General features: G+C 65.1%; 62 protein-coding genes and 1 tRNA gene (2 of these 63 only partly in view). 26 read left to right on the top strand and 37 right to left on the bottom strand.

Going from position 1 to position 53,589, the window contains the following annotated elements; translation table 11 throughout:
• On the bottom strand, positions 1-838 hold the 5' portion of the coding sequence (locus EPL00_RS09735) for a site-2 protease family protein (RefSeq protein WP_202932592.1). Its footprint begins 89 nt before the window's first position; 838 of the gene's 927 nt are visible here — the first part of the coding sequence; it begins with the start codon at positions 836-838; its stop codon lies off the left edge, out of view.
• Positions 839-893: 55 nt separating this feature from the next.
• Complete coding sequence (locus EPL00_RS09730) at positions 894-1,382, bottom strand: GNAT family N-acetyltransferase (RefSeq protein ID WP_135852893.1); 489 nt, start codon at positions 1,380-1,382, stop codon at positions 894-896.
• Between the two features lie 155 nt (positions 1,383-1,537).
• Here EPL00_RS09730 and EPL00_RS09725 point away from each other — a divergent pair, with 155 nt between their 5' ends.
• The 5 genes from EPL00_RS09725 to EPL00_RS09705 all read left to right on the top strand — a co-directional run bounded on the left by EPL00_RS09725 (position 1,538) and on the right by EPL00_RS09705 (position 4,435).
• On the top strand, positions 1,538-1,951 hold the full coding sequence (locus EPL00_RS09725) for an archease (RefSeq protein ID WP_135852894.1): 414 nt from the start codon (positions 1,538-1,540) through the stop codon (positions 1,949-1,951).
• 87 nt (positions 1,952-2,038) lie between these two features.
• Entirely contained in the window at positions 2,039-3,532 is a 1,494-nt protein-coding gene (locus EPL00_RS09720; protein ID WP_135852895.1) for an RtcB family protein, read from the top strand.
• Between the two features lie 65 nt (positions 3,533-3,597).
• Positions 3,598-3,798, top strand: a complete 201-nt coding sequence (locus EPL00_RS09715; protein WP_135852896.1) for a hypothetical protein — start codon at positions 3,598-3,600, stop codon at positions 3,796-3,798.
• 45 nt (positions 3,799-3,843) lie between these two features.
• A complete protein-coding gene (locus EPL00_RS09710; protein ID WP_135852897.1) occupies positions 3,844-4,107 on the top strand; it encodes a hypothetical protein in 264 nt (87 codons plus the stop codon).
• Positions 4,108-4,216: 109 nt separating this feature from the next.
• Positions 4,217-4,435 (top strand): ribbon-helix-helix protein, CopG family, encoded by a 219-nt coding sequence (locus tag EPL00_RS09705; RefSeq protein ID WP_135852898.1) that lies wholly within the window; start codon positions 4,217-4,219, stop codon positions 4,433-4,435.
• A gap of 13 nt (positions 4,436-4,448) precedes the next feature.
• On the opposite strand, the gene EPL00_RS09700 is transcribed toward EPL00_RS09705, so the two are convergent.
• On the bottom strand, positions 4,449-4,853 hold the full coding sequence (locus tag EPL00_RS09700) for a hypothetical protein (RefSeq protein WP_238398168.1): 405 nt from the start codon (positions 4,851-4,853) through the stop codon (positions 4,449-4,451).
• A gap of 405 nt (positions 4,854-5,258) precedes the next feature.
• Between EPL00_RS09700 and EPL00_RS09695 the strand changes: the two genes are divergently transcribed.
• Together EPL00_RS09695 and EPL00_RS09690 are read left to right on the top strand one after the other, a co-directional pair.
• A complete protein-coding gene (locus EPL00_RS09695; protein ID WP_135852899.1) occupies positions 5,259-6,110 on the top strand; it encodes an eIF2B alpha/beta/delta subunit family protein in 852 nt (283 codons plus the stop codon).
• Positions 6,111-6,183: 73 nt separating this feature from the next.
• Positions 6,184-6,639, top strand: a complete 456-nt coding sequence (locus EPL00_RS09690) for a hypothetical protein (RefSeq protein WP_202932591.1) — start codon at positions 6,184-6,186, stop codon at positions 6,637-6,639.
• A gap of 39 nt (positions 6,640-6,678) precedes the next feature.
• Here EPL00_RS09690 and EPL00_RS09685 read toward each other — a convergent pair whose 3' ends face one another.
• The 3 genes from EPL00_RS09685 to EPL00_RS09675 all read right to left on the bottom strand — a co-directional run bounded on the left by EPL00_RS09685 (position 6,679) and on the right by EPL00_RS09675 (position 8,682).
• On the bottom strand, positions 6,679-7,842 hold the full coding sequence (locus tag EPL00_RS09685) for a Gfo/Idh/MocA family protein (RefSeq protein ID WP_135852900.1): 1,164 nt from the start codon (positions 7,840-7,842) through the stop codon (positions 6,679-6,681).
• 48 nt (positions 7,843-7,890) lie between these two features.
• The gene (locus EPL00_RS09680; RefSeq protein WP_135852901.1) at positions 7,891-8,184 is read right to left on the bottom strand and encodes a hypothetical protein; all 294 of its coding nucleotides are present in this window, start codon (positions 8,182-8,184) and stop codon (positions 7,891-7,893) included.
• Between the two features lie 123 nt (positions 8,185-8,307).
• On the bottom strand, positions 8,308-8,682 hold the full coding sequence (locus EPL00_RS09675) for a DUF7522 family protein (protein WP_135852902.1): 375 nt from the start codon (positions 8,680-8,682) through the stop codon (positions 8,308-8,310).
• Positions 8,683-8,833: 151 nt separating this feature from the next.
• On the opposite strand from EPL00_RS09675, the gene EPL00_RS09670 reads away from it, so the two are divergent.
• A complete protein-coding gene (locus EPL00_RS09670) occupies positions 8,834-9,328 on the top strand; it encodes an NUDIX domain-containing protein (RefSeq protein WP_135852903.1) in 495 nt (164 codons plus the stop codon).
• Positions 9,329-9,347: 19 nt separating this feature from the next.
• On the opposite strand, the gene EPL00_RS09665 is transcribed toward EPL00_RS09670, so the two are convergent.
• The 3 genes from EPL00_RS09665 to EPL00_RS09655 all read right to left on the bottom strand — a co-directional run bounded on the left by EPL00_RS09665 (position 9,348) and on the right by EPL00_RS09655 (position 11,198).
• Entirely contained in the window at positions 9,348-9,539 is a 192-nt protein-coding gene (locus tag EPL00_RS09665; RefSeq protein WP_135852904.1) for a hypothetical protein, read from the bottom strand.
• 78 nt (positions 9,540-9,617) lie between these two features.
• The gene (locus EPL00_RS09660; RefSeq protein ID WP_135852905.1) at positions 9,618-10,586 is read right to left on the bottom strand and encodes a sugar phosphate isomerase/epimerase family protein; all 969 of its coding nucleotides are present in this window, start codon (positions 10,584-10,586) and stop codon (positions 9,618-9,620) included.
• A 111-nt stretch (positions 10,587-10,697) separates the two neighbouring features.
• Positions 10,698-11,198, bottom strand: coding sequence for a helix-turn-helix domain-containing protein (locus tag EPL00_RS09655; RefSeq protein WP_135852906.1), 501 nt, complete (start codon positions 11,196-11,198; stop codon positions 10,698-10,700).
• A 116-nt stretch (positions 11,199-11,314) separates the two neighbouring features.
• Between EPL00_RS09655 and EPL00_RS09650 the strand changes: the two genes are divergently transcribed.
• From EPL00_RS09650 to EPL00_RS09635, 4 genes are all read left to right on the top strand, one after another.
• Positions 11,315-11,860 (top strand): DUF7344 domain-containing protein, encoded by a 546-nt coding sequence (locus EPL00_RS09650; RefSeq protein ID WP_135852907.1) that lies wholly within the window; start codon positions 11,315-11,317, stop codon positions 11,858-11,860.
• Positions 11,847-12,551, top strand: a complete 705-nt coding sequence (locus EPL00_RS09645) for a DICT sensory domain-containing protein (protein ID WP_162224191.1) — start codon at positions 11,847-11,849, stop codon at positions 12,549-12,551. The genes EPL00_RS09650 and EPL00_RS09645 overlap by 14 nt, the downstream gene beginning before the upstream one ends.
• Positions 12,552-12,628: 77 nt before the next feature.
• Positions 12,629-13,030, top strand: a complete 402-nt coding sequence (locus tag EPL00_RS09640; protein ID WP_135852908.1) for an acyl-CoA thioesterase — start codon at positions 12,629-12,631, stop codon at positions 13,028-13,030.
• Between the two features lie 125 nt (positions 13,031-13,155).
• On the top strand, positions 13,156-13,743 hold the full coding sequence (locus EPL00_RS09635) for a PH domain-containing protein (protein ID WP_135852909.1): 588 nt from the start codon (positions 13,156-13,158) through the stop codon (positions 13,741-13,743).
• 179 nt (positions 13,744-13,922) lie between these two features.
• On the opposite strand, the gene EPL00_RS09630 is transcribed toward EPL00_RS09635, so the two are convergent.
• Positions 13,923-14,007 (bottom strand) — tRNA-Leu (locus EPL00_RS09630).
• 173 nt (positions 14,008-14,180) lie between these two features.
• On the opposite strand from EPL00_RS09630, the gene EPL00_RS09625 reads away from it, so the two are divergent.
• On the top strand, positions 14,181-14,738 hold the full coding sequence (locus EPL00_RS09625; protein ID WP_135852910.1) for a DUF420 domain-containing protein: 558 nt from the start codon (positions 14,181-14,183) through the stop codon (positions 14,736-14,738).
• Positions 14,739-14,759: 21 nt separating this feature from the next.
• Here EPL00_RS09625 and EPL00_RS09620 read toward each other — a convergent pair whose 3' ends face one another.
• The 8 genes from EPL00_RS09620 to EPL00_RS09585 all read right to left on the bottom strand — a co-directional run bounded on the left by EPL00_RS09620 (position 14,760) and on the right by EPL00_RS09585 (position 23,247).
• Positions 14,760-15,041: a hypothetical protein gene (locus tag EPL00_RS09620; protein WP_135852911.1), complete on the bottom strand. Its 282-nt coding sequence runs from the start codon at positions 15,039-15,041 to the stop codon at positions 14,760-14,762.
• A 26-nt stretch (positions 15,042-15,067) separates the two neighbouring features.
• Positions 15,068-15,553 carry a hypothetical protein gene (locus tag EPL00_RS23790; protein WP_135852912.1) on the bottom strand — a complete coding sequence of 162 codons (486 nt, stop codon included), beginning with the start codon at positions 15,551-15,553 and terminating at the stop codon, positions 15,068-15,070.
• 87 nt (positions 15,554-15,640) lie between these two features.
• Entirely contained in the window at positions 15,641-17,185 is a 1,545-nt protein-coding gene (gene purF, locus EPL00_RS09610; protein WP_135852913.1) for an amidophosphoribosyltransferase, read from the bottom strand.
• A 522-nt stretch (positions 17,186-17,707) separates the two neighbouring features.
• Entirely contained in the window at positions 17,708-17,881 is a 174-nt protein-coding gene (locus tag EPL00_RS09605; RefSeq protein ID WP_135852914.1) for a 50S ribosomal protein L37e, read from the bottom strand.
• Positions 17,878-18,069, bottom strand: coding sequence for an LSM domain-containing protein (locus EPL00_RS09600; RefSeq protein WP_135852915.1), 192 nt, complete (start codon positions 18,067-18,069; stop codon positions 17,878-17,880). Before EPL00_RS09600 ends, EPL00_RS09605 begins: the two co-directional genes overlap by 4 nt.
• Before the next feature lie 250 nt (positions 18,070-18,319).
• Positions 18,320-21,232: an AAA domain-containing protein gene (locus EPL00_RS09595; protein WP_135852916.1), complete on the bottom strand. Its 2,913-nt coding sequence runs from the start codon at positions 21,230-21,232 to the stop codon at positions 18,320-18,322.
• A 420-nt stretch (positions 21,233-21,652) separates the two neighbouring features.
• Positions 21,653-21,829: a DUF7501 family protein gene (locus tag EPL00_RS09590; RefSeq protein ID WP_202932590.1), complete on the bottom strand. Its 177-nt coding sequence runs from the start codon at positions 21,827-21,829 to the stop codon at positions 21,653-21,655.
• Positions 21,830-22,017: 188 nt separating this feature from the next.
• Positions 22,018-23,247 (bottom strand): Cdc6/Cdc18 family protein, encoded by a 1,230-nt coding sequence (locus tag EPL00_RS09585; protein ID WP_135852918.1) that lies wholly within the window; start codon positions 23,245-23,247, stop codon positions 22,018-22,020.
• A 905-nt stretch (positions 23,248-24,152) separates the two neighbouring features.
• On the opposite strand from EPL00_RS09585, the gene EPL00_RS09580 reads away from it, so the two are divergent.
• Entirely contained in the window at positions 24,153-25,106 is a 954-nt protein-coding gene (locus EPL00_RS09580; protein ID WP_135852919.1) for a zinc-dependent metalloprotease, read from the top strand.
• Between the two features lie 126 nt (positions 25,107-25,232).
• Here the strand turns inward: EPL00_RS09580 and EPL00_RS09575 are convergent, their stop codons facing one another.
• The 5 genes from EPL00_RS09575 to EPL00_RS09555 form a co-directional block, all read right to left on the bottom strand.
• Positions 25,233-25,430, bottom strand: coding sequence for a hypothetical protein (locus EPL00_RS09575; protein ID WP_135852920.1), 198 nt, complete (start codon positions 25,428-25,430; stop codon positions 25,233-25,235).
• A gap of 2 nt (positions 25,431-25,432) precedes the next feature.
• Complete coding sequence (locus EPL00_RS09570) at positions 25,433-25,924, bottom strand: nuclear transport factor 2 family protein (RefSeq protein WP_135852921.1); 492 nt, start codon at positions 25,922-25,924, stop codon at positions 25,433-25,435.
• Between the two features lie 125 nt (positions 25,925-26,049).
• The gene (locus EPL00_RS09565) at positions 26,050-26,601 is read right to left on the bottom strand and encodes a hypothetical protein (RefSeq protein ID WP_135852922.1); all 552 of its coding nucleotides are present in this window, start codon (positions 26,599-26,601) and stop codon (positions 26,050-26,052) included.
• A gap of 134 nt (positions 26,602-26,735) precedes the next feature.
• Positions 26,736-27,269, bottom strand: a complete 534-nt coding sequence (locus tag EPL00_RS09560; protein WP_135852923.1) for a cob(I)yrinic acid a,c-diamide adenosyltransferase — start codon at positions 27,267-27,269, stop codon at positions 26,736-26,738.
• Positions 27,270-27,345: 76 nt separating this feature from the next.
• Entirely contained in the window at positions 27,346-27,585 is a 240-nt protein-coding gene (locus tag EPL00_RS09555) for a glutaredoxin family protein (RefSeq protein WP_135852924.1), read from the bottom strand.
• A gap of 293 nt (positions 27,586-27,878) precedes the next feature.
• Here EPL00_RS09555 and EPL00_RS23515 point away from each other — a divergent pair, with 293 nt between their 5' ends.
• From EPL00_RS23515 to thrS, 3 genes are all read left to right on the top strand, one after another.
• A complete protein-coding gene (locus EPL00_RS23515; RefSeq protein WP_166035410.1) occupies positions 27,879-28,046 on the top strand; it encodes a DUF7838 family putative zinc beta-ribbon protein in 168 nt (55 codons plus the stop codon).
• A gap of 359 nt (positions 28,047-28,405) precedes the next feature.
• On the top strand, positions 28,406-28,840 hold the full coding sequence (locus tag EPL00_RS09550; protein WP_135852925.1) for a hypothetical protein: 435 nt from the start codon (positions 28,406-28,408) through the stop codon (positions 28,838-28,840).
• A gap of 107 nt (positions 28,841-28,947) precedes the next feature.
• Positions 28,948-30,876 carry a threonine--tRNA ligase gene (gene thrS, locus EPL00_RS09545; protein WP_135852926.1) on the top strand — a complete coding sequence of 643 codons (1,929 nt, stop codon included), beginning with the start codon at positions 28,948-28,950 and terminating at the stop codon, positions 30,874-30,876.
• A 387-nt stretch (positions 30,877-31,263) separates the two neighbouring features.
• On the opposite strand, the gene EPL00_RS09540 is transcribed toward thrS, so the two are convergent.
• The gene (locus EPL00_RS09540; protein WP_135852927.1) at positions 31,264-32,130 is read right to left on the bottom strand and encodes a class I SAM-dependent methyltransferase; all 867 of its coding nucleotides are present in this window, start codon (positions 32,128-32,130) and stop codon (positions 31,264-31,266) included.
• A gap of 184 nt (positions 32,131-32,314) precedes the next feature.
• Between EPL00_RS09540 and EPL00_RS09535 the strand changes: the two genes are divergently transcribed.
• Entirely contained in the window at positions 32,315-32,671 is a 357-nt protein-coding gene (locus tag EPL00_RS09535) for a response regulator (RefSeq protein WP_135852928.1), read from the top strand.
• A gap of 27 nt (positions 32,672-32,698) precedes the next feature.
• Here EPL00_RS09535 and gcvPB read toward each other — a convergent pair whose 3' ends face one another.
• The 7 genes from gcvPB to EPL00_RS09505 all read right to left on the bottom strand — a co-directional run bounded on the left by gcvPB (position 32,699) and on the right by EPL00_RS09505 (position 37,944).
• Positions 32,699-34,159 (bottom strand): aminomethyl-transferring glycine dehydrogenase subunit GcvPB, encoded by a 1,461-nt coding sequence (gcvPB, locus tag EPL00_RS09530; protein WP_135852929.1) that lies wholly within the window; start codon positions 34,157-34,159, stop codon positions 32,699-32,701.
• Between the two features lies 1 nt (position 34,160).
• Complete coding sequence (gcvPA, locus tag EPL00_RS09525) at positions 34,161-35,504, bottom strand: aminomethyl-transferring glycine dehydrogenase subunit GcvPA (RefSeq protein WP_135852930.1); 1,344 nt, start codon at positions 35,502-35,504, stop codon at positions 34,161-34,163.
• A gap of 149 nt (positions 35,505-35,653) precedes the next feature.
• Positions 35,654-36,037: a glycine cleavage system protein GcvH gene (gcvH, locus tag EPL00_RS09520; protein WP_135852931.1), complete on the bottom strand. Its 384-nt coding sequence runs from the start codon at positions 36,035-36,037 to the stop codon at positions 35,654-35,656.
• A gap of 2 nt (positions 36,038-36,039) precedes the next feature.
• Positions 36,040-37,131 carry a glycine cleavage system aminomethyltransferase GcvT gene (gene gcvT, locus EPL00_RS09515; protein WP_135852932.1) on the bottom strand — a complete coding sequence of 364 codons (1,092 nt, stop codon included), beginning with the start codon at positions 37,129-37,131 and terminating at the stop codon, positions 36,040-36,042.
• A gap of 104 nt (positions 37,132-37,235) precedes the next feature.
• Positions 37,236-37,415, bottom strand: a complete 180-nt coding sequence (locus EPL00_RS09510) for a hypothetical protein (RefSeq protein WP_135852933.1) — start codon at positions 37,413-37,415, stop codon at positions 37,236-37,238.
• A 94-nt stretch (positions 37,416-37,509) separates the two neighbouring features.
• Positions 37,510-37,683 carry a hypothetical protein gene (locus EPL00_RS23510; RefSeq protein WP_202932589.1) on the bottom strand — a complete coding sequence of 58 codons (174 nt, stop codon included), beginning with the start codon at positions 37,681-37,683 and terminating at the stop codon, positions 37,510-37,512.
• A gap of 93 nt (positions 37,684-37,776) precedes the next feature.
• Complete coding sequence (locus EPL00_RS09505) at positions 37,777-37,944, bottom strand: hypothetical protein (protein WP_162224190.1); 168 nt, start codon at positions 37,942-37,944, stop codon at positions 37,777-37,779.
• Positions 37,945-38,123: 179 nt separating this feature from the next.
• Between EPL00_RS09505 and EPL00_RS09500 the strand changes: the two genes are divergently transcribed.
• Positions 38,124-38,474: a hypothetical protein gene (locus EPL00_RS09500; protein WP_135852934.1), complete on the top strand. Its 351-nt coding sequence runs from the start codon at positions 38,124-38,126 to the stop codon at positions 38,472-38,474.
• Between the two features lie 88 nt (positions 38,475-38,562).
• On the opposite strand, the gene EPL00_RS09495 is transcribed toward EPL00_RS09500, so the two are convergent.
• Entirely contained in the window at positions 38,563-39,252 is a 690-nt protein-coding gene (locus EPL00_RS09495; RefSeq protein WP_135852935.1) for a DUF7504 family protein, read from the bottom strand.
• Between the two features lie 261 nt (positions 39,253-39,513).
• Between EPL00_RS09495 and EPL00_RS24305 the strand changes: the two genes are divergently transcribed.
• On the top strand, positions 39,514-39,648 hold the full coding sequence (locus EPL00_RS24305) for a DUF7503 family protein (protein ID WP_449405123.1): 135 nt from the start codon (positions 39,514-39,516) through the stop codon (positions 39,646-39,648).
• 4 nt (positions 39,649-39,652) lie between these two features.
• On the opposite strand, the gene EPL00_RS09490 is transcribed toward EPL00_RS24305, so the two are convergent.
• Complete coding sequence (locus EPL00_RS09490) at positions 39,653-41,749, bottom strand: hypothetical protein (protein ID WP_135852936.1); 2,097 nt, start codon at positions 41,747-41,749, stop codon at positions 39,653-39,655.
• A 134-nt stretch (positions 41,750-41,883) separates the two neighbouring features.
• Between EPL00_RS09490 and EPL00_RS09485 the strand changes: the two genes are divergently transcribed.
• Positions 41,884-42,417, top strand: coding sequence for a hypothetical protein (locus EPL00_RS09485; protein ID WP_135852937.1), 534 nt, complete (start codon positions 41,884-41,886; stop codon positions 42,415-42,417).
• Here the strand turns inward: EPL00_RS09485 and EPL00_RS09480 are convergent.
• The 3 genes from EPL00_RS09480 to EPL00_RS09470 all read right to left on the bottom strand — a co-directional run bounded on the left by EPL00_RS09480 (position 42,393) and on the right by EPL00_RS09470 (position 46,673).
• Positions 42,393-42,707 (bottom strand): hypothetical protein, encoded by a 315-nt coding sequence (locus tag EPL00_RS09480; RefSeq protein WP_135852938.1) that lies wholly within the window; start codon positions 42,705-42,707, stop codon positions 42,393-42,395. The genes EPL00_RS09485 and EPL00_RS09480 overlap by 25 nt on opposite strands.
• Before the next feature lie 474 nt (positions 42,708-43,181).
• A complete protein-coding gene (locus EPL00_RS09475) occupies positions 43,182-44,909 on the bottom strand; it encodes a cation:proton antiporter (protein WP_135852939.1) in 1,728 nt (575 codons plus the stop codon).
• 165 nt (positions 44,910-45,074) lie between these two features.
• Positions 45,075-46,673: a S8 family serine peptidase gene (locus EPL00_RS09470; protein ID WP_135852940.1), complete on the bottom strand. Its 1,599-nt coding sequence runs from the start codon at positions 46,671-46,673 to the stop codon at positions 45,075-45,077.
• Between the two features lie 175 nt (positions 46,674-46,848).
• Between EPL00_RS09470 and EPL00_RS09465 the strand changes: the two genes are divergently transcribed.
• A complete protein-coding gene (locus EPL00_RS09465) occupies positions 46,849-47,340 on the top strand; it encodes an NYN domain-containing protein (RefSeq protein WP_135852941.1) in 492 nt (163 codons plus the stop codon).
• Between the two features lie 445 nt (positions 47,341-47,785).
• On the opposite strand, the gene EPL00_RS09460 is transcribed toward EPL00_RS09465, so the two are convergent.
• Positions 47,786-48,283: a hypothetical protein gene (locus EPL00_RS09460; protein ID WP_135852942.1), complete on the bottom strand. Its 498-nt coding sequence runs from the start codon at positions 48,281-48,283 to the stop codon at positions 47,786-47,788.
• A 333-nt stretch (positions 48,284-48,616) separates the two neighbouring features.
• Between EPL00_RS09460 and EPL00_RS09455 the strand changes: the two genes are divergently transcribed.
• The 4 genes from EPL00_RS09455 to hmgB form a co-directional block, all read left to right on the top strand.
• Positions 48,617-49,465 (top strand): TatD family hydrolase, encoded by an 849-nt coding sequence (locus EPL00_RS09455; RefSeq protein WP_135852943.1) that lies wholly within the window; start codon positions 48,617-48,619, stop codon positions 49,463-49,465.
• A gap of 237 nt (positions 49,466-49,702) precedes the next feature.
• Positions 49,703-50,287, top strand: coding sequence for a DUF2150 family protein (locus tag EPL00_RS09450; protein ID WP_135852944.1), 585 nt, complete (start codon positions 49,703-49,705; stop codon positions 50,285-50,287).
• An 82-nt stretch (positions 50,288-50,369) separates the two neighbouring features.
• On the top strand, positions 50,370-53,435 hold the full coding sequence (locus EPL00_RS09445) for a hypothetical protein (protein WP_135852945.1): 3,066 nt from the start codon (positions 50,370-50,372) through the stop codon (positions 53,433-53,435).
• A gap of 66 nt (positions 53,436-53,501) precedes the next feature.
• Positions 53,502-53,589, top strand: partial view of a hydroxymethylglutaryl-CoA synthase gene (gene hmgB, locus EPL00_RS09440; protein ID WP_135852946.1) — the beginning only. The gene runs 1,253 nt beyond the window's last position; 88 of the gene's 1,341 nt are visible here — the first part of the coding sequence; it begins with the start codon at positions 53,502-53,504; its stop codon lies beyond the right edge, outside the window.

The following is a 53,589-nucleotide window of genomic DNA, read 5'->3' as shown; positions in this document are numbered from 1 at the left end:
GCGGGGAGAGCGCGATACCGAGCCTGTCGGCCGACGCGCGGAGCGCGAGCGCCAACACGCGCCCGCCGTCGAACACCGAGACCGGGAGCGCGTTCAACAGCGCGAAGTTGGCGTTCAACAGCGCGAGCCAGAACGCGAGGTTCGTCAGAACGCCGATTTCGGCGACTGCGGCGGCCGTCGGCGGCGACCCGCCGGTCAGCGCCCACCCGAAGTACGTCAGGTAAGCGTCGAGCGGCGACCCGGCCGAGAGCGGCGAGAAGAGGAGCGCGAGCGCGACCACCGCGACCAGCAGATTGTGGAACACGCCGACCGCGTACATCCGGAGTTTCGTCCGGACTGGCGCGTTTTCGATGGCGTCGTCGGGGAGAACGTACGCCGCGAGCGGGAGGAGACCGAACAGGAGCGCGACGCCCCACTCGGTGACCGCGACGTTCGCCCGGCGACAGACCAGCGCGTGGCCAGCCTCGTGGACCACGGTGGCGACGACCAGTCCGGCGACGACGTAGGGTGCGGCCGCCAGCGGCATGAACTCGTTGACGCCCGGCAGGGCGACCGCGTTCACGGGGTCGTTGAGCGCGGTGGCCCGCGTCCGGCCGAGCGCCTGCCACGCCGCGCCCGCGACCAGCGCCATCCCGCCGACCTGTAACCCGACGAGGACCGCGATACCGGCGTCGGCCCACCGACCGACTCCTCGGCGACGCGCCAGCGCGTCGAACCAGTCGGCGCTCGCCGTCGAGAAGAGGTAGAGCGTCAGAAACCCGACTTTGAGGGGTCCGGGGAGCGCGTCGTTGGCGCTCTCCTCGGCGGCGTCGAGGCGCGCGCGGAGCGAAGCTATCACGAATCGGGTGGCTCACGCCACCGGCAAAACTATTCCGGGCGTCACTTTTGGCGACCTACCCGCGCATGAACTCCGAGAGCTTCTCGGTGAGGCTGTTGCTCCTGCCGAGTTTCAGATAGTAGGCGTCGCCACCGTCCTCGTAGTAGTTCTCGATGTGGCGGTCCACCTCGAAGCCGAGATGCTCGTAGAAGCCCAGCGCGTTCTCGTTGCTCGCTCGCGCGTGACAGGTGATGGTGTCGTGGTCCTCCGCGACTCGGCCGACGAGTCGCTTGCCGACCCCCTCGCCGCGGAACTTCGGCGAGACGGCCAGAAAGAGGATGTAACCGTCGCGTCGGACCGCCGCGAACCCCATCAGTCGTTCGTCGCCGCCTTCCCTGCTTACCAAGAGATAGACCGTCGAGCGCCGGTAGGCGTCGGTGAAAAAGCCCTTGCGCTGTTTGAGCACGTCTTCATCGTGGCGGATGCGCTCTTTGAGTTGCCACGCCGCCTCGACGTAGCTGTCGTCGCCGGGGCGGGCGATTTCGGTATCGACGTTGACGCTCACTAGTTTGGCGTAGGTCGGTGGGCAATATAATTCCACCGCCCTTGGGACGCGGTGTCGTCCGACCGGCGCGCAGACGGCCCGGCGCGGCCGGTCGCGGGCGGTCGGCCCGCCCGGAAACGGCGGGAACTATCCGATACCCAGTCGTCTCCTCGGGCATGGGATACGAACTCCGCGACCACACCGCCGACGTGGCGGTCGAAGCCACCGGACCGACGCTCGCCGCGGTGTTCGCCGCCGCGGGCGACGGGATGGCCGCCGCGATGTGCGACGAGATTCCCGCCGAGACCGGCGAGCGATTCGACTTCGAGGTCGAGGCCGAAAGCCGCGAGGCGCTCCTGTTCGACTACCTCGACCAACTCATCTACGAGCGCGACGTGCGAGCGGTCCTCCCGGTGGACAACGACGCCGAGATTCGAGAGGAGGCCGACGAGTTCGCCGTGACCGCGAGCGCCCGCGGCGTCCCGCTCGCCGAAATCACGGCCCGCGAAATCAAGGCCGTCACCTACTCCGAGATGGAACTGGTCGAGACCGACGAGGGGTGGCGGGCCTACGTCGTGCTAGACGTGTAACCGCGAGAAGATTTTGGAGCGCGTTGACAGGTCACGAGCGGAGGCGAATGGCGAAACGTATTCCGGTGGGACGACGAACTGACGAGTATGACTACGAACGACGCGGGAGACGCCGACGCGGGAGAAACCTACGAGGCGGGCGAGGTCACACTCCACAAGGTCCGCGACTACGTCTGGGAGATTCCGAAGGACGGCGACATGCGCGTCCCGGCGCGCGTGCTGGCCAGCGAGGAGCTACTGGACCAGATAGCCGACGACAAGACCCTCGAACAGCTGAAGAACTCGACGCACCTGCCCGGCGTCCGGAAGTACAACGTCTGCATGCCCGACGGCCATCAGGGCTACGGCTTCCCGGTCGGCGGCGTGGCCGGAATCGACGCCGAGGAGGGCTGTATCTCGCCCGGAGCTGTTGGTTACGACATCAACTGCGGCGTAAGAATGATGAAGACGGACCTCAGCTACGACGAGGTGCAGGGCCGCGAGGAGGAACTGCTCGACGCCCTGTTCGCCAATATTCCCTCGGGGCTCGGCGGCGGCGGCATCGTGGAGGGCGACATGGACGCCGTGGAGGCCATCCTCGACCGCGGGATGGAGTGGGCGCTCGAAGAGGGCTGGGCGGTCGAAGAAGACCTCGCGCACTGCGAGGACGAGGGCGTACGCCACGATAGCGACCCCGCGAAGGTCTCCCAGAAAGCCAAAGACAGAGGAAAGAACCAAATCGGGAGTCTCGGGTCGGGCAACCACTTCCTCGAAGTCCAGCGCGTGACCGACACGTATCTGGACGACGTGGCCGACGCTTACGGACTGGAGGAGGGCCAAATCGTCGTCCTCATCCACTGCGGGAGCCGCGGACTGGGCCATCAGGTCTGTACCGACTACCTGCGAGACATCGAGAAGGCTCACGCGGGACTCCTCTCGCAGTTGCCCGACAAGGAACTCGCGGCCGCGCCCGCAGGAACGCAACTCGCGGAGGACTACTACGACGCGATGTGCGCCTGCATCAACTTCGCGTGGGTGAACCGCCAGCTCATCATGCACCGCACGCGGCAGGTGTTCGAGAAGGTCTTCGGCTCCGACTGGGAGTCGCTGGGTATGGACCTGCTGTACGACGTGGCCCACAACATCGCCAAGAAAGAGACTCACGCCGTGGAAGATGGTGAAGAACGAGAGCTGTTCGTCCACCGGAAGGGCGCGACCCGAGCGTTCCCCGCAGGCCACGAGGAGGTCCCCGGCGCGTACCTCGACGTGGGCCAGCCCATCATCATCCCCGGTAGCATGGGCGCGGGGAGCTACGTCCTCCGGGGCGGCGACGAGTCGATGGACCTCACGTTCGGTTCGACGGCCCACGGCGCGGGCCGGACGATGAGCAGGACGCAGGCCAAGAAGGACTACTGGGGCGGCGACGTGCAGGACGAACTGGAGCAGGAACACATCTACGTCAAGGCTCAGAGCGGGGCCACCGTCGCCGAGGAGGCACCGGGCGTCTACAAGGACGTGGACGAGGTGGTTCGGGTGAGCGACGCGCTCGGTATCGGCGACAAGGTGGCGCGGACGTTCCCGGTCTGCAACATCAAGGGATAGTCCGGACGCCGGTTTTCGGCGGTCCAATCGACAGCGTTTTTTCACGAGGGGAGGCAGGACGGTACATGAACGCCGAGCAGACGCGAGCAGTGGCGAGGAACGTCTTCCGGTTCGGTCTCGTCCTGCTGGCGTACGTCGTCGCGGACAGCCTCTGGATTTCGAGCGGGTACCAGAGCGACATGGGCGTGGCGCAACTCGGGGCGCTGGTCTGTCTCCTCGGCATCGGACTCGACCTGTTCGCCGTCTTCGAGACCGCGGAGCAGTGACCACCTCCGGTAGTTTGAAGCCCGAATCCGGCCTCTGTTCGACCGATGAGCCTCTTCAGCGCCCTCCTCGTCTTCCTCGTCGGGTTCGTCTCGGGAACCGTGGTCCGGTGGTTCGCGGGCCTCGCCGCAATCGTCGCGCTCGTCCTCGTACTCCTCGGGACCACGACGCCCGATATCGCTCTCGTGAACGGGATTATCGACCAGTACTACCTCGGCAACGAACTGCTCTTTATCTCCGGGTTCCTGTTCGGTATCGACGCCAAGCAGACCAAGGAAGTCGTCGTGGAGCGTCGCGGGTCCGAGGGCTAACCGACGGTCACTCCGGCCGGTTCCGTCGTCGCTCGCGCGACACGTTCGGTCGTCGTCGGCCGCCCGTCTGACGAATTTATTTGTGTCCGTGCTTCGGTGGATATTCGATATGCATCAGGACCACCTCGACATGGAGTCGGTCACGCTCGAACTCTCCGAGGAGGAACTTGACGAAATCGACGACATCGCGTTCGCGGACCACCGGGACAACCGCGAGGCCGCGATACGGGAACTCCTCGACAGGTGGTTGAAAGAGCGAGAGGAACCGGAATCCGAGGAGTCGGACGCAGAGAAGTCGAACAGCGAGGAGTCCGACGCCGGGGAGTGAGTCACGGCGAACGCTACGGCTTGAAGTCGAACCGCGGCCCGTCGTCGTCCTCCTCTTCGCGCTCTGCTATCGCGGGGCCGTCCACGGTCGGCGGTACGAACGACCGGTCTTTGGGGTCTATCTCGGTGCCCTCTTCGTACTTCACGAAGCTGAGATAGTAGACTTCGCCACAGCCCTCGCCGTCGGTCTCGTCGGCCCCACAGACGATTTCCACGCCGTCGGCGTCTTCTCGCGGGCTTCGCCCGCTCGAATGGTCCGCGGAGCTTCGTTCCGCGCTATCCTCGAAGTCGTCGTAGGCGTCGGCGTACTCCCAGCCGTCGAGTGGGTATGGCGTCACGCACTTGTCGGCGAGGTAGCCCTCGCGTTCGAGCGCGGCGATGGCACCACAGCGCGGGCAGTAGTAGCGGACCTCGGTCATGGTGATACGTTGGGAGGGTGGCTACTTTCGACTGTCGCCTAGGAATCGGTACGACGATTCTCGTCGTTATACGGGCTGAAATCAGCGAAGCGAGACGATAGGAGAACGGACGAGAGAAGCGAACTAATGCCGACTCCAAGGAGTCCACCGCACCGCCCCGCACCGCATCAGCCTCACGCCTCCCCAACCGCCTCACTCCCTCGCTCCGCTCGGTCGTTCGTCCCTCGCGCGGTTGGCGCGACCCGCGGAGCGGTCGCGCCACCGCGCGCCGAGATGGAGAGAGTAGCGTAGCGAACCCGAAAACGCCGACGCCGACTCCGCGACGACTCCGATTCCTGACTCCCGAACAGCCGCTTCGCGCGCCGAGAAGCAAGACCTTTGGCGCGCGCCGGAGACCCTTCAGGTATGATAGACGAGACGGTCGAGGAGATACGGGAGATGCAGACCCACAGCTCCTCCGTCGTCGCCGTGAAGGCCGCCAGAGCGTTGGAGGACCTGCGCGACCGGGAGTTCGCCTCGGTCGAGGACTTCGAGCGCGACCTCGAACGCAACTCGTCGGCGCTCCGGCGTGCGAACCCCTCCCACGCCTCGCTGGTGACGACCCAGCGCGCCATCGTCTCGATGGTCGAGGACGCCGACGCCGGGACCGTCGAGGAGGCCACGGCCGCGCTCGACGCCGCGGTCGACAAGGTGGTCGAGCAGGTCGAGACCGCCAAGCGCCGGGCGGCCGAGAACGCGATGGACTTCGTGGAGGACGGCGCGACCATCCTGACCCACGACTACTCCTCGACGGTGCTGGAGGCCATCGAGAAAGCGGTCTCCGACGGGCGTTACCTGACGGTGTACGTCACCGAGGCCCGGCCGCGCTACCTCGGTCGCAAGACCGCCCGCGCCCTCGCGGAGATGGACCGCGTGGACGCTCACCTCGTCGTGGACGGGGCCTCCGGCCACTACCTGCCCGAGTGCGACCGCGTGCTGTTGGGCATGGACTGCATCGTGAACGACACGCTCTACAACCGCATCGGCACCTTCCCGCTGGCCGCGACCGCCGACGAGGTAGACGTTCCCGTCACCGTCGTCGGGTCGTCGGCCAAACTGGTCGGCGAGGGCTTCCGGTTCGAGAACGACTTCCGGTCGCCCAGCGAGGTCCTGCTCGAACCCGCGGAGGGCTTCTCCGTGGAGAACCCGGCCTACGACGCGACGCCGACCGACCTCCTCGATTCGGTCGTCACCGACGAGGGCGTTCGGGAGTTCTGACGCGCGAGCGTCCGGCAGTTCCGGGAGGGAACTGCCAGCAAACCGAAGAGGGTGCCCGTGCTGGATTCGAGTCATGGACCCGAGACGCCGACTCGCGCACAACCTCACCGCCGAGTCGGAAGCGTACGGCTACACCCTGACCATCTGGGGGTCCGGCGCGATGCTCATCTACAAGGTCCAGACGCCGGACCTGTTTCACATCCTCCTGCTCGCGTTCGGCGCGATTCTGGGTTTCGCGGTCCTCGGGGCCATCGCGTTCCGGGAGATAGTCCGGGAACCCGCCGACGACGACACGCCGCTGGTCGTCACCTCGATGGTTCACGTCGTCTCGACGCTGGGCAACCTCGTCGTGGCCTACCTGCTGGTTCGGTTCGTCGTGGCTCACTCGACGCCGGGGTGGTTGGCCTTCCCACTCGTGGGGTTTCAGGCGACGTTCCTCTACAACGTCTTGCTCCTGTTAGAGGACTTCCTCTCCGAGCAGTTCGTGGAGGCGACCCGGTTCGGCGAAGACTTGGAAGAATCGGACTGAGAAACGGAAGGCGGTGTGTCGGCCACTACTTGCGCCGATCTACTTTACGGAGACCCACTCACCGCGCTCGTCGCTCTCCTGAATTGCCGCGAGGACGCGCTGGACCGCGAGGCCGTCGTGGAAGTCGGGGTGGTACTCCCCGTCTGCTCCGGCGGTTTCACCGCCTCCGTCTCGCGGCGTCTCCGACGCCGCGCTATCGATAGCAGATAGGAACTCGTAGTTCTCGTGGACGAAGGTGTGTTCCCACCCGAGGACGTGGCCCGGCGGCCACCAGTGTTCGACGTACGGGTCGTCGGCGTCGGTGACGAGAATCGTCTCGTAGCCCCGGTCGTCGCCGCGCAGGACCTCCAACTCGTTGAGGCGTTCGAGCGAGAATTTGAGACTCCCCTCCGAGCCGTGAATTTCGATGGCGTGGTCGTTCTTGTGCCCGTTGGCGAAGCGCGAGGCTTCGAAGGTCGCCATCACGTCGCCCTCCAGTTCGGCCTGCGCGGAGTAGGCGTCGTCTACCGTGACTTCGCGGGTTTCGGTCTCACCGTCGCCTCCTTCGCCCTCCACGGGGCGCTCGTCCACGAAGGTCTGGCAGTGGCCCGAGACGCGTTCCACGTCGCCGACGAGGAAGCGCGCGAGGTCGATGGTGTGGGCACCGAGGTCGCCCAACGCGCCGCTCCCGGCCATCTCCTCGCTGTTGCGCCACGACCACGGGGCCTCGGGGTCCACGAGCCAGTCCTGCAAGTAGCGCCCGCGGAAGTGGTGAATCTCGCCGAGTTCGCCGTCCTCGATGAGGTTTTTGGCGTACCGGATCGCCGGGACGAAGCGGTAGTTGAACGCGGTCGCGGTCGGCACGCCAGCGTCTTCTGCGGCCGCGGCCATGCGCTCGGCGCTGTCCAAGTCGTTTGCCAGCGGCTTCTCCGAGAGGACCGGCGTGCCAGCTTCCAGCGCGGCGATGGAGGGTTCGGCGTGGACGTGGTTCGGCCCGAGGTTGTAGAAGGCGTCTACCTCGTCGACCACGTCTTCCCAGTCGGTCGCCGTGTTCTCGAACCCGAGGCGGTCGGCGGCGTCCGCGAGGGCCTCCTCGTCGCGGCCGACGAGGACGTGGCGCTCTACGTCCGGTGCCTCCGGGAAGAACATCGGGAGTCGAGCCATCGCGTTCGCGTGGGCTTTGCCCATGAATCGGTAGCCGAGAACGCCGACTTTGAGAGTCATGTCGTCGCGAACGTACTCGGCGGAGGTGCTTAGTGTTTCAGGAGTCGGTCAGCGATGCGGACCGTGAGACCCCTGCGAACCGTGAGGTCCACCGTGCGGGCCGTGATCACCCGATTGGCCGTGGTGTCCGTCACCGTGGTGGGGATGGTTCGTCCAGTCGTCACCGTGTCGGTGGTCTCCCCAGTCGTTCTGGAGTCCCCACTGGTCACAGACGTGTCCGACGGCCGAGACCGGATCGGCGGCGAAGTCGGTGACGTGAGCGCCCGCGGTCACGGTCGCGCCGAGGCCGAACACGGCGAGGGCGGTCAGGACCGTCACGGCGATTTTGAGTGAGGTGGTCATGGGTCTCGCCTCCTACGTAGACGTAGGCGACGAACGGACATAAGCCCGGAAGGCCGTTCTCGGCCAGTGGGAACCAGCAGGGTCGGAACACCCGGCGCGCTCGAACGAGAATGCTCGAACCCGCTACTCCTCGGCCAGCACCGACCGCATCGCCGACGCGACCTCCTTGAACCGGTCCATCTCCATCGCGTCGGTGGTGACGAACGCGCCGCGGTCGCCGACGATGACCCGCGTGAGGTAGCCGTGGTCGAACGCCCGCATCGTGAACCGGTACGGGCCGAGTTCAGTCTCCTCGTAGAGCGTCTGTGAGCGGAACCCGAGTCGCTCGTTGTCGGCGAAGCCCACGAGGTCGGCGTCGGCTTCGAGGTCCCCGCGGAGGTAGAGCTGTTCCTCCTCGTCCTCGTCGAAGTACGTCACGCTCCGAAGTTCGTCGCCGACGGCGGTTCGACAAGTGCTGACTAACTGGTCGGCGAGGTCGTCAGAGACAATCTTCCCCATACGCTCCTCGTCAACCCACAGCAGGAAAAGTGCTAGTGGCGGTCGCCGGAATCCGGGAATCGACCACCGCGGACTTGCGCCCGGAGACCGAACGCGCGACCGCGCCGGAACCGTCGGTCTTTTGTCCATCCTCCCGGTTTTCGTGAATCCCATGGCCGAGAGGAACGGCGGAGACGACACCGAGGCGAGCGACGACGCCATTCGAGTCACCGCGCGCGGCGTCGTCACCCGCGAGGAGGGCGGCGGCCGAGGCGACGACCGCGAGGAGCTACTGGTCGAGCGCGAGCGCGACCCCGCGGGCGAAACCTTCCTCCGACCGCTCGGAGGCGGCGTCGAGTTCGGCGAACACAGTCGGGACGCGCTCCGCCGGGAGTTCCGCGAGGAGTTGGGCGTCGAACTCGCGGGAGTCTCGCCGCTGGGCACCTACGAGGACGTGTTCACCGTCGCGGGCGAGACCCAGCACGAAATCTGGCGGCTCTACGAGGCCGATATCGCGGCGTCGTGGCCCTACGACGAGGACGCCTTCACCGCGACCGAACCCGACACGGGCGAGGAGATAGCGTGCGTCTGGAAGTCGGTCGCCGAGTTGGAAGCGGACGGCGACGCCGAGACGTTCTATCCCGAGGCGGCGCTGGCCGACCTGTGACCGTCGGGGCTACTCGGCGTCACTCGCTTTCGGCGTCCTCGGACTCGTCGGCGACGCTGGCGCTCGAACCGACCGCGGCACCGACGACGACGCCGAACGTCGCGCCGACGATTGCTCCGAGTTCGCCGCCGAGGTTGCCGAAGAGAAAGAATCCGACAGCGCCGAGGACAGCTATTGGGACGAAGAGTTCTATCGGATGCGGTCCGGCCATCGGGACGAGCGTGTCGGCGGCGCAACAAAAACGTTTCCGTGCGGGCGAATCGGAGGGCGGCGACGCTGGTGGGCGTAATCAGGCCCAGTACGCTTCGCCGGGTTGCTCGCGGAACACCGCGCGCTGGAGGAGGTTCACGGCCTTCTCCAGTCCTTCGTTGGAACTGGTCAGCGAGTCCTCGTGTTCGATGGACAGCGCCCCGTCGTAGCCGACCATCCGGAGCGTACTCACGATGTCCTTCCAGTGTTCCTCGCCGTGGCCGTAGCCCACCGAGCGGAACAGCCACGAGCGGTCGGCCTCCTCGTCGTAGGGCGTGGTGTCGAGGACGCCTTTCGTCCGGGCCTGCGCGTCGTAGACCTTGGTGTCCTTCGCGTGGAAGTGGTGGATAGCGTCGTGTTCGCCCAGCAGTCGGATGGCGTCGGTCACGTCGATGCCCTGCCAGTAGAGGTGCGAGGGGTCGAAGTTCGCGCCGATGCGCTCGCTGGTCTCCTCGCGCAGGCGGAGCATGCCCGACGGTTCGTACACCAGCATGTTCGGGTGCATCTCGATGGCGACGTTCACGCCGTGGTCGGCGGCGTGGTCCGCGAGGTCCGACCAGTACGGGATGGCGACTTCTTCCCACTGGTACTCGTGAGCGTCGGCGTGTTCGCCCGGCCACGGCGCGGTAATCCAGTTGGGCGTCTCGTCGTTCGGACTCCCCGCGGGAAGCCCCGAGAAGCAGGTCACGGCGTCCACGTCCAGTTGGTCGGCGAGTTCGATGGCCTCCCGCAACTCGGTGTCGGCCTGCTCAGCGGTTTCGTCGTCGGGGTGAAGCGGATTGTTGTGGGTCGCCAGCGCCGAGATGCGCATGTCGTACTCGTCCAGCAGGTCGAAGAGGTGGTTCTGTGCCTCGTCGTCGTCCAGATACTCGTCGCGGGGCAGATGAGTGTCGCCGGGATAACCCCCGACGCCGGGTTCGATGGCGTCAACGCCGATTCCGTGGAGGTACGCCATCGCGTCTTCGAGCGACTGCCCGTACAGCGGTGGTGTGTGAACGCCGATGTCCATACCTCGTCCACCACGGACGGAGTGAATAAGATTGTGGGACCGACTCCCCCGCGACTCACCCCCGAACTCGCCGCCCGAACCCCCGACGCTCGCTCGTCTCTCCGTGGCCCCTCACTCCTCGGCCAACTGCACGTCGAGGCGGTCTTCCAGCGCCTCCACGAGCGACCCGCCGACGTTGGCCTGATTCGCCCGACCCTGTTCGACCGCCAGCAGGTCGTTCTCGGACACGTCCAACTCGTCGGCGAGTTCGCCGCGCTGGAGTCCCTCGTCCCGTCTGGCCTGTTCGACCACGTCGCCGTAGTTCGAGACCAGATACGGGAGCGGGTCGTCGTCGTAGTTGGTTCCCTCCTCTTCCCAGTGGCGCGAGTCGCCGTCGTAGACGCCACTCGCCTTCGCGGTGTTCTGGGCCGCCTTACGCTTGCGTTCGCGCTCCTCGTCGTCGCCCGAGTCGGTCTGCTGGTTGTCGTTGTGCGAGGAGGCACAGTCCGAGCAGACCTCCAACAGCGCACCGGCCACGTTGGCCTCGGTTAGCGAGTCGCTCGACGTGCCACAGAGTTCGCACGAGCCGCCGCCACCACTGCCGGACGACCCGCCGGTCGAATACTTCGCCATATAGCAACCAGTAGGGACACGACGCATTTGAATACCCCGCTTGCCAGTCGAAGTCACGCTCGTCCCGACCGGCGAGCCCAAACACTCTTTTCGGTGTGACAACAATAGTCACGACCATGGCGGACGACTCGACCGATACCCCGACCGACGACTCGGCCGCCCCCGAGAAATCGGCGGACGGCGACGGTTCGGGGGCCGATACCGACGCGGCCACGGACTCGCCGCCCGACAGCGGCGACTCGACGCCCGACACCAACGCGGCCGCGAACTCGGCACTGGTCGATACAGTGTTCAGTGTCGTCGCGGACGACAACCGCCGCTACGCGCTCTACTACCTCTCGGACCGAGGAGCGACCGACGTGGAACGGTTGGCGACCGTCGTCGCGGGCTGGACGAACGCGAACGCTGACCCGACCGCGGTGGTGACGCCCGACGAGCGCGAGCGCGTCGAAATCGCGCTCCACCACGTCCATCTCCCGCGACTCGAACGCGAGGGGTTCGTCCGGTACGACCGCGAAGCGGGGACCGTCGAACTCGCCGACGTGCCCGACCTCCTCGACACCGTACTGGCGCGCTCGCTCGACCAGCGACGACGCGAGGCCGGACCGCGGGCGTCCGGCGACTCCGACTGGCACGACTCCCGGACCGATGACGCTCCGTGAGTTCCTCGACGGGGCCTCGTCGTCGCGCCGGACCGTGACGCTGTTCGCACCGCGCCCCTGCGAGGAGATAACGACTTACTTCGAGTCCCGGAACGTCCTCGTGGAGTACGAACCGATTCCCGACGACGGTACCGACGGGTTCGTCGTCCTGAGCGTGGACGGCGAGTTCGCCGGGAGCGCCGGGATGGCGGCGGTCCGCCACCTCGTCTCACCGAGCGCCGCCGACCTCGACCCCGGCGAGAACGACGCGCTCCGCGCGACGATGGACCTCCTCGCGGAGACCACCTTCGTCGCCTTCGAACGACGGCACCTCCTCGCGGCTAGCCGCGAGATAGAGGACCGCGCCTACCGCGTCGGCCACGGGACGCTCCGGACCGGCTTCCAGTCGGCCGCCGCGATGGAGGCCCAACGCCACGTGTACGCCACGCTGGCGACCGAGACGCTACTGGACGTTCACGTTTACGGTCGCCTCGACTGGGAACCGGACGTGCCGGGCGCGACGGTCCACGCCGAGGAGACCGGCGAAATCGGGGCGTTCTGGTTCGTCGTCTTCGACGGCGGCGACGCCGACCGACAGGCCTGCGCCCTCCTCGGCGAGGAGTTCGAACCGGGGACGTTCCACGGCTTCTGGACGTACGACGCCGAACTGGTCTCGGATATCGGGGCGTATCTGGCGCGCACCTACACCTGACGGCGCGGACCGATAGCCGACGCCGCGACCCTCCGGAAGCGACAGACGGAACTACCGACCGCCCCCACGACGAAACGATGAGCGACTACTCGTTTACGCACGACGTGGACGTTCGCTACCGCGACCTCGACACGATGGGCCACGTGAACAACGCGGTCTACGCCAGCTACTTCGAGCAGGCCCGCGTGGCCTACTTCGACCAAGTACTGGACGTGCCCCTGCGGGACATCGAGTCGGTCCTCGCCAACCTCGAAATCGACTTCCTGCGGCCGGTCGAGATAGACCACGACGTGACCGTCGCCGTGCGCGTGCTGGAACTCGGCGAGACCTCGCTCCCGATGGCGTACGAGGTCCGCGCCGACGGCGCGGTCGCGGCCACCGGCGAGACGGTACAGGTCGCGGTCGATAGGGAAACCAAGTCCTCGAAGCCGATTCCGGAGTCGTGGCGCGAGGATATTCGGGACTTCGAAGGACTGTAGGCGAGCCGTAACCGAAATAACAGGACTTAGAGCCTTTTGAGAACAATCTAACAGTTCTAAACATCATATTTCTGCCGTAACAAAGTTCACAAAATTATAAGAATCCGTTCTGATAAATCGTCTGCATGGGACTGTTTGGAAGCGACAGCACGTCCGAGATAGACTACGAACCGGAAAGCGAGTTCGCGACGGCCGAGCGAATCGGGAAGATGGAGGACGTACTCGACCCGGACGAGAAGGTGATGTACCTCATCAAAGGGAAAGGCATCCAAGAGAAAGGCGAAGGGGCAGGCGCGTTCGGTGCCGACGTTGAAGGTAAAAACAGCATCCTGAGTTCGATTCTGACGGGTGCGACGAACAAGCGTCTCGTTTCGAAGATTCCGCAGGTTACGGGCGACGACGAGCAGACGATTCCCTACAGCCGAATCGAGGGTGTGGACCTCGACACGGGACTCGTCTCGAAGAAGTTGACCGTCAAGACCAGCGGGAGCGCCTACGAGTTCCAAGTATCGGACCCCGACGCCGACGAAATCCGAGAGATGGCGCGGTTCATCCGCGAGAAGATGAAGGAGAGCCAGCAGACGAACGCGCAGGCGGCATCGCAACCGGACCCGACCGAGCAGTTGAAGAACATCAAGGAACTCCACGACGAGGGTGTTCTCTCCGACGAGGAGTTCGAGGAGAAGAAAAACGATCTCCTCGACAAGATGTAATCCGCGCTACCGACGGAGATACGGAGTAGGAACTCGCCGGGAGTGAGAACACAGACGAACGAAGCTCTCGCTCGCCAGTTAGCGTCCGAAGGAATTGTGCGTGGGTGCAGTCCCAAGGGACTCCACCTGCATCGTATTCCGTGGCTGAGCCACGTTGCGCGAGTGTGTCGCGCTTGCGATGCGTGGGACCGGATTTGAACCGGCGGACCCCTACGGGACAGCGCCCTCAACGCTGCGCCGTTGGCCTAGCTTGGCTACCCACGCTCGCGGTGTCTTTCTCTGCACTCAGACGTAGTAGCCAAGCGAATAAAATGCCTTTCGTTTCGACTGCGGGGCGGCAGGTACCCGCACGCCGAGGAGCCTCCCGGACTCCTCGGACGCTGGCGCGACGATTGGACACGGTAAGGCGTATGTCGAACCGTTCCCAACGTCCGGACATGCAACGATTCGTCGAGCGGCACGTCCCCGCGGTGACCGGGCTTCTGACCGTCGTCTCGCTCGCGTTGGTGTTCGCGGCGGCGCTCCGCGTCGTGCCCGCGGGCGCGCTCCCCCGAGCGCCCGACGCCGTGCTGTCGGCCATCCCGCATCTCAACGCGGTCATCAGCGTCGTGGCGTTCGGCGTGGTCGGCGCGTCGTGGCGCGCGATTCGCCGCGGCGACGTAGAGCGCCACCGGAAGGGCATGCTGGCGGGCGTCGTCCTCTTCGCGGCGTTTCTGGTCATGTACCTCTACCGCGTCGCGCTCCTCGGGCCGAGCGAGTTCACGGGACCCGCCGCGGTCGAGCAGTTCGTCTACTACCCGGTTTTGGGGATTCACATCCTGCTGGCGGTGGTCTGCATCCCGCTTCTGTACTACGTGTTGCTCCTCGGACTGACCCGGCCCGTGTCGGACCTCTCGGCGACGAACCACCCCAAAGTCGGGCGCGTCGCGGCCGCGCTGTGGATGACCTCGTTCGCGCTCGGCGTGGTAGTCTACCTCATGCTGTATCTGTTCTGACTCCCCGGCCTCGAAATCGCTTTACTCGTCGTACCGCTCCAAGAGGATTTCCCACGTGTCGCGGCCCTCGTGGTAGTGACTGCCGACGACGCGGCCGTCCCGCCCGATTTCGAGCGCGTGTCTCGGTTCGAGGAGTCGCGCCCGTTCGAGTTCGGGCCGGGTCTCGGCGGGCGACTCCTCGTCGTCCGTTCCCGCGAAATCGGAGGCCGCGGGGTCCGACTCCGCGACGCTCTCGTCGGCGGTCTCGTCGGCAGTCTCTTCGCCGGTTGCGGGCCGGTCTCGCCGGTCGTAATCGTGAGCCATCTTCGTCTTCGACGGGCCGCGAGAGATTAATTGTTGCGTCCGGGGGCGTCGTCTTCGTCGGCGTCGTCGCTCCCGCTCGAATCGCCGGTCCCGAGAGCGTCGTCGCCGTCCAGTTCGTCACCGTCGTCGGAGTCGCTGGGTTCACCACTCGTCACGTCGATGCTGACGCTCTCGGAGCGACTCGCGGACTCGGTCGTGGTCCTGCGCTCGTCGCCGCTACCGCCGCTGTCGCTCCCGAGGAGTCGCGTCCGGAGGTCGTCGGCGACCGACTCCACTTGGTCCCGGAGCGTGCTGACTTCCTCCTCGAACTGCTCGACGGTTCGCTCGACGTGGTAGACCCGTTCGGCGGGGATGCGGCGCACCAAGTCGCGCCCGTGGTCGTCCTCGCCGGTCTTGAGTATCCAGTGGTCCTGAAAGTAGGCGACGTGTTCGTTCTGGACCGTCTGGGATTCGGTCTCGCCGTCGGGTCCCTCGTACACGATAGTCGCCTCTCCGAGGTCTTCTTCGACCATGCGAGAATCCTCGGCTTCGAGACGGGTAGCAACTGTGGCCGAGCGCGGCGGACGCCAGTGGGAATCCAGCTGGCGTCCGGGAGAATCTCAGTCGTCCGCGCTCGCGGGGGTGCCCACGTCGGGGCGGGTCACGTCCCGGTCGGTCGCTTCGCCGTCGATGTCGTAGGGGTACTCGCCGGTGACACAGCCCATACAGAGGTCGGCCTTGCTCGTGTCGAGCGCGTCGGCGACCGCCTCGTTCGAGAGGTACGCGAGGCTGTCGGCCTCGATTTCCTCACGTATCTCCTCGACGGACTTGTCCGCGGCGATGAGTTCCTCGCGGGTCGCCATGTCGATGCCCATGTAGCAGGGCGCGACGATGGGCGGGGCACCGACGCGCATGTGGACCTCCTCGGCACCGCAGTCCCGCAGGAGCGCGACCAGTTGGGTCGAGGTGGTCCCGCGGACGATGGAGTCGTCGATGATGGTGACGGTCTTGCCCTCGACGGTGGACTTTATCGGATTGAGCTTCAGGCGGACCGCGCGCTCGCGTTCGTCCTGCGTCGGCATGATGAACGTCCGGCCGACGTAGCGGTTCTTCATCAGCCCCTCGGCGAACTCGACGTTTGCGCCGTCTTCTTGGGCGGCTTCGGCGTATCCTCCGGCGAACGCGCGGCCGGAGTCGGGCACCGGCATCACCACGTCGCTGTCGATGCCGCTCTCCTCCCAGAGCTTGCGGCCCAACTCCCTCCGGACCTCGTAGACGAGGTGGTCGTCGATGACGCTGTCCGGGCGCGCGAAGTAGACGTGTTCGAAGAAACAGTGAGCCGTGTTCTCGCGCTCGAACAGTTGGTAGGAGTCGAAGCCCTCGCCGTTGGGTCGGAGGACGACGAGTTCGCCCGGTCGCACGTCCCGGACGAGTTCCCCGTCGAGGGTGTCGATAGCCGCCGACTCGCTGGCGAGGACGTAGCCGTCGTCCAGTTCGCCGATACAGAGCGGGCGGTTGCCCTCGGGGTCCCGAACCCCCAGCACGGTGTCGTCGTGCATGATGGTCAGCGAGTACGAGCCGTGGATGCGACCCATCGTGCGCTTGACCGCGCGCACGAGGTCGGCCTCCAACAGGTTGCGCGCGAGGTCGTGGGCGATGACCTCGGTGTCGCCGTCAGAGGTGAACGCGTGGCCCTCGGCGGCCAACTCGTCGCGGACCTCCTCGGCGTTGACGAGGTTGCCGTTGTGGCTCAGCCCGAGCGCGCCGCTCCGAAACGAGACGGTGAACGGTTGCGCGCAGGACTTGTCCACGCTCCCCGCGGTGGGGTAGCGGACGTGGCCGATGCCCGCGCTCCCGCGCAGGGCCTCGATGTCCTCCTGCTCGAAGGCGTCGCCGACGAGTCCCATCTCGACGTGGTCGTGCTGTTGGAACCCGTCGTGGGTGACGATGCCCGCCGACTCCTGTCCGCGATGTTGGAGCGCGTACAGCGAGTAGTAGAGGGGGCGCGCGGCGTCCCGCTCGGCGAGCGAGACCCCGACGACGCCGCACTTCTCGGTCGGACCCGACAGGTCCGGGCGACTCGCACCCGCTTCGGAGGGCGCTGGCTCGCCCGTCTGGGCGTTCTCGGTCGAAGCGTTGCGGGCCGCGTCCCGGCCGTTTTGCATGGACGGAGCTACTGCGCCACCGTAGTAAAAACCCTCGCTATCGTGCCGAAAAATCCGACCGGCGCCCCGAATGTATGCACGTTCTCGTACACTTCTAGTTACAACACTGAAACCTCCGATTCCGGCCCGGACGCCACCCGACGATGGCGTCGGGCGCGCTCGGTGACGCAGGCCACCCCGGATGCGCTCGGTGACGCCTCCGCCAGCGAACGCTCCGTGATACACTCCACTGGAACGCGCTCGATTCCACGAACCTCCGTTTGGGTGGGCTGAAAGGGGCCGCCCGGTCGCGGCCGCAGGCCGTGGTCGTCTCCGCGGGCAACTATTTCCGCGCGGGCGGTGCGGAGAGCGCGGAAATATCTCGCGGAGCGACCGCGACCGGGCGGGGGCTTTCGAAACGTTCGCCGCGGTCGCTCCCGTGGCGACCCGTACAACGGTCTCGTCTATCGAAAATCGAATCGATACAGAAGCGACTACACGAAAACGAAGAGACCGCAGAGAGAAAGAAGCGTTCGAGGCCGATTACTCGCCGGACTTGCTCTGCCACTCGTAGTCGCGGCGCTTCTTCGACTTACCGAACCCGCAACTCGAACACTCCTTCTTTTTCGTGTGATACGACTTCTCGCCACACCGGCGACACTTCGTGTGAGTCGTGGTGTTCTTCTTCCCTTGGCTCGGGGTTCCTGCACCAGTCATGGGTTAATCGACACGAGGTTGTCGCCGCGTATAATGGTTGTGTCTTCCTCGTCGGTGTCCTCCAGCACCAGATTCATGTGCTGGTCGTAGCCGGTCAGGATGCCCTCGTACTCCTCGCCGCCTTTCAATCGCACCGTAACCTCCTCTTGCAGGGAGGCTTCCAGCACGTCGAGCGGTCGTCCACTCATATCACTATCGCCACCCGTCGAAGTCTTAAACGTACCGGAAACGCCTCTCTAGAGGAATGTTTCATCGCGCGCGCTCCGAATTGAATTGTTGACAGGTCGGGCGAATCGCGGCGCTTCGAGCGACGACCGACCACCGCCGCCAAGATATCTATACCAATTTAAAGGAAACCTAAATCTGTCTTTTAGAATTTATTTATTTTTTCTAAGCAACAAATATATTTCTACGGGTCGGCCGAGGAGCCTCGCCAACTCACCGCGCCCACTCGACCATCCGCGCGTAGAAGTCGTCGCTTCGCAGGGCCTCCTCGTCGCCGACCAGCACGAGCGACTTCTTCGCGCGCGACAGCGCGACGTTCACCCGGCGGTAGTCCTCGAAGATGGGGCTGTCGAGGTCTTGGGTGGCGACGAACGAGACGACGACGACCTCCTTGCTCGACCCCTGAAAGCGGTCCACCGTGTCCACCGTCACGCCGTCCGACACCCGGCGACCGATTTCGGCGACCTGCGCTCGAAACGGCGCGATGACGCCGATTTCGTCCGGTTCGACGCCCGCGGCGAGGAACTCGGCCACGATGTCGGCGACGCGCTCGGCCTCGATTAGGTTGGTGTTGCCCTCGGCGCGACCGTCGGGGTCCACGAACGCAACGCCGCCCGCGCCGCGCACCGCCGCGGAGACCGCCGTCTCGTCAACGTGCGGCAGGTCCGCGAGCCGTTGGGCGGCGACCTCGCCCGAGGCCGGGCGCAACTCGCCGTCGTAGAACTCCCGCGAGGAGAACGCCTGAATCCGCTGGCTCATCCGGTACTGGCGGTCGAGCATCACGCCCGCCTCGGGGGACTGGCCGATGAGGCGCTCGAACAGGGAAGTCGAGAGGTCGGTCACTCGCGGGTCGTCGCTTCGCTCCTCGCCGCTCGCGTTTTCCGAGGCGTTCGCGTCATCCGAGGCGTTTACCTCCTTCGAGGCGACCGTCTCACTATCGGTCCGGACGACCGGCGGGAGTTGCTGGTGGTCGCCGACCAGTACGAACCGGTCGGCGAGGTTGACCGCCGCGAGCGTGGCGGGTTCGGTGAGTTGGGACGCCTCGTCCACCAGCGCCGCGTCGAACGACTGTTCGCGCATGATTCGGGAGCCGCAGGTCGCGGTCGTGGCGGCGACGACGCTCGCGTCGCGCAGTTGGGCGAGACGCTCGCCGGGGTCGCCCGCCTGCTCCAGTCGCAGGTCCTGCATGTCCTCGCGGACGCCGCTCTCGGTTCCGACGCGAACGATGTCCTCGAAGCCTTGGTCCCGCAGGGCTTCGAGCGCGTTGTCCACCGCGCGGTTCGTGAAGGCCGAGAGGAGAACGCGCTCGCCCCCTCCGGCGGTTTCTTCTCGCGGGCTTCGCCCGCTCGAACGGTCCGAGGCGCTCTGCGCCTCGCTATCACCGCCTCCGGTTCGAGGCGACTCCGTCGCCTCGCCATGCTCCACGAGGGCGCGAATCGTCCGCGCGATGGTGTAGGTCTTGCCCGTACCGGGCGGCCCGTGGACCAGCGCGAACTCCTCGGCGTTGACCGCGCGGTTCACCGCGTCGTTCTGGGCCTCGTTGTTGTCGATGTAGGTCCGCCGGTCGTCGGCGAACTCCGGGTCCGCGCGGTCGAACAGCACGTCCTTCCGGCGCTCGTCGCCCTTCAGCAGGAAGTCGTGGAGAGCCGTCAGCATCCGGTCGGCCGACAGTTCCGAGGGGTACACGTCGAGCCGCCGCAACTCGACCGGTTCGTCGGCCGTGACGACGACCTCCTCGCCCAATCGCTCGACGCGGGCCAACTCGGCGTGGCCGTTCACGGGGTCGCCGTCGCTGGCCAGCACCACGTCGCCCTCTCGAATCTTCGAGACCGCGCTCCCGGCGCGCTCGGCGTGCATCTCCCACCGGCCGCCGTCCAACTGGCGGCGCTCGGTCGGTTCGAGGCCGAGGAGCGCGCGGTCGTCGTCGGCGCGCTCGGCGGCGGTCTGTCGCCAGAGCTTCGCGTACTCGGCGTGGGTCGCCCGGCGTTCCTCCTCTATCAGTCGGTAGACGCGGTCGAAGTAGTCGCGTTCCGCCTCGGGAATCGCGGTGCCGATTTGGCCCGCCTTCGACTCTTGGTCGAGGCGGCCCGAGACCACCATGCAGGTGTCCTGCTCGAAGCAGTACTCGCAGGTCGCGTCAGCCTCGTAGCCGGTCGGGATGCCGGGGTTCTCCCGGTCCGACGCTTCGGGGTTGACGGCGTGGTACTCCATCGCCGCGATTTCGTTCCGCGTGCGAACGACGAAATCGAGGAGACCGTCGCCCACGGAGAACTCCTTGGCTGGCGAGAGGTCGCCGTCCTCCTCGGTCCGGTCGAGCGCGGAGTTCTTCGTGTAGAGCAGGGTGCCGGTGTCGGCGGGCACGCCCTTCTCTTGGAGCAAGAGCGCGTAACACGCCGCCTGAATCTTGTCCTGAAACCGCGGGTCGCGCTTGAGGTTCTTGCCGGTCTTCAACTCGACGGGCATCCCGCGCCGGAGCGCGTCGGCCCGGCCCTTGATGGCGAACCGCTCGCTGATGAGCGTCTGCTCGCTCCGCCAGTTATCTTCTTCGGTGAGTGCGCCCTGCGCGAGCCACCCCTCTATCGCCGCGGCGTTCTGGCGGACCTCGTCGGCAACCTCGTCGCGCTCGCGGCCCAGAAGCCCCAGTTCCAGTCCGGCCTCCGCGACGCGCTCGTCGATGGACTCGTCCAAGTCCCGGCCGCGTAGCAGGTCGCCGAACACCTCGTGGACGATGGTCCCCTTGACGACGGGGTACGCCAGCGGAATGCCCGAGAGTTTGTTGAGGTAGTACATCCGCGGGCACTGGACCCACGACCGAACGTCGGTCACGTCCACGAGGAACGACGGTTCGACCACGACGTACGAGTCTTTCCCGGTCGAGTATGTCGTTTCCCCCTGATACTCGTCCTCTTCTACGTCGGTGACGAGCAGTTCCATCCCCTCTTCGAGGAGGTCGGCGCTCTCGGTCCACTTGCCCCAGAGCGTGACCGTCTTTTCCGGTGCTTGGCCGGTGGCCTCGTCGTGGCCACCCTCGTCGCGGACCGTCACCTCCGCGAGGTCGCGCTCGCCGTACTGCGTGCTGACCGTGCGAATCTCGCCGACTTCCGCGACTCCTCCCCGAACGTTCACGGAGGTGGGTAACGCCCGCCGGTAGAAAAACCCCGTCGGTCGGCGGGAGGGGGTCGTCGGGTCGATACTACCCCGAGCGAAAAGGCCGGGGTCCGGTGTCAGGTCGCTCGACTCCGGTCAGTCGGCACCGTGGGGTGGAACGTGACCGCACGTCGAACAGGACTCGTAACCGCGTGCGTCTACGAGTTCACCGCTGCATTGTGGGCATCTCATCGTGAGCGTCGGTAGCCGAGACGAGAGTATAAGACTTCCTATAAGATGGTATAATTTCTCGGAAATTGTATAAGGACACCTATTATTTTTTGCGAGGGTTTCGAAACTGGCGTTCGGTCCGAGGAGTGGCGATACTGGCGCTCGAACCCGCGAGAAATCGGGATTTCGGACGGACGTGAAAAACGGGGCGAGGTTCGGGAGACGGGGCTATCCGGACCAGCCAGCGCAGATGTCGTCGTTGACGTTGGTCCGCCACGTCTCGAAGCCCTCCTCGCAGTCCGGATTGTCGTGGATGTGGTCGATGAAGGCCGCGCCGGGGTTCTGGAGTTCGTCGCCACAGAACGGACAGTCGTTCGGGTCGTCCCACGTCGATGTCGTTGACATGGATATGATGCCGACGTTCTTCCGTATAAATTCTGTGCGGATATATCTAAAATACCTTAGTTGGCATAATATGCCCCTAATATTTGTTTCCCACCGCGTCGCACGCTCTGGTGTCGAAGCCGCGGGAGTCGGACCGACCGCCAGAAGACGGGAGGAGAGAACCGAGGAGTTGCGGGCACTGAGAGGCGTCAGATGCCGAGGTCGGCGATTCGGGAGTCCCGATTGAGGACCTTCTTGACGATTTCGGGTTCTTCGAGGAGTCGGTGCTTGGTGTGGACGCCCCGGCCGCGGCCCCGGCCCTTCGTCTCGGAGTTGATGACGTTCAGGAAGTCCTGTTCCTGTAGAATCTCCTGCACGCGGCGCTCCGAGAGCGGGTCCATGTCGAGGTCCGACGCGATGGTCTGGTACTGCCGGTATATCTGCTGGGTCGGGAACTGGTCGCGGGGCTTGTTCTCCGTCAGGACGGTGAGCGCCAGCAGGATGGCCTTCGCTTGGGTCGGCGCGCCCTCGATGAGTTCGGCGAAGCGGTCGGCCTCGGTCTTCTCCTTGGCGGCGTAGACGTGTTCCTCGGTTACCTCCTCGTCCTCTTGCTTAGTGGCGATTCGCCCCGCGTTCCGCAGGATGTCGATGGCCTTGCGCGCGTCGCCGTGTTCCTGCGCGGCGAGCGCGGCGGTGAGCGGGACCGCGTCGTCCGAGAGGACGCCGTCGCGGAACGCGTCGGCACGATTCTGGAGGATATCCACGAGCTGGTGGGCGTCGTACGGCGGGAAGACCAGTTCGTCGTGGGCGAAACTCGACTTGACGCGCTCGTTGAGTTCGTCGGGGAAGTCTATCTTGTTCGAGATGCCGATGATGCCGATGGTCGAGTCGGTCACGCGGCGGTTCTCGCCAGCGCGCGAGAGTTTCCGTAGCACCTCGTCGTCTTCGAGCATGTCTATTTCGTCGAGGATGACGATGACTACGTCGCTACAACTGTCGATAATCTGCCAGAGTCGGTCGTAGTAGTCGCCGGTACCGAGTCCGCGCTGGGGCACCTTGATGCCGGTCTCGTTCGGGTCGTTGAGTTCGCGCCCGATGGTCTTGATGACCGACGCCTCGGTCGTCTGTTCGCCGCAGTCGATGAAGGCGGTGCGGACGTTCACCTCCTCGTGTTCGGCCTCGTTCTCGACACGCTTGGAGACGCTCCGGGAGATGAGCGACTTTCCGGTCCCGGTCTTGCCGAAGATGAAGAGGTGGGTCGGCTCCTGCCCGAAAATCGCGGGGTTGAGCGCCTCGGCGACCTTCTGCATGTGTTCGTCGCGCCCCACGATACGGTTCGGGCCGGGGAGGTGAGAGATTCGCAGGAGGTCCTCGTCGGCGAATATCGGCTCGTCGTAGCGAAACAGTGGGTCCCTGTCGCCGTCGTCGTCGGTAGCCATCAGTTGCCACTGCATTCGCACTTGAGCATATAAATGGAGGGGGTATCGTCGCGGATGTAACTCGGTGTCGAACACGGAGCCAGCGTCGTTTGTCGCCCCTTCGAGCGAGTCGCCGCCACCGAGTACCCTCGCGGATGTTCCGACTCCGCGTATTCGACGGGAGACGAGGAACGGTCGCTCGACCCAAGCGAAGGAGCGTTCGACGCCGAGTAGTTAGGACAGACACCTACCTCGCGGATGTAAGCAGGCGGGCGGGAGGGGGCCGGGAGGTTGGGCCGGGAGATGGATCTGAGAAGAAGAACGAGCAGGTAGTCGCAGTAGGTCGGTGGCCCGGTGCGGAGTCGAAGGCTCGAAGGAACGACGAAGGAGTGTCGATAGAGAAAGTAGAAAACGAAGGAGAACACCGAGAGCGAAGGAGAACGTCGAAAGCGACGATAGTAGTTCGAAAACATATACGGACTCACACACCTTCGTCGCGTCTGTAACGGCGTATCTCTCTAGAGAAACAACACACACCACCCCCGCGAATGTAAATATATAGAATATGCATCTCTCAACGTCTGGAAAAGCTATATAGTGATTCAACATTATCTTTATTTCAGGAATTGATGATACATCCGCGAGCGTGGTAACAGGCGCTAAGGAACCGGCCGACCCCCATCATCCCCTTCTCGACGCTTACAAACGCGACGGTGGTGTGTCCCCCCGAGGAGTTCCGACCGCCGCGGAGCGTCGAAATCGCCGTCGGTCCGGACCGGAAGCCGAAACTCCGGTAGTTTTCCCCGTCCGCGAACGCGCGTCGATTCGACTCCGGTCCCGAACGTCCGCCAGTCGGAACGCGAGCGGCCGACTCGCGGTCCAGAAGCAGCAGAAAGATTTTGACCGGTCGGTCCCAACTGAAACCCGTGAGTCTCTACCGCAGCGTCCGGGCAATCGCCGACGCCTCCGGCACCGGTCCCATCGACTGGGCGGCCGTCGCCGAGGCCGCGAAGGCGTCCACGGACCCCGGTTCGATAGACATGTCCCCGAGCGAGCGAGCGGGGTACGCGGCCGACGTGCGCGACGCCCGTACCCGCGTCCGCGAGGTCTCCGGCGCGGAGTTCGACGTTCCGGATACCATCGAGGTGCAGAACCGCCACCACTGGATAGACGCCAACATCGACACGTTCCGGCGCGTGATGGAACCCGTCGAGGAGCGCGGCCCCGAACTCATGCCGGGCGTCGCCCGGACCATCAACACGGGAACGATGTCGCTGATGTTGTCGGTGCTGGCCAAGAACGTCCTCGGGCAGTACGACCCGCTCCTGCTCGCGGACGGCGACGAACACGCCCTCTACTTCGTCCGGCCGAACATCGACCGCATCGCCCGCGAACTCGACGTGGACTACGACCGGTTCCGGCGCTGGATCGCCTTCCACGAGGTCACGCACGCCGCGGAGTTCGGCGCGGCCCCGTGGCTCTCGGACCACCTCGAAACCCGGATGGAGTCGGGCATCGACGCGCTGGCGAAGGGCCGACTCGACCGCGACGCGTTCCGGGACCTCGACGCCGCGATGACCGCCGTCGAGGGGTACGCCGAACTCCTGATGGACGGCGCGTTCGACGACGAGTACGCCGACCTCCGCGAGAAGATGGAAGCTCGCAGGCAGGGCGGCGACCCCCTGTCGAGGCTCGTCCGGCGACTCCTCGGTCTCGGCCTGAAGCGCCGCCAGTACGAGCGCGGCAAGGCGTTCTTCGAGACCGTTGCGGCCCGACGCGGCATCGAGGGCGCGACGGTCGTCTGGGACCGCCCGGAGAACCTCCCGACCGACGAAGAACTCGACGCTCCCGAGCAGTGGCTCGCCCGCGTGAACCCCTGACTCGGCGTTTTAGCGTGAATCCCTGACTCGGCGTTTTAGCGTGAATCCCTAACTCGGTGTTTCGGCGTGAATCCCTGACTCGGCGCTTCGCTTCAGCTCTTCCCGATTCGACGCTCTGCGGTCCTCCTACGCGATACGAACCAGATACGCGAGGAGTACCGCACCGACTACCAGTCCCGCGCCGAGCGCGACCGCGATTTCCACCAGCGACCCGCCACCGAAGAACGCGGTGAGGCCCGCCGACACCCCGACTAACAGGACGATGCCGATCTTGAGTTGGTTCATCGCGTCGCGCCTCTCGTCGTCTGATGTTGGTCTGACCATGCTTAGAGTTCGTGCGGTGCGCTGACGTGCATCTGGACGAATCGCCAGCCCGGTTCGTCTCGCTCGCTGTCGTCGCCGGTTTCACTCTCACCGTCGTCGCTTCCACTCTCACCGTCGTCGCCAGCGTTCCCTTCGCCAGCATCACGTTCGAGGACACCGCTCCATCGCGTCTCGAAGGAGTGTCGTGTCTCGCTTCCGGAAGCGTCGGTCTCCTCGGCGCGCTCGCTCCCGGTTGCGGTCCACGACATCGCCACGTCGTCGGTGAACCACGCGACGGTTTCCCGAGCAGTCACCCGGAGGGCGCGACTCTCGACTCGCCAGTCGTCGGTGGTGCGGGTCTGTTCGCGCAGTCCGTCGGCGACTGCCTCGTAGCCAGCGAGACGCTCGCCGACGCCGAACTTCACTACCTCCTCGCGCTCGGCGAAGTACGGCGAGAGGGGGTCGCCGCGCCGGAGCGCCTCGTAGTACGCTTCGACGGTCTCGGTCGCGTTCATGAAAAATCGGTGACGGCGAACTCGCTTAAGCCTACTCGTCTGGCCGGTTGCTCGCGCCTCTCTCCGAAGTCGGCCGCGAGAATCCTCGACCAACGCCAGCTACTGGAAGTCCCGGCCAACGTTAGCTACTGGAAGCCCCGACCCACATCGTCGTCCTCGATGAGGTCGTCCAGTTCCTCGTTCAGGAGGTCTTCGGCCTCCTCGAACCGGTCGGAGAGTTCCTCGGCAGGGTCGGGCCGCTCGTAGCGGTCGAAGTCGATGGGACCGAACGCGGGACTGTCGAGGGCGTCCATCACGTCGTCGAAGAAGTCGTTCGGGGTGGTCGGCGCGTCGGCGTGGGCCTTGACGACCTCTTCGAGGTGACGGGCCTTCTCCTCGGCGTCGTCCTCGCTCTTCGGGGGGTTCTGAACCGCGAAGCGACCCTCGGTCTCCTGTTGGGGGAGGAACGAACCGATTTCGTCGTCCAGTTTGCGCGCGACTCGCGCGCCGACGCCTTTCACGTCGTAGGGGTTCTTGGCGTAGGTCTTGATGTGGTAGACCCCGCCGCGCGGATGTCCGAGGTAGAGGTCTTCGCCGACGCCCCCGGCACGCTTGCCGCCGACCGCCCGCCAGTCGTCGGGGTCCACGTCTTTCTCGACCACGTCCTCGACGATGTCCTTCCACTCGCGTATCCGCATGCTTATGGGTCACATGCGACCGAGGGAGAATGAACGTATCGGTCTAGAGAGGCCCGTCGCCGCGAACCGGAGCCACCTCGCTCGGAATCATACGTCGGCGACTCTCGAAGTCAGTACGTCGGCATCTCTCGGAGTCAGTACGTCGGGGACTCCTCGGGTTCGTCCTCGCGCTGGTTGACCACGCGGCCGAACACGAACAGCGCGTCCGAGAGCCGATTGAGATACGTGACCGCAGTGTCGTTGATGTCTTCGTCGGCTTCAAGCGCGACCGCGCGGCGCTCGGCGCGCCGACAGACCGTCCGGGCGTGGTGGAGTCGCGCACCCGAGTCGCCGCCGCCCGGCAAAATAAACGACTGGAGGGGTTCGAGTTCCTCGTCGTAGTCGTCCATCCACTCCTCTAATTTTTCGACGTGTTCTTCCCGGACGGCCGGGTCCTCGTCGTCGGGGTCCGGGTTGGCGAAGTCGGCCTGCACGACGTGGAGGTGGTTTTGAATCTCGCGGAGGTGGCCGTCCACGTCGTCGTGGCCGGTCGGTCGGACACGCCCGACGAGCGCGTTGACCTCGTCTACCGTGCCGTAGGCTTCGATGCGGGGACTGGCCTTCGAGACCCGCGACATGTCCCGGAGGTCGGTCTGGCCCTCGTCACCGCGACCGGTGTAGATTTTCATACCGTGCAGTAGCGACGGACCGCACTTAACTCCCGCCCCGAACGAGCGGTGCGCCACCCGGTGGTCGCGTCTCTCGTCAGGCCAACGACCGCTCGACGTACTCCACGATTTTGTCGCTCTCGGCCATCGTGACGCCCCGCTCGTCGTCCACGAGGACCGGAACGCCGCGCTGGCCGCTGATACGCTTGACCTCGTCTCGCTCGGAGTGCAGTGCCTCGACCCACTCGGTCTCGTACTCGACGCCGTTGTCGGCGAGCGCGTCGTGGACCTTCTCGCAGTACGGACAGCCGTCGAGCGCGTACAAGGTTACGGACATGTCTACCGATTCGGTCTCGTCTCGCAAGTAGCTACCGTCCGAGGAGCCACCGGTTCGGCCCCGGAGAACGACGAGAGTTCGACTCCTCTCCCGCCGACCCGTTTCTCACACTCGAACGCAAATTCGATATATCGTTATTTGATTTATTTCTTGCCGATAGTCGCCGACGACCCCGACACGGAGCGACTTCGATGAGTCGCAGTTCGCGAGGATGCGCAGTCGGTCCGACGCCGACGACTTCGCACGTGGACTAAACCAGTATCCTCAAATGCGACGCGCTTTCACGTTCGAACATGGCTCAGGAACTCGACCACGACTGTCCCCAGTGCGGGACCGAGCGGACGTTCTACCGCACCGCGAGTACGACACTCCACCTCGGCGAGAAGACCAAGTGGGGCTGTCCGGAGTGTGACTTCCGGTTCGTTCGCATCGACGGCGACATCGACTCGGCCCAAGCCTGACGACGGTCTTTCTGCCGTTCGCTGTTGGGGTCCCACTGCTCGGTCCGACCAGTCGCGTCGCTCGTTTCTGCCCTTTCGCTTCGCTACCCTACGGTCCGTGCCATCTCCCGAGCGGCCGATCGCTCGACCGCGGCTCTACCGACGGTTCTCCTCGGGCGCGCGACTCGTTGCGCCACGTCGCTCGTGCCTCCACGTCGCTTCTGCTCGTGAGAGTCGGTCTTCGCTTCGTCGAACCGACTTTCAGGCCCTTTCCACGACCGAAGCAGAACAAATAAACCATATTCAGATATACTAAACGTCTCTCTGAACGCTCCGGGAGCGCGAACGCGCTTTTGCTTTCGGAGGTGGTCGATAGCCCCGTGAACGGTGGGCTGGACCGAACGACGAAGCTCGCGGTCGGCGCGGCCGGAGCGACCCGCGCCGTGGCTGGCAGAATGCTAGCGACCGCGCTCGCAGTGTTCGTCGGCCCCGCCCTTGCTCTCTGCAGTCAGTGTACTCGGCGGGCGGACCCACCGCGGCCGAACGGTCGGGTTTCCGAACAGCGCACTCGCCGCGGGCGATGTGGGTGGATAGCTTCTCGTCGGCGTCCTGCTCGGTCTCCTTGCGCGTCGAGCGTCTATGCAGTCGTCGCGCTCGCGGGACTACTGTCGTTCGCGGCGGCGGGCCTCGTCGTCGGCCTCCCCGACCCGGACCGTCACGGTGGGACCGAGGAGCGACCGGTCGTCTCGCTGGCGGACCGAACCGTCGAGACGGCGGCCGGGATTGCGCGACCGATGCGAGGTGACGACGAGTGACCGCCGACTCGCTCCGAGGTTGCGTCGCGAGACGACCTGAGCGCGAGGCGGCGATGCCAACTCGCGTGTAGAAAGGGTTATCAGTTCGCCGGAACCGTAACCAACACATGAGCCAGATTACGGTCGTCCTTCCGGACGGTTCGGAACTCGAACTGGAGGAGGGAGCCACGGTCGAAGACGCCGCGTTCGAAATCGGCCCCGGTCTCGGCCGCGACACCGTCGCGGGGGTCGTGAACGGCGACCTCGTGGACAAGGCGAGCGAGTTGCCCGACGGTGCGAAGTTGGAAATCGTCACGCCCTCTAGCGATGAGTACCTCGACGTGCTTCGCCACTCGGCCGCCCACGTCTTCGCGCAAGCCCTCCAGCGTCTCTACCCCGAGGCCCGCCTGACCATCGGGCCGTGGACCGACGACGGTTTCTACTACGACATCTACGGCGTCGAACTCGAAGAGGAGGACCTCGAAGAGATAGAGGCGGAAGCGTACGACATCATCGAGGAGGACCTCGAAATCGAGCGCTTCGAGCGGTCGCGCGACGAGGCCTTCGAGGTCTACGAGGACAACCGGTTCAAGCGCGAGATTCTGGACGACGAGGCCGCCGACGAGGAGTCCATCTCCTTCTACGAGCAGGGCGAGTTCGAGGACCTGTGTAAGGGTCCCCACGTCGAATCGACCGGCGAAATCGGCGGGTTCGCCCTCCTCTCGATTTCGGGTGCGTACTGGCGCGGCGACGAGGACAACGAGATGCTGACCCGCGTCTACGGCACGGCCTTCGAGAGCGAGGCGGAACTGGAGGAGTTCATCGAGCGCCGCGAAGAGGCCGAGGAGCGCGACCACCGCAAGATCGGCCGCGAGATGGACCTGTTCAACATCCCCGACCACTCGCCGGGGTGCGCCCACTACCACCCCAACGGGATGACCATCCGGCGCGAGTTGGAGGACTACATCCGGTCGAAGAACGACGAGTTGGGATACGACGAGGTCTGGACGCCCGAGTTGAACAAGGCCGAACTCTGGAAGCCGACGGGCCACTACGACACGTTCAAGGAAGCGGGCGAGATGTTCGCGTGGGAGCAGGACGACACCGAGTACGGCCTGAAGCCGATGAACTGCGCGAACCACGCCTCCATCTTCGACGACCACCAGTACTCCTACCGTGACCTGCCGGTCCGGTTCTCGGAGTTCGGGACCTGCTACCGCAACGAGCAGTCGGGCGAACTATCCGGACTCCTGCGAGTCCGCGGGTTCACGCAGGACGACGGCCACGCCTTCATCCGAAAGGACCAGATTCGCGGCGAGATTCTGTCGGTCCTCGACGTAATCGACGAAATCTACGGTCACTTCGACCTCGACGTGCAGTACAAACTGGAGACGAAGGGCGACGACGCGGTGGGGAGCGACGAAATCTGGAACGAGGCGACCGACGCGCTGAAAGACGCCCTCTCGTCGGAAGGTCTCGACTACGACGTAGAGGAGGGCGAGGCCGCCTTCTACGGGCCGAAAATCGGCATCAACGCCGTGGACGCCATCGGTCGCGAGTGGACCATCGGCACGGTCCAACTCGACTTCAACATCCCCGAGCGACTGGACCTGAGCTACACCGGCGAGGACAACGACGAACATCGGCCGGTGATGGTCCACCGCGCGCTCTTGGGGACCTTCGAGCGGTTCATGGGCATCATCATCGAACACTTCAAGGGTAACTTCCCGACGTGGCTCGCGCCCGAGCAGGTCCGCATCCTGCCGGTCAGCGACGACAACATCGGCTACGCCAAACAGCTCCAGAACCGGTATCTCGGCGACTTCCGCGTCGAAATCGAGGACCGGTCGTGGACGGTCGGCAAAAAGATTCAGCAGGCCCACGACGACAACGTGCCCTACATGCTCGTCGTCGGCGACAACGAGGAGGACGCCGGAACCATCTCGGTGCGCGACCGAGAGGAGCGCGAGCGCGACGACGTGGAAGTCGAGGCGTTCCGCGACCACCTCCGAGAAGAGGTCGAGAGCAAGGCCATCGAGCCGAACTTCCTCGAATAGGACAGCACTTCGGGCTTCTCTGCCATCATTTCATCGGACGACTGCCCACTCGACTCTAATCGACTTCTCACGCGACTCTCCTCACCCACGACCGGCGCGTGCGGCGCGGCGTTCGTGCGCCGCGCCCATCCGCGCGAGGGATGAGGACCGCAGGCCGGTGGCCGAGGACCGCAATCGGTTGGGGAGGGTGTGGCTCGTGACCGCGGTGCTGTGCGGTGCGGTTGCGGTGACTCCTTGGAGTCGGCAGTAGCTAGCTTCTGCTCGCCTTTCGTCGTCTCGAAACTAGCCTCGTCCCTTCTTTCTCCGCCGAACTAAATCGACCCCTCCCCATTCTCCGACGAACAGAATCGACTCCGCCACACCAACCCGACCGACACTACCCCGAACTCACTCCCACCGAATTTCCGAGAGGGGATGGAGCGGATTCCCGCCCACCACGTCGTAGGTCGCGCTCGTCACCTCGACCGCCCCACATCCCCGCAACGAGGTCAGCAGGTCGTCGTTGTACTCCCGGCGCTCGGTGTACGCCCGCCGGAGCAGTCCCAGAAGCGACTCGTCGGAGTGCAGTTCGTAGACGTGTTCGAGGTGGACGCCCTCGCGCACGCGGTCGGCGTACCCCGCCAGCGTCTCGGTCACGATGTCGGCCACGCTCGGGAGCGCGGTCAGCGACCCCTGCGTGAACAGCACCACTTCGTTCTCGCCTTCGTCGGGGTCACTCTCCGCGAGAACGTCCTCCAACAGGTCCCACGTCTCGTCGCGGAAGTCGAACTCCTCGATGCGGATGCGGTCGCGGTCGCCGAACAGTTCCCGGCCGAGCGCGACGCCGTTCTCGGCAGGCTCACCGCCGACGAACTCGCAGTCGGGGTAGGCCTCCGCGAGGAGTCCCAGTTCGTACCCCCAGCCACACCCGAGCGCGACCACCGTCTCGCCGCCAGAGAGCGCCCCGGCGAGCGAGGCCACCATCGCCTCGTCCTGTAGCTCCTGTTTCTCGTCTACGTCCACCAGATAGAGTTCCTCCGCCCGCGAGATTGGGACGGGACTCTCCTCGGCGTAGTGGTTCGCCGACCGCTGGAGGTCCCGGAAGTCCATCTCGGGGTTCTCCTCGGCCAGTCCGAGGAGGTTCGCGTACACCTCGTCGTAGGCCGACACGCCGGTCCCACCGAAGCCAGCGTCGTCGGGGTCGTCCGCGGGGCCGACGAGTCGGGCGGGCCACGGCGTGTGAGTCGGCAGGTCGTCGAGGGCGAGTTCGCGCATGCCGGTAGGCCGCCCGCGCCGGGAAAAAGCGTTCCGGAAGGTCGGGCGCTGGGCAGGGTGGGTACTGGACTGGGCGGACGCCGCACCGGTTCGTCACCGTCGAGGTGTCGGCGACCGCCCGCCGAACCGCGACCTTCCTTGGGTTTTATTTAGTTGCCACTCTCCAACGAACGACAAGTAACGAATGGCACCCACCTTGCTAATCGTAGACGACAGCGACTTCCAGCGCACGATGGTCCGCCAAGCGGTCGAGGACGACTTCGAGGTCGTCGCGGAGGCCGCCAACGGCGTCGAGGCCGTCGAAGAGTACGAGACCCACCGCCCCGAGGCGGTCACGATGGACATCATGATGCCCGAGATGGACGGCGTTGAAGCGACCTCTCAAATAAAGGACAGCGACGACCCGCCGGTCGTCGTGATGGTGACGAGCGTGGACCAGCAGAGCAAGATGAAACAGGCGGTGAAGGCCGGAGCGGACGGCTACGTCACCAAGCCTTTCGAACCCGAAGACGTGAAAGCCGAACTCGGGTCGGTCCTCTGAAGCCCTCCGCGTTCTCTCCTCGACTGACTACTCTCCGTCGCCGTCGAGCGACTGCCACGAGAGCCGGAGGTTCCGCGCGGCGCTGGTCTGGTCGATGCGCCGGGCGGTGGTCCGGTTGGGCGCGTCCGCCAGCGTCTCGTCGTCCTCCGCGGCGACTCGGTTGAACGCGTCGGCGAGTTGGTCCAAGGTGTCCCTGCCCTCGATTTCGGTCGGCTCGGTCATCAGCGCCTCCGAGACGATTTCGGGCCACTTGGTCGTCGGCGGGTGGACGCCGTAGTCGAGCATGCGCTTTGCCACGTCCGCGGCGTCTTGGTCGCCCGCCGACGCGACGAACTCGTGGTGGAACGGCTCGAAGGGGACCTCGTAGTCCACCTGACTGGCGAGGTAGTTGGCGTTCAGCACCGCCTTCTCGGCGGCGTCCGAGAGACCGGCGTCGCCGAGGCGCGCGATGTAGGCGTAGGCTTTCACCAGCACCAGCCAGTTGCCCTCGAAGCCGTGGACCTTGCCGACCGTGTTCTCGGGGTCGAAGCGTTCGAATTTAGCTTCTCCTGACTCGGTCTCCCGCACGCGGGGCGCAGGCAGGAACTCCGCGAGGTCCGAGACGACGCCGACCGGGCCAGCGCCGGGTCCGCCGCCGCCGTGGGGCGTGGCGAACGTCTTGTGGACGTTGTAGTGCATGATGTCGAAGCCCATGTCTCCCGGCCGGGCCTGCCCCAGCAGGGCGTTGAGGTTCGCGCCGTCGTAGTAGAGCAGACCGCCCGCGTCGTGGATGGTCTCGGCTATCTCCTCGATGTCGCGCTCGAACAGGCCCAGCGTGTTGGGGTTCGTGAGCATGAACAGCGCGGTTCGCTCGCTCGCGGCGGCTTCCAGCGCCTCCAAGTCCACGCGGCCGTCCTCGCCGGAGGGCAGTTCCACGACTTCGTAGCCCGCGAGCGCGGCGCTGGCGAAGTTGGTGCCGTGGGCGCTGTCGGGGACGATAATCTCGTCGCGCTGGTCGCCCTCGCCGTTGTGTTCGTGGAACGCCTTGGCGACCAGAATGCCGGTGAACTCGCCCGCCGCGCCAGCGGGGGGCTGGAGGCTCACGGCGTCCATCCCGCCGATGTCCGCGAGGTAGTCCTGTAGTCCGTCCATCAGGCCGAGCGTCCCCTGCAAACTCCGGTCCGAGCGGTCGTGGTGGACTCCGGCGCTCGGGAGCGCGGCCACGTCCTCGGTGAACTTCGGGTTGTACTTCATCGTACAGCTTCCGAGGGGGTACGGCCCGGACTCGACGCCGTAGTTCATCTGGGAGAGTCGCGTGTAGTGGCGCGCGAGTTGTGGCTCTTCGAGGTCGGGGAGTTCCACGCTGTCGCGGGTCAACTCGTCGGGGAGCGGGGACTCGACCTCGACCTCCTCGCTGTTCTTCTCGGCGAGGAGCGGTTCGTACTGTCCCTCGGCGTCCTCGCCCTCTTTGGTCTTCCCGTCGGTCCAGCGCGCTTGGTCGTAGCTCATGTTAGGCCACCTCCTCGAACGCCGCGACGAGTTGGTCCGCGGCGTGTTGGTTGCTGTCGGTGATACACACCTGCACTTCGTGTTCGCCGACCGCGTGGACCGCGAACTCCTCGGCTTCCAAGTCCTCCGTGACCGCCTTCGCGGGTTGGTCGGTGTGGGCGACGAACTCCCGGAAGTGGTGGCGGTCGTGGACCGGTGCCTGCAGGCCGGTCACGTCGTCCAGTCGGTCGGCGAGGTCGTCGGCGAGTCGCACGCAGTCGTTAGCGAGGTCCACGAGGCCGTCAGGACCGAGGTAGGCCGCGTGGATGGCGGTCCGGAGCGCGACCCACGCCTGATTCGTGCAGATGTTGCTCGTCGCTCGCTCCTTGCGGATGTGCTGTTCGCGCGTCTGGAGCGTCAGCGTGTAGGTGCGGTTGTCGGCGGCGTCCTCGCTCGCGCCGACGAGGCGGCCCGGTACTTGCCGGACGAAATCGCCTCGGCAGGCGAACAGTCCGAGGCCCATCCCGTAGGCCGTGGGCAGGCCGAGCGTCGCGGCGTCGCCGACCACCACGTCGGCACCGACTGCGGCGGGTTCCTGTAGAATCGAGAGCGCCACGGGGTCCGAGCCGAGACAGAACAGCGCGTCGTGGTCGTCCGCGAGGTCGCCGATTTCGGTGAGGTTCTCCTCGACGGTGCCCCGCGTGGTCGGGTTCTCGGCGTACACCATCACGGCGTCGTCGTCGATTGCCTCGGCGAGCGCGTCCGTATCGACGTTCCCGTCGTCGGTGGCGAACGTCTCGACGGTGAGGCCCGCGCCGTCGGTGTAGTTCTCCAGTACGTCACGGCGACTCGCGAGGAGGTAGTCGGGAACCAGCACGCGGTCGCCGTCGGTCGAGCGGACGCGCGCCGCCAGCAAGGCGGCCTCCGCCAGCGCGGTCGCGTGGTCGTACATCGAGGCGTTGACGATGCCGAGGCCGGTCAACTCCACCAGCATCGACTGGTACTCGAAGAGGGCTTGCAGGAACCCCTGCGTGATTTCGGGTTGGTACTGGGTGTAGGAGGTCAGGAACTCCGACCGGAGCGAGAGGTGGTCCACCAGCGAGGGCACGTAGTGGTCGTAGTGGCCCCGCCCGAGGAACTCGGTCAGGTCGTCGTTGCGCGAGAGCAGGCCCCGGACGTGGCGCTCGGCCTCGCGCTCGGTGCGCTCCTCGATGCCGAACTCCCCGTCGAAGGCGACCTCGTCGGGTATGTCGAACAGTTCACTCACGTCGTCCGCGCCCACAGCGTCGAGCATCGCGGCGGTCTCCTCGGCGGTGTGAGGCGCGTACGGGCTTCCCCGGTCCCCAGACTCGTGTCGTCCGCTCATGTAGTCGGGCCTAGGGAGTGTACCGTTTTAAGATAGGGGTATTCGGTCACGTTGTCCGGTTACCTTTCAGAGAAGCGCGTCAGACAACTCGACTGCCGTCGCTGTCGGCCTTGGGGTTCCGAACGAAAGAAGGCGGACTCTTCGAGGAGTTACTCGATTTGCTCGCGGTACTCGTCGGCGCTCAGTAGGTCGTCCAAGCCGCTGTCGTCGGCCAACTCGACCTCCAGCATCCAGCCCTCGCCGAAGGGGTCCTCGTTGACGAGTTCCGGCTGGTCGGCCAGCGCGTCGTTGACCGCGGTGACGGTGCCGTTGACGGGCGAGTAGAGGTCCGAGACCGCCTTGATGGACTCCACCACGCCGAACTCGTCGTTCTGCGCGAGGTCGTCGCCCTCGTCGGGCAACTCCACGAACACCACGTCGCCGAGTTCGTCCTGCGCGAAGTCCGAGATGCCGATGCGTGCGGTGTCGGCGGCGTCGTCTACCCACTCGTGCGATTCCAGATACTTCCGGTCGTCGGGAACTTCGAAACTCATTGTTAGTCGTTCAAGAACGGCGTGTTCGCTATCTTTGCCTTTTTCGATTGACCGCGGACCACCACGCGGACCACCGTGCCGGGGTCCGCGAAGTCGCTGGGCACGTAGCCCAGCGCGATGGGTTCGCCCAGCGTCGGACTCATCGTCCCGCTTGTGACCTCGCCGATAACGTGGTCGTCGGTGTCGGTCACGTCGTAGCCGTGGCGCGGGACGCCCCGGTCCACGAGCTTGATGCCGACGAACTCGTCGTCGGTGCCCTCCTCGCTGGCCTGTTCGAGCGCGTCCCGGCCGACGAACTCGGTGTCGAGTTTGACCGTCCACCCGACGCCCGCCTCGTAGGGGTTGCGGGGGTTCTCGTCGGCGTCGAAGTCCTGCCCGGAGAGGAGAAAGCCCATCTCCATGCGGAGGGTGTCGCGCGACCCCAGTCCGCAGGGCTGGCAGTCCAGCAGGTCCCAGACGGCTTCGGCGGACTCGACGGGGACGATAAGCTCGAAGCCGTCCTCGCCGGTGTAGCCCGTGCGCGCGGTCCAGCAGTCTGCTCCGGCGAACTCGGCGTATCGCCCCTCGAACTTCGAGAGGTCGATGACCGAGTCGTCCGCCGCGTCCGAGACGAGGTTCGGGGCGTCGGGTCCCTGCACCGCGTACATCGCGTACTCGTCGGTGACGTTCTCGACGGTGGCGTCGAGACCCCACTCGTCGCGGTGGTCGGTCCACCGCCGGTGCATCTGCTCGTCGTGGCCCGCGTTGGGGACGAAGAGGTACTCGGCGTCGTCGTCCTCGGGGAGTCGGTAGACGACGGTGTCGTCCAAGATGGTGCCCTCCTCGTCGAGAATCATCGAGTAGTGCGAGTCCCCGCGGCCGAGTTGGCTCACGTCGTTGGACGTGAGCCGTTGCATCAGGCCCTCGGCGTCGGGACCGGACACCGCTATCTGGCCCATGTGGGACACGTCGAAGATGCCCGCCTCGTCGCGGACCGCGCGGTGTTCGGCCTTGATGGAGTCGAACTCGACGGGCATGTCCCACCCGCCGAACTCCGTGAACGTCGCACCCGCGGCGTCGTGTACGTCGCGCAGCGGCGGCTTCCGAAGCGTCATACCCGAACGGTCGTCCGCCCGGTACGTAATGCTTTGTCTTCCGGACGGACGAACGGTACTCGACTGCGAGTAAACGTCTGCTCAGTTTCGTCGTCGCCGCGCGGTCAGGCCGGTTCGACGACGATCTGTCCGTCGCGGAGTTTGTAGACGAGGCGGTCGCCCTCTTCCACGTCGAGACCGTCCTCGGCGAACTCCTCGCGGACTGCTTTGATGAGACTGATTCGCCATCGCTGGGTCACTGTCGTCGTTCCGAGTATCTTTTCGTCGGATTCTTCTGAACTCATCTACCGGCGTCTTGGGTATCGCTGTTGTTATGGACTCTTAGCTATTTCGACTATCTTGCCTAAAAAGGTTCTTTAGACTACTATTTTTCGGTTTTCACGCCAATTCGATGACGATTTTTCCGTCCGAGACCTTGTAGACCAATCGGTCTCCCTCCTCGATTTCGGGGCCGGTTTGCTCCAACTCCTCGCGGGCCGCTTTGATGAGACTGATGCGCCATCGCCGGGTCACTGTCGTCGTTCCGAGTATCTTCGCCGAATCGTCGCCCATAACGCTACTTTTCTTATAGCGACTCTCTTATGTACTTCGAGCTATTTCGACTATATCGACGAAAGGGGCAGAGGTGGCCGAAGCGCGACGCGCTCACCGCGTCTCGACCGAGATGTTCTCTACGGACAGTCCCTCGCTCTCGGCGGCGTGGTGGATTTCGCTGAGGAATCCACTCGTCAACTCGTCGGGCGTTACCCCGTCGAGGAGAAGGGGCGTTTTCGTGTCGGAGCGATGGTCGGTGTCGGAATCGTTCGCTGTCATCGTTGGTCGAGTGGTTGGGAGGGTCGTCTCGCGAGTCGCGGTCGGTTGCTACGGTTCTCCATCGTCGTACGAGTGTAAAACGATTTCTTGGAAATACTTATCGGAAAATATACTATTCGGGGATGGAAAGGTGAATAATTTCACCCAGATATTTAGGCCAGTCAGTCGTAGTCGCAGACATGGCGAGGGAGTTCGTTCCGGCGCTGTCACAGGTCCTCGGCTCACAGGTACGGGCGAAACTCGTGGCCGTACTCGTAGAGCGTCGCGACGACCATCTGACAGCCGCACGACTCTGTGACCTCTCGGACGTATCACAGTCGGGGTTCCACCGCGACCACAAGTCCGTTCTCTTGGAGTTCGGCGTGATGGAGCGACGCGACGCCGAGGAGACCGGTCGGTCGTCGCCCCGGTACACGCTCGCTGACACCGAGCAGGCGGCGCGGGCGAGGCGACTGCACTACGCGCTCCAGTCGCAACTGGAGAACTCGGGGAGCCTGCTGGAGGGTAACGTCGAGCAGTTCGTGGAGTAGAGCGGTCGAGAAGACGAGGAGGGCGAGAAAACGGCGTGCGGGAGTAGAACGAGAGACCAGTGTGTGGGAGTGGAGCGAGGTCGCCGGTCTACAGTTCCATCCACGGCGTCACGGCGTCGATGTCGAGGGCGTGCCAGCGTTGCTCGGGGTTGCGCCGCGGACGCTTCCGAAGTTCGACGCGCGCGTCGAACAGGTCCCCGAGTTCGGTCACGAGGTCGTCGTCGTCGGGCACCCGAAGGTGATAGTGAGCCATCCCCTGCACGCCCCGAACCGTCGCACAGAGCGTCCGCAGGACCCGCTCGGTCGTCGCGCGGTCCTCCCGGACGAGCGGGAACAGCGAATCGACGCCGACGCGAAGCTCGGCCGGGTCGAGACCGTCTGTCTCCTCGGCGTAGAAGCTGATGGCGGCCTGCACCTCGTCGCAGAGTTGCTGGGCGTCGTCGGTCTGAAGCGTATCCGAGTCGGGCATGAACCCTCGCGCGGTGGCCGGGACCGACCGCTCGCCGCTGCGCTGGTCGATGACCCACGTCTCGGGGGCGTCTCGGGACGTGTCGGTGGGGAGACGCGTGTCGGCGTTCCGAATCGTCTGGTCGGTCAGCGCGAGGACTCGAAACCGGCGGTCGGCGCTCCCGAAGAGATACCGGGAGGCGCGCGCGGACACCGCGTCGGGGACCTCGCCCGTGAGGAGGATGTTGCTCCCCGTCTGCTTGAGATTGGCGAGCCACTTCGAGAACCGCGGGTTCGCTCCACTCCCGCGAAAGCGAAGTTCGCTGGTCATGTATTCATTTTGTCGTAGTTGACTATAATAAAATTTCCGGAATTTAGAGTCAGATAGATAATACTCTCCGACGAATAACGAATCGCCTGACCACCGAAACTGGACGAAAGACAGATAGCGGTAATTCCGGGAAATTAGCTAATATAACTGTAAACGCCTCTCAAATTCAACATTCCCCGCCCCTCCGGCCTTTCATACTATATTTCATAGTTAGAACAATTTAGAAAAATATACTTTACAACGACTCGATACTATACTTGCATGTCGAATCAAAGGATACTCGCACAACTCGAACAGCATCCGCGGCTCATTGGCTACCTCTTTACTGCTGGCATGGTCTTGGCGCAGGCCGGAAGCGTTGCGGGGAATGGAGCAAGTTCAACACCGGGACCATAATCTCCTAAACTTCCGAGAGAGAAATATCGTGGCTCCAGCGTAATTTACCTGCTACCTCTATTGGTACAAGTTCTGCGTCTAAGAACGATTCTAACTCGCTTGCAGTCATCCGAAATGTCCCTATCAATCCAGAAGAAAGATACCGGTTTGGACCTTCAACAACGGATCGCGTCAGAGACCCAAGACGGTAGGAGGGACTCAGATACGAATACTGGCTGACCAGATACTCGTCTCCATCTGGTTGAATCTGGTATTTCAACGGAACTCCGCTTTCTCCTTGACACAGCGTCAACCCACCAGCGCCAAGTGTCACGTACTCTATCGCTACCTCAACTTCCTTCTTGGCAATACTCAACGCCGACCGAAGTGTAAATCCGGAGTTTAATAACCTCGCCATCGCTCGTCCGACTACCGTTGCGGCAGAGTGAACGACCTCCGCGAGCGTGACCACACCACCCCGACTGCCCTTTTCCACCAGTATTGCACCCTGCTCGTAGGACTGGCAAGCGTTCAAAACGAAGGCTTCGATGCCCACCGAATCGAGCGATTCGGCATCGAGATAGCCGTCACGACAGCGAAAACCCTCCTCGTCTACGTGACCGACGTAATGTAGAAAATCTCCCGAGGATTCGAGGAGGCCCGCAAATTCGGCCACCGTCAACTTTTGGTGGAACGACACGTCGTAGTTCACGAAGTCACGTTTCCCATAAAATTCTCGAACGACGTTCTCCTCGGCCATCCGCGGGTCGTTACAGACGACGTGGACCTCGATGTCGGACTCCTCGGGCGGTGTCCGCGTCGCTTCGCGGTGAAGGGACTCTACCGTCACCTTGTTCGCGTTGATTGGGTAGCCGTCGCCGACCCACGCGTGTTCGACCGTCTCGACCGGTTCGAGTTGAAACATCTCGTCGTCGCCCCAGTCGTCGCTGTCGCCCGTACTCCGGGAGAGGTCGGTCGCGCTCCGCGTGAAATCGCCCGCCGCGACCGCCGAGCGCGTGAACTCGTCTATCTCCTCCATCGTCGGTTCGGGCGACTTGAGGTCTCGGTTGTCCGGCGTCCGCAACAGCGAGAGTTCGTGCGCGAAGTGCGGGAGCGCGGCCACGTTCTCGGCCTCCGGCACGATGTCGGTCGTCAGATGCCAGTCGAGGAGATGCGGTTCCAGTACCTCGAACGGGACCGCGAGGTACTCGGACACCTGCGCGGCGAGCGGCGCGTCGTACAGCGCCGCGAAATCGAGGTCCACCGAGGGTTCGACCTGCTGGCGCTCGTGGAGGTCCACGGGGTAGTAGCCTTCCGTCCGCGTCAGGCAGTCGAGGAAGAACACCTGCTTGAGGACGCGGTTGACCGTGGCCTCGTAGCCGCCCGGCCCGTCCAGCGAGTACTCGAAGTCGCCCGCCACGAGCCGCGGGGACCGCCCCGCGACGACCTCGGCACCGAGGTAGTACGCCAGCGACGACGCCAGATAGACCTGTTCGCGTTCTGGCGGTACGACGAGTTCGACGCCGGTGTCCGGCACCGCCACGTCGCCCGAGACCGCGAACGAATCGCCGCGCTCGATGCGTGGCGGATAGCCACGGAGCGTCGGAAACGACCGTTCGCAGGAAGTCGTCTTGAGCGCGGACCCGAACAGCGACACCGCATCCATCACGTCCGCCACGTCGTCGGTGACCGTCACCGTCCCGACCGGTTGCTCGTGGAACGAGCGCGCGCCGACTCTGACCGAGCGCGCCTCACCGAACTTCACCGTCACCGACTCGTCGCCGGGGACGACCCGCATCGACCCCGAGACAGTGAGATACACTTTCATCGGCGTACTCTGGAGTTCGATGAGGTAGTCGCCGTCGCCGAATCGCTGGATTTCGCTCGCGGTCGCGTCGGCTATCATCTGGCCGTCCTGACGCCGAACGACGGTAGAGACGAGTTTCGGTATCTCGACTGCCGCGGCCCGGAACTCGACGGCGTCGTCTATCGGAAAGTAGAACCCTTCGGTCGTGACCGGTTCCAACTCGACGGCGACCGGCGTGTACAACTCGAACCGGACGGTCTCTATCGGGTCGAAGATGCGGATTCCGGGGCGGTCGTCGAGTGGGTCGAACCTCATTCACTCCGAACCGTACCCGTCCGAATTTATAATTCTATCTACTGAAACTGACTCGGCGCGTTTCGATTCACGGACGGATTATCCACTACCGACACTATTATAAATTAACCAATTTTTTAGATTTATAGTCAATTATGACTACCCAATCGATAGACCAACTCCGAATGCGGCTGGACGAAACCGGCGCACGGACCGCGCTCGTCCGAGGAGCCGCCGCCCCTCCTCGGCCGCCGGAGACCGTGGCGGTCGCGCCGGGCGTCAGTAGGGCGGTCGGCGTGGACGACGGTCCGGGACCGCTGTTCGTGACGGGCGAGACCGCCGAGGGTCGGACGGCCAGAGAGTTCGACGGCCGGAACCCTCGCGCGGCCGCCGACCGCGCGGCGGGACTCCTCGGCGAACACGACTCGCGGGCGGCGTGGCTCTGCGGGCGCGACCAGATTCGGGCGTGGTGGGGCCGGGGCACCGCCGCGATGCTCGAACGACGACTCGCCGAGGCCGCCCGCGACGCGGACGCGCGGCTCGTCGTCTGGACGAACGACTACGAACCGACGAGGAGCGACCGCGAACCGACGAGGAGCGACCGCGAATGCACGAACGACGATTGCGGGACGACGGACGAAGAGTGCGTGACGGTCGAAGACCGCTACGACGTGGTACTCGACCCGTAGCGCGCCAGCAGGTCGCTGGCCGCGACGCCGACATCGGTGCTGTCGCAGGTCGGACACTGGACCGCCAGCGAGCAGTCGCCCGAGGAGGGGAGTCGCTGGTCCGCAGTGGAGTCGTCCGAGTCGGGAGAGTCCGAGGTGTCGGAGTGGTCCATAGCGTCGGATTCGAGGTCCGAGGCGTCGGTCCGAGCGTCGGGAGTTCCCGTAGCCTCCTCGGCGTCGGGAACCGCGAGCGCGAACTGGGCGAGCAGTACGAACGTACCGGAGTGACCGCAATTGTAGCAGTGCGTCATGGTTGTCGGACCGGCAGGTGCGTTCCGCGCGCCGGTCGGGGCGAGTTGGTTCGGTATCGTACTTGAACTTTGGCAGGACTTCGGGGCTCGCATTCGAGTAATACTTTTATCATTTTGGAAATTCTATAGATATCTTTCGCATAGCTATAGAGATTTTTGTGCGATTGACTCACGGCTGGACTGATTGACCTGATACCATGGACGGCACCGCGACCGCACAGCGGACCGCGACAGCACAGCAGACTATCGCCGACAAAACGGAGTCTCCCGCATCCGCACCGCAACAGCGAGCCACACCCTCTCCAACCGATTGCGTTGTCTGCGAACAACGTTCGCAGATCAGCGAGGCGCTTCGCGTCTCGCAAGCCTCACTTCGTTGCGCTACTCATCCCTCGCGCGGTTGGCGGACCCACGAGGAGTCCGCCAGCGCGCGCCGGAGTGGAATCCGGAAACACGCGACCCTCGAAACCGCGCTCAGTCGTCGCTCGCCTCTTGTGGTTCCGGCCGCCCTTCCAGTCCGAACTCCCGAGCGCGCGAGCGCCAGAACTCCTCGTAGCCCTCCTCGGGGCGGTCGGTCACGGTCGATTCGCCCGACTCGATGCGGTCGAGTTTCAGGTCCACCTCCTCCATCAGCCGGTGGCCCACGTCGTCGCTGACTGCGCCGGTTCGCATCGCGTCCATCAGCGCGCTCTTTTCCCGTTTCAGGACGCGGCGCTCGCCGACCAGTAGCTCCTCGCGCCGGAGTTCGGGGTTGTCGTCCAGCAGTTGCGAGATGGCCTCGGCGAGGTCCTCCTTCTCGCGCTCGTACTCGGTGCGGAAGTCCTCGTAGACGCTCGGCGAGAGTTCCCCCGCGTCGTGGAGTTGGGCGGCCGATTCGAGCGCGGCGTCCACCGCTCGGGCGCGGCCGACGAGGAGTTCGTACAGCTCCTCGGCCTCCGAGCGCGTCACGATGTCGAGCGCGTTCATCAGATTACCCATCGTCAGCCCCTGCACGACGAGGCTGAAGGCGGCGACGCCGAACACCATCGCGCGTAGCTCCTCGCGGAGCGGGAAGTTCGGTGGCAGGCCCAACACCAGCGCGATGGGAATCGAGGCGTGAAGCCCGCCCCAGACCATCACGTGCTGGTATTCGAGGGGAACGCCCTTCGGCACGAATCGGTTGACCAGATTCGTGATGGGGTAGACCACCGCGGCGCGCGCGAGCAGGACCAGCGGGATGGCCAGCAGGATGAGCCGCCCGTGAGTCAGTATCTGGTTGATGGGCGTCTTCGCGCCGATGAGCAGGAAGATGAGCGTGTTGACGAGGAACGCCGCGGTGTCCCACGTGTTGAACACCGAAATCTTGGTCTGGGCGCTCATTGCGTACTCCGCGCCCCGATTCCCGATGAGGAGGCCCGCCGTCACCGTGGCGATGACGCCGCTGAAGTAGTAGTCGCCGACGACGCCGCTCAGGGTGTGTTCGGCCAGCAGGAAGCTCCCGTAGGCCAGCACCAGTGTCAGCACGATTTCGGTCGTGTGTTCGTCGAGTCGGTACATCACCTGATACACCGCGAGTCCCGCGACCAGTCCGACGACGGCCCCGCCGGAACTGGCGACCACGATGTCCGTCGAGGCGTTGACGATGGTGTCCATCGTAACCAGTTCCGCGAGGTCGGTCCCGGCTTCGGTGGACTGGACCACCAGCGCGAACAGCGTCGAGAAGATGACGACGCCCACCCCGTCGTTGACCAGACTCTCGCCTTCCACGAGGACCGACAGGCGCTCGGGCGCGCCTAGCTCCTCGAACAGCGCCAGTACGGAAACCGGGTCGGTCGGCAGAATCATCGCCGCGAACAGTAGCGAGACCAGCAGCGGGAACCCGAAGGCGAAGTGGCCGACTACCCCCAACAGCAGAATCGCGGTTATCAACCCCACGACTGCCAACACGAGGACGTGCCAGATGTTCGTCCGAAACCGCTGGAGGTCGGTCGTCGCCGCGCCCTCGAACAGCAACGGCGGGAGGAACACGAGCAGTATCAGGTCGTGGGAGAGTTCGATGTCGATAGTGATGCCGAGAACCGACACTGCGAGTCCGGCGAGCAGGAGCGCAATCGTGTATGGAAACCGGCCGATTTTGGCGACGAAGACGCCGACACCCGCCGCGATGACGAACACCGACAGCAGGTCGATGAGTTCGGCCGCGATTCCGGTTTCGGCAACCATGCCCCGTGGTACACGTGGGAGGCGTAAAAGCTCAATTACCGATTCGAATTTCGACGGCGCTCTTTCGAGGAGAAAGCGAGACGATTGCGGGCGACGCTCGGATGGTAAGTGCTACGTCGGCGCGTCGCCCGAAAGAAGGGAGAAAAACCGTGGTGAACTGCGACGTTACTTCTTCTCGGTGATGGTCACCGTGTAGCTGCCCGACCCGCTGTAGGAGTCCACGTCGATCTGCATGTCGGTCGACGTGTCGGGGTTGTCGATGGTGATGGACTCCTGACTGTCCGGAGTGTAGGAGCGGTAGTCGTAGCTGCTCGGGGTCGCGGCCGCCGTGGTGCCGGTGTTGACGTAGAGGTCGAAGTCGGCGTCCGACGGGCCGGAGAGTTCCACGACGACTTGGCTCGGGCTACTGTACTCCCAGCCGTACGAGTAGTCCTTGTAGTCGTAGGAGCCGCTGAGGCTGCCGGAGGCCGTGCTAGTCGTGGAGTCGCCGCTGCCGCCGTCGTCGCCGCCGTCGTCACCGCCGTCGTCGCCGCCGCCGTTACCGGGCTGGGTGGTGACCGCGTTGAGGGCGTTGACCTGACCTGCGCCCTGCTTGTCCGACGAGAGACCGATGTCCTTCGCGGTCGCCTTGAGGTGGCTGCGGAGGTCGTTCGGGCCGAGCGAGCCGAACTTGGCGAGGGTCAGACCGGCAACGCCGGACGTGACGGGGGTCGCCATCGAGGTGCCGCTGAACTCCGCGTAGCTGTCGGTCGGAACCGTGGAGAGAACGTCCACGCCGGGCGCGGCGAGGTCCACGTCGCCGTACTGCGAGAAGGAAGCGAGGTTCTCGTTGGAGTTGACCGCGGAGATGGCCATACATTCGCTGTAGGCCGCCGGGTACGAGACCGAACTCGCGCCGCTGTTACCGGCCGCACAGATGGGGAGCGCGCCGTTGTTGACCGCGTACTGGACGGCGCTCTTCATCGTCTGGCTGTAACCGCCGCCACCGAGGGACATGTTGATGATGTCCGCGCCTTGGTCGGTCGCCCACTCGACGGCGTCGGCGATGTCGGCGGTCGAACCGCCGTTCGGGCCGAGCGCGCGACCGTTGATGAGCGAGGAGTTACCCTGTCCGGCGACGCCCGTGCCGTCGTCGACGACCGCGGCGGCACACCCGGAGACGTGGGTACCGTGCTGTTCGCTCGACGGGCTCGGGGGATAGGGGTCCGAGTCGCTGTCCACGAAGTCGCGTCCGGGGTTGGACTTGTAGTTCCCGTCGAGGTCGGGGTGGTCGTACTGGGCACCCGTGTCCACGACGGCGATGGTGACGCCGGAGTCACCGAAGCCGCTGACCTCGTCCCACGCGGCGGGGGACTCGACCTGCTGGGGCGCGTACTGGTTGCTGAAGCGCGGGTCGTTCGGCGTGGCGAACGCTTGGTGGGTCGCGTTCTTCTCGGCGTACTTGATGCCGTCCTTCTTGGTGATGGCCTCGATGAAGTTCTCCTTGGCCTGTTCGGGGGCCTGACTCGGGAACTTCACGGCGGCGTAGCGGAGCGTCTTGTTGGAGTGGACGACTTCCGCGTTGCCGGGGACGTTCTGGGCGACTGTCTTCTCCACGTCACCGCGGCCTGCGGAGACGCCGACGAGAATCTCGTCTTTCTTGGGGCCGGGTTCGCGGCCGGGGGTCGCGGCGGTGACACCGCTCGCGGCTGCTGCGGCACCGGCGGCACCGGTTGCTTTGAGGAACGTACGGCGATTGAATCGCTGCGTGCTGTCGTCTGACATGCTACATTACAACGCACACACTGCTATTATTTAAGCTTTAATTTTTGGTTGTAATAAAGTGTTATTCAGTTATAATCAGATTAAAAGAAAACTATTGAATCGTTTGTAACCGTGGAACGAATGCCATCGGCGCGAGACCGGCACCGCTAAACCCGAACGGGGGTTACGGCAGGGTATGCAACCGTTGCGTTCGCTCCTCGGCGGGGAGACGACCACCGTCGCGCTGTTCGTGGACGGTCCCAACGTCCTGCGCGAGGAGTTCGACGTGGACTTAGACGACCTTCGAGTCGCCGCCGAGGACCTCGGCCAACTCGCCGCGACGCGGCTGTATCTGGACGAACACGCGAGTCCCGGTCTGATTCAGGCCGCGGAGGCCCGCGGGTTCGAGGTGACGGTCACGTCGGGCGACGTGGACGTGAAACTCGCCGTGGACGCCACCGAGTTCGCGCTCACCGACGGACTGGACGTGCTGGCGGTCGCCTCGCGGGACACCGACTTCAAGCCCGTGCTGGAGAAGGCGGCCCACAACGGCGTTCGCACGGTCGCCATCGCGCCCGGCGAGTACGGCCGGTCGGACGCGCTCCGGAACGCGGCCCACGACGCGCAGGTCGTGGACCCCGACGGAAACACCGAGGAGTCGGGCGATTCGGAAGATTCTGAGGACTGACCGACCTCGACGTTTCACGCGTCGTCGCTCGACCATCCTTTCTCCTCGGCGCGTGCGGGGCGACCCCCCGTGGGTCGCCACACCGCGCGAGGGCCGAGTAGCGCACCGCAGGGAGCAACGCAGAAGGTTGGGGAGGTGTGAGGCGGATGCGGTTACGGTGCGGTCGCGGTGCTGTGCAGTGACTCCTTGGTGTCGGCTTTAGTGTAGTTTGCAGTCGCAGTTGCGGTGTGGTCTACGGTCCCAGTTGCAGTGTGGTCCACGGTCGCAGTTGCGGTGTGGTCTACGGTCCCAGTTGCAGTGTGGTCCACGGTCGCAGTTGCGGTGTGGTCTACGGTCCCAGTTGCAGTGCGGTTCGCGGTCGCGGTGCAGTCCGAGTGGCGTCGGCGGTAGCTGTCTACGCACTGATTTCGACCGCCGTCCCGCGATGACCGAACTCCGGAAACGACTACTCGCCAGCAGAGTTCGCCAACGTCTTCACTTCGACGCGATGGGTCCCGCCGCCGTCCAACCGAATCACTACCTCGTCCACCAGCGCCCCGCGAACCGCCTCGCGCCACTCCTCGACCGCCTCGACGTGGCGCTCGCGGTGGCGTTCGACGGTGAATTCCACCTCGGAGTCCGCCCGGAGTGCGTCCTCGGTGTCGTCGGGCGAGGGAAACGCCCCGATTGCGTCGGCGTCGAGGAGTCGCTCGGGAGGCAGATAGATTGCCCCGGTCGCCGGGTCGCGGTCGCCGACCTCCTCGCCGGTCGTCTCGTCGCTTTCGGACTCGTTCACGGCCGGGCCGGGGTCGTGGAGTCGCGCGCGCATCCGCCCCGAGAACGGCGGCGTCACCCGGAGGACGGGCCTGCGCGGACTCCGCTGGCGGGCCTCGTAGGCCGCCACCACGTCGTCGGCCGTGACCGCGACCGACCGAATCGCTCGCGGGGTCTCCTCGTCGTCCATGCCTCCGACTCAGGCGTGAGCGCCCTTCAACTTCGTGCCGACACCGCGTCTCTCGGTCGACACCGGGGTGTGACATCAACACCAGCGTATAGTATTTTCTCGCGGAGGCGCGCTCGCGAGTGCGCCGCACATTCGCACGCGCGTGTGCAACGCTCACACGCCGCTTGCGTTCGCCCGCGGGCACGCGACCGACACGAACCGCCAAACTGGCTCGTGGTTGAACCGCCAAACTGGTTCGTGGCCAAATCGCCAAACTGGTTCGTGGCCGAATCGCCAAACTGGCTCGTGGCCGAACCGCCGAGGTTTTTCCTGCGCTCGCCCGAATCGGGAGGTATGGACGACCTCGGCACGCCGGTACTCGACAATCACCTGCATCTGGACCCCGACCACGGCCGGGGCATCGAGGCCGTGAAGGACTTCGCGAGGAGCGGCGGCACGCATCTCCTCGTGGTAAACAAACCCTCGTGGCTGCTGGGCGTCGAACCCGAGACCGGCGAACAGTTCCGCCCAGTCTTCGAGACGACGCTCGACGTGGTGGCGCGCGCCGACGAGATACTGCCCGGTCGCGCGTGGCCCGTCCTCGGGGTCCACCCCGGACTGGTCTCGAAACTGGTGGACGACCGGGAATTCGCTCCGGAGGAGGCCCGCGACCTGATGCAGGACGGACTGGACCTCGCGGCGGAGTACGTCGCCGACGGGAAGGCCCTCGCGCTCAAGACCGGCCGCCCGCACTACGACACCACCGACGCGGTGTGGGAGGCCTCCAACGAAGTCCTCCGGCACGGACTCGCCCTCGGTGCCGAGAACGACTGTGCGGTCCAACTCCACACCGAGGCCAGCGAGGACCTGACCGACATCGCCGAGTGGGCCGACGAGCGCGGACTCGACCCCCACCGAGTCGTCAAGCACTACGCTGGCGGTCGGTTGGCGGGACCGACCCCGAGCGTGATGAGCGAGAAGGACCGTCTCGAACTCGCGGCCGACCGGGGCGACCCCTTCCTGATGGAGACCGACTTCGTGGACGACCCCGACCGTCCCGGCGCGGTCATGGGGCCGAAGACGGTGCCCCGGCGCGTTCGCTGGATGCAGGAGAAGGGGTACGACGACGCGATTCGCAACGCCCACGTCGAGACGCCCCGGTCGGTCTACGGACTCGACACCGAGGCGACGCTCGACCGGTAGCCGACCGGCCCGGCCCAATTAGCCGACCGACCTGATTCCGATTAGCCGACCGACCCGATTCCGCTAGCCGACCGACCCTCTATCGCACCCATCATCGAGGTCACACGACTGCCCGAGTGCGCGACGGCGAACCGCGGCCGAAACGCCGGAGTCGTCGGAACGCGGCGCGTGACCGCGGTTTTTCGAGCGAAGATTCGCCTCGTAGGATTTATGAAGCGCGCAACACTCCGAGGAGACATGAGCGCGCCTCCGGAGGAATTCTACTCCGACGAACGCTGGCAGAACTGGCTCGACCGCATCCGAGACGAAGAGATCGACCCGGAGAACGAAGATTCGGCCCGCCTGCTCCTCAATTTGCAGGACGACGTGGCCATCGCGGTCGCGAAAATCGTCACCGCCTACGACGACGACGACATCGACGAGGAGGAGGCGCTCGAGGAACTGAGCGACATCCGCGAGGTCGTCCTCGAAGAAGTCGAGTTCGACAACGACGAGAAAGCGATGCTCATCGACGGGGTCCAGACGAGTCTGGTCTGTGTCTTCTACTCGGCCGACCAGTACGTCGCCGAGGGTCCCGCCGACGAGGCGAGCGTCGAGGAGTACGTCCTCGAAGCCGGACGCGCCGAGGAGGGCGAAGACCTCGATTCGGCGCTCGGTCTCGTCGCGGCCGCCGGAACGCGCATCATCGACGGCGAGGAGCTGAACATGGAGGTCACCGAAGACCTCGAATACGGGCTGGTCACCGAGTGGGTCAACGGACTCGACAGCCTCCAGAGCGCGATGAGCGACCCCGAAGTCGTCGAAGAGGAAGACGACGAGTAGTTGCGCCGGTCGCGCGTCGGAGAGACCGATTCCGACGGCGCAGGCGCTATTTTTAACTACCTGCCCCGAAAGGAACCGGGTAGTGCGACTTCGAACCGACGAGCGCGGGGTGACGGTCCAAATCGGGACCGTCCTGCTGTTCGCAGTCCTCGTGATTCTCCTCTCTATCTATCAGGCGTCGGTCGTCCCCCAGCAGAACGAGCAGGTGGAGTTCACTCACAACCAAGCAGTCCAGAGCCAACTGCAAGACCTGCGCGACGACCTCCTGCGGACCGCGGCGACCGGGAGCGGCGGGTCGGCCTCGGTCGCGCTCGGCACGCAGTACCCGGTTCGGGCCGTCTTCGTCAACCCCGCACCGCCCTCGGGCACGCTCCGGACGACTCCTCCGGCGAACCTGACCGTCGAGAACGCCACCGCGACCGGCGAGACCGGCGACTACTGGACCGGGAGCGCGCGCAACTTCTCGACGCGCGGGCTGACCTACGACCCCCTCTACCACGTCTACCAGAACCCGCCGACCACCGTCTACGACGCTGGCGTCCTCTACAATCGGTTCGACAGCGCGAACCGAACCCTCGCTGGCCAGCGACTCGTAGACGGTAACAGCATCTCGCTGGTCGCGCTGAACGGAAGCCTCTCGAAGTCCAGCAGTAGCACGACCACGGTGGACCTGCGCGCGGTCAGCGCCGCGACCCGCACCGTGGCTGTCGGCAACGAGTCGAGCAACGTCTCGGTTCTGGTCCCGACGACGCTCCCGGCCGACGAGTGGCGGGGACTCCTCTCGGCGGAGATGGACGAAACGGCGTCCAATCCCGACCGCTACGTCCGGGCGGTCGAGGAGGTCCCCGACAGAAGCGCGGTCCGGCTCGTCCTCGAACCCGCGACCTACGAACTCGAACTGGCGAAGGTCGGCGTCGGAACCGACGTGACCGACACCGACGCCCACTACGTCACCGACGTTCGGGGCGACAACGCGAGCGTCGCGGAGAACAGCGGACGGGACCTCGTGGTGGAGGTCCGCGACCGCTTCGATAATCCGGTCTCGGGCGCGACCGTGAACATGACCCTCGACAGCGGTCTCGGCGGCGACGCGGTCGCGGCGCAGGGCCAGCGCGGCGACCAACTCACCGACCTGACGACCGACGAGGAGGGCCGGGTGACGATTCGGTACGACGCGCCGGAGAACTTCGACGGGTCGAACCGCGACGTTGCGGTCCGGGTCGGGATGGCGTCGGTGCCGCCCGCTGGCGGCGACTTCGACCCCGGCACGCGGACGAACCTGAGCTACAACCTGACCGCGGTGAACACCGACGGGAGCGGACTAACTGACGACAGCGACGGTCCGGCCACGTACAGCGTGAACTGGACCGACGCGGTCGGCGACGGCCTCAGGGACTGTGACGCGCAACTGACTCGCTGTACGGTGAACGCCGACGACGGAATCGAGTTGGACCTGACCGCGACCGTCACCGACGGCACCGACCCGCTGGCGCAGGCCGCGGTCGATTACGCGGTCAACGACTCCGCGCTCGCCGAGGTCGTCCCGACCGGCGAGACGACCGACGCCGCGGGCCGCAACGAGACCACGCTCCGCCTGACGCCGACCAACGGGACCGTCACCGTCTACGCGGCCAGCGGCGACGACGTGGACCCGATTCGCGTCCGAATCGTGAACCCCGACCCGGCGGCCGAATCGGACTCACCGACCATCGAGCGGTTCATCGTGGACGACCAGAGCAACTGCCCGTCCGGACAGACGCCCTGCCCCGGCAATTCCGGAAGCGTCCAGTACGGCATCGACTGGGCGGTCTCGGATACTGGCGGGAGCGGTCTGTCGAGCGTCGAGTTGTCCCTCCGCAATCAGAACGGGCAGACCGTTACGACTCAGACTGTCGGAGTGAGCGGCGACTCCGCTTCGGGAACCGCGACGCTCACACCGGACTCGGGCAACGGCAACTACGGCGAGGAGTACACGGTTCGCATCGAGGCGACCGACCAAGCCGACAACACTGAGACCGCGAGCGTGACCGACACCGCCGACGGGCAGGGCGGTGGCGGTGCTGGGGTTGACCCCGGATTCGCGTATCAGGACGCCGACGGTGACGGCGTCTACGAGCCCGACACTACGGATTCGCCCGTCAGTGAAGCGCAACTCGACGGCACCTTTACCGCGGGCGACGGTAACGACCTCGTGGTGCCAGACAGTACGGACGGGCGCGGGTCGCTCGACGTGAACCGCGCCGACTGGACGGCCGAGAGTATCCTCCTCGATGCCAACGTGACGAGTCGAAACGACGTGCGCCTCACGGCCGAGTCGGGGTCGCTTGACCTCGCCGACCGGACGGTAGACAACTACGCTGGCGGAAGCGGGAGCGGCGGCGTCACCCTCGACGCCGCCGGGTCGGTAGCGATGGCCGGAACGGACGTGCGGACGAAAGGGACCGTCTCCATCGACGGGGGCAAGACGGACCTGACCGGCACCGTGCTGGACAACTACGTCGGCGGAAGCGGGAGCGGCGGCGTCTCGATAACTAGTTCGGGCAGTCTCTCGGCCGCCGACGCCGTGGTCGATACGAAGGGCGACATCTCGGTCGAAGCCGACGCGGTGACAGCCTCGAACGCGGTGTTCGACAATTACCAAGGCGGAAGCGGGAGCGGTTCGGTGACTGTCGACGTTGCCGGGTCGTTCGCCGCCGAGGAGAGCGTCTTCGCCACCAAGAACACGGTACAGGTCACGGCCGCGAGCGCGGACCTCGACGGAGCGTCGATAGACAACTACCAAGGCGGGAGCGGAAGCGGCGCGATTACTGTCTCGGCCTCCGGTGGCTCGCTGTCGGTGAGGGACGCCGACCTCCTCTCGAAACGGGACGTTAGTCTCTCCGGCGACTCGCTCGACGCGGCCCGGACGAGCGTGAACAACTTCGTCGGCGGGAGCGGGTCCGGTAGCATCTCGCTGACCGCCCGGACCGGCGACGCCGTCCTGAATCGGACCGAACTGAACACCGCTCGGTCGTCGTCGGCGACCGTCTCACAGGGTACCCTGTTCGTCGCGGAGGCGACGATAGAGGAGCGCGGGAGGAGCGGAACCCTGCAGAACACCGAGAGCGCGACGGTCGTCGGCGAACCGAGACGGGGCCGCGTGAGCTGACGTATTTCGACGCGCGTCGAAGACCCTATCGACAAAATCTTATAGGCGGTCGCCGGAGTAACGGATATGACAGCTGTCGGTATCGACGCCATCGAAATCTGGACGGGGAAGCTCAAACTGGACCTCGCGGAGACGTTCGCGCCCGAGAAGGGCG

The organism is Halorussus salinus, assembly GCF_004765815.2.
Lineage (GTDB): Archaea > Halobacteriota > Halobacteria > Halobacteriales > Haladaptataceae > Halorussus > Halorussus salinus.
This window is presented reverse-complemented; position numbering and strand designations above follow the sequence as displayed.

What these genes read in the sequence shown, in the direction of transcription:
- EPL00_RS09725 (WP_135852894.1), top strand. Translation starts at nt 1,538, where the DNA reads ATGGGATACGAACTCCGCGACCACACCGCCGACGTGGCGGTCGAAGCC.
- EPL00_RS09720 (WP_135852895.1), top strand. Translation starts at nt 2,039, where the DNA reads ATGACTACGAACGACGCGGGAGACGCCGACGCGGGAGAAACCTACGAG.
- EPL00_RS09715 (WP_135852896.1), top strand. Translation starts at nt 3,598, where the DNA reads ATGAACGCCGAGCAGACGCGAGCAGTGGCGAGGAACGTCTTCCGGTTC.
- EPL00_RS09710 (WP_135852897.1), top strand. Translation starts at nt 3,844, where the DNA reads ATGAGCCTCTTCAGCGCCCTCCTCGTCTTCCTCGTCGGGTTCGTCTCG.
- EPL00_RS09705 (WP_135852898.1), top strand. Translation starts at nt 4,217, where the DNA reads ATGCATCAGGACCACCTCGACATGGAGTCGGTCACGCTCGAACTCTCC.
- EPL00_RS09700 (WP_238398168.1), bottom strand. Translation starts at nt 4,853, where the DNA reads ATGACCGAGGTCCGCTACTACTGCCCGCGCTGTGGTGCCATCGCCGCG.
- EPL00_RS09695 (WP_135852899.1), top strand. Translation starts at nt 5,259, where the DNA reads ATGATAGACGAGACGGTCGAGGAGATACGGGAGATGCAGACCCACAGC.
- EPL00_RS09690 (WP_202932591.1), top strand. Translation starts at nt 6,184, where the DNA reads ATGGACCCGAGACGCCGACTCGCGCACAACCTCACCGCCGAGTCGGAA.
- EPL00_RS09685 (WP_135852900.1), bottom strand. Translation starts at nt 7,842, where the DNA reads ATGACTCTCAAAGTCGGCGTTCTCGGCTACCGATTCATGGGCAAAGCC.
- EPL00_RS09680 (WP_135852901.1), bottom strand. Translation starts at nt 8,184, where the DNA reads ATGACCACCTCACTCAAAATCGCCGTGACGGTCCTGACCGCCCTCGCC.
- EPL00_RS09675 (WP_135852902.1), bottom strand. Translation starts at nt 8,682, where the DNA reads ATGGGGAAGATTGTCTCTGACGACCTCGCCGACCAGTTAGTCAGCACT.
- EPL00_RS09670 (WP_135852903.1), top strand. Translation starts at nt 8,834, where the DNA reads ATGGCCGAGAGGAACGGCGGAGACGACACCGAGGCGAGCGACGACGCC.
- EPL00_RS09665 (WP_135852904.1), bottom strand. Translation starts at nt 9,539, where the DNA reads ATGGCCGGACCGCATCCGATAGAACTCTTCGTCCCAATAGCTGTCCTC.
- EPL00_RS09660 (WP_135852905.1), bottom strand. Translation starts at nt 10,586, where the DNA reads ATGGACATCGGCGTTCACACACCACCGCTGTACGGGCAGTCGCTCGAA.
- EPL00_RS09655 (WP_135852906.1), bottom strand. Translation starts at nt 11,198, where the DNA reads ATGGCGAAGTATTCGACCGGCGGGTCGTCCGGCAGTGGTGGCGGCGGC.
- EPL00_RS09650 (WP_135852907.1), top strand. Translation starts at nt 11,315, where the DNA reads ATGGCGGACGACTCGACCGATACCCCGACCGACGACTCGGCCGCCCCC.
- EPL00_RS09645 (WP_162224191.1), top strand. Translation starts at nt 11,847, where the DNA reads ATGACGCTCCGTGAGTTCCTCGACGGGGCCTCGTCGTCGCGCCGGACC.
- EPL00_RS09640 (WP_135852908.1), top strand. Translation starts at nt 12,629, where the DNA reads ATGAGCGACTACTCGTTTACGCACGACGTGGACGTTCGCTACCGCGAC.
- EPL00_RS09635 (WP_135852909.1), top strand. Translation starts at nt 13,156, where the DNA reads ATGGGACTGTTTGGAAGCGACAGCACGTCCGAGATAGACTACGAACCG.
- EPL00_RS09625 (WP_135852910.1), top strand. Translation starts at nt 14,181, where the DNA reads ATGCAACGATTCGTCGAGCGGCACGTCCCCGCGGTGACCGGGCTTCTG.
- EPL00_RS09620 (WP_135852911.1), bottom strand. Translation starts at nt 15,041, where the DNA reads ATGGCTCACGATTACGACCGGCGAGACCGGCCCGCAACCGGCGAAGAG.
- EPL00_RS23790 (WP_135852912.1), bottom strand. Translation starts at nt 15,553, where the DNA reads ATGGTCGAAGAAGACCTCGGAGAGGCGACTATCGTGTACGAGGGACCC.
- purF (WP_135852913.1), bottom strand. Translation starts at nt 17,185, where the DNA reads ATGCAAAACGGCCGGGACGCGGCCCGCAACGCTTCGACCGAGAACGCC.
- EPL00_RS09605 (WP_135852914.1), bottom strand. Translation starts at nt 17,881, where the DNA reads ATGACTGGTGCAGGAACCCCGAGCCAAGGGAAGAAGAACACCACGACT.
- EPL00_RS09600 (WP_135852915.1), bottom strand. Translation starts at nt 18,069, where the DNA reads ATGAGTGGACGACCGCTCGACGTGCTGGAAGCCTCCCTGCAAGAGGAG.
- EPL00_RS09590 (WP_202932590.1), bottom strand. Translation starts at nt 21,829, where the DNA reads ATGTCAACGACATCGACGTGGGACGACCCGAACGACTGTCCGTTCTGT.
- EPL00_RS09585 (WP_135852918.1), bottom strand. Translation starts at nt 23,247, where the DNA reads ATGGCTACCGACGACGACGGCGACAGGGACCCACTGTTTCGCTACGAC.
- EPL00_RS09575 (WP_135852920.1), bottom strand. Translation starts at nt 25,430, where the DNA reads ATGGTCAGACCAACATCAGACGACGAGAGGCGCGACGCGATGAACCAA.
- EPL00_RS09570 (WP_135852921.1), bottom strand. Translation starts at nt 25,924, where the DNA reads ATGAACGCGACCGAGACCGTCGAAGCGTACTACGAGGCGCTCCGGCGC.
- EPL00_RS09565 (WP_135852922.1), bottom strand. Translation starts at nt 26,601, where the DNA reads ATGCGGATACGCGAGTGGAAGGACATCGTCGAGGACGTGGTCGAGAAA.
- EPL00_RS09560 (WP_135852923.1), bottom strand. Translation starts at nt 27,269, where the DNA reads ATGAAAATCTACACCGGTCGCGGTGACGAGGGCCAGACCGACCTCCGG.
- EPL00_RS09555 (WP_135852924.1), bottom strand. Translation starts at nt 27,585, where the DNA reads ATGTCCGTAACCTTGTACGCGCTCGACGGCTGTCCGTACTGCGAGAAG.
- EPL00_RS23515 (WP_166035410.1), top strand. Translation starts at nt 27,879, where the DNA reads ATGGCTCAGGAACTCGACCACGACTGTCCCCAGTGCGGGACCGAGCGG.
- thrS (WP_135852926.1), top strand. Translation starts at nt 28,948, where the DNA reads ATGAGCCAGATTACGGTCGTCCTTCCGGACGGTTCGGAACTCGAACTG.
- EPL00_RS09540 (WP_135852927.1), bottom strand. Translation starts at nt 32,130, where the DNA reads ATGCGCGAACTCGCCCTCGACGACCTGCCGACTCACACGCCGTGGCCC.
- EPL00_RS09535 (WP_135852928.1), top strand. Translation starts at nt 32,315, where the DNA reads ATGGCACCCACCTTGCTAATCGTAGACGACAGCGACTTCCAGCGCACG.
- gcvPB (WP_135852929.1), bottom strand. Translation starts at nt 34,159, where the DNA reads ATGAGCTACGACCAAGCGCGCTGGACCGACGGGAAGACCAAAGAGGGC.
- gcvPA (WP_135852930.1), bottom strand. Translation starts at nt 35,504, where the DNA reads ATGAGCGGACGACACGAGTCTGGGGACCGGGGAAGCCCGTACGCGCCT.
- gcvH (WP_135852931.1), bottom strand. Translation starts at nt 36,037, where the DNA reads ATGAGTTTCGAAGTTCCCGACGACCGGAAGTATCTGGAATCGCACGAG.
- gcvT (WP_135852932.1), bottom strand. Translation starts at nt 37,131, where the DNA reads ATGACGCTTCGGAAGCCGCCGCTGCGCGACGTACACGACGCCGCGGGT.
- EPL00_RS09510 (WP_135852933.1), bottom strand. Translation starts at nt 37,415, where the DNA reads ATGAGTTCAGAAGAATCCGACGAAAAGATACTCGGAACGACGACAGTG.
- EPL00_RS23510 (WP_202932589.1), bottom strand. Translation starts at nt 37,683, where the DNA reads ATGGGCGACGATTCGGCGAAGATACTCGGAACGACGACAGTGACCCGG.
- EPL00_RS09505 (WP_162224190.1), bottom strand. Translation starts at nt 37,944, where the DNA reads ATGACAGCGAACGATTCCGACACCGACCATCGCTCCGACACGAAAACG.
- EPL00_RS09500 (WP_135852934.1), top strand. Translation starts at nt 38,124, where the DNA reads ATGGCGAGGGAGTTCGTTCCGGCGCTGTCACAGGTCCTCGGCTCACAG.
- EPL00_RS09495 (WP_135852935.1), bottom strand. Translation starts at nt 39,252, where the DNA reads ATGACCAGCGAACTTCGCTTTCGCGGGAGTGGAGCGAACCCGCGGTTC.
- EPL00_RS24305 (WP_449405123.1), top strand. Translation starts at nt 39,514, where the DNA reads ATGTCGAATCAAAGGATACTCGCACAACTCGAACAGCATCCGCGGCTC.
- EPL00_RS09490 (WP_135852936.1), bottom strand. Translation starts at nt 41,749, where the DNA reads ATGAGGTTCGACCCACTCGACGACCGCCCCGGAATCCGCATCTTCGAC.
- EPL00_RS09485 (WP_135852937.1), top strand. Translation starts at nt 41,884, where the DNA reads ATGACTACCCAATCGATAGACCAACTCCGAATGCGGCTGGACGAAACC.
- EPL00_RS09480 (WP_135852938.1), bottom strand. Translation starts at nt 42,707, where the DNA reads ATGACGCACTGCTACAATTGCGGTCACTCCGGTACGTTCGTACTGCTC.
- EPL00_RS09475 (WP_135852939.1), bottom strand. Translation starts at nt 44,909, where the DNA reads ATGGTTGCCGAAACCGGAATCGCGGCCGAACTCATCGACCTGCTGTCG.
- EPL00_RS09470 (WP_135852940.1), bottom strand. Translation starts at nt 46,673, where the DNA reads ATGTCAGACGACAGCACGCAGCGATTCAATCGCCGTACGTTCCTCAAA.
- EPL00_RS09465 (WP_135852941.1), top strand. Translation starts at nt 46,849, where the DNA reads ATGCAACCGTTGCGTTCGCTCCTCGGCGGGGAGACGACCACCGTCGCG.
- EPL00_RS09460 (WP_135852942.1), bottom strand. Translation starts at nt 48,283, where the DNA reads ATGGACGACGAGGAGACCCCGCGAGCGATTCGGTCGGTCGCGGTCACG.
- EPL00_RS09455 (WP_135852943.1), top strand. Translation starts at nt 48,617, where the DNA reads ATGGACGACCTCGGCACGCCGGTACTCGACAATCACCTGCATCTGGAC.
- EPL00_RS09450 (WP_135852944.1), top strand. Translation starts at nt 49,703, where the DNA reads ATGAGCGCGCCTCCGGAGGAATTCTACTCCGACGAACGCTGGCAGAAC.